This is a genomic window from Gammaproteobacteria bacterium (assembly GCA_019911805.1).
Taxonomy (GTDB): domain Bacteria; phylum Pseudomonadota; class Gammaproteobacteria; order Thiohalobacterales; family Thiohalobacteraceae; genus JAHJQQ01.
In genome coordinates this window covers 1-54,562 of record JAIOJV010000125.1, presented here as the reverse complement: position 1 = coordinate 54,562, position 54,562 = coordinate 1, and the positions used below count along the sequence as shown (strand labels likewise).

General features: G+C 61.9%; 56 protein-coding genes and 1 tRNA gene. 12 read left to right on the top strand and 45 right to left on the bottom strand.

Going from position 1 to position 54,562, the window contains the following annotated elements; genetic code table 11:
• Positions 1-457: 457 nt before the first annotated feature.
• The 4 genes from K8I04_15755 to K8I04_15740 form a co-directional block, all read right to left on the bottom strand.
• Positions 458-859 carry a DUF4124 domain-containing protein gene (locus K8I04_15755; GenBank protein ID MBZ0073171.1) on the bottom strand — a complete coding sequence of 134 codons (402 nt, stop codon included), beginning with the start codon at positions 857-859 and terminating at the stop codon, positions 458-460.
• A gap of 327 nt (positions 860-1,186) precedes the next feature.
• Positions 1,187-2,509 carry an ammonium transporter gene (locus K8I04_15750; GenBank protein ID MBZ0073170.1) on the bottom strand — a complete coding sequence of 441 codons (1,323 nt, stop codon included), beginning with the start codon at positions 2,507-2,509 and terminating at the stop codon, positions 1,187-1,189.
• A gap of 15 nt (positions 2,510-2,524) precedes the next feature.
• A complete protein-coding gene (locus K8I04_15745) occupies positions 2,525-2,863 on the bottom strand; it encodes a P-II family nitrogen regulator (GenBank protein MBZ0073169.1) in 339 nt (112 codons plus the stop codon).
• 103 nt (positions 2,864-2,966) lie between these two features.
• Positions 2,967-3,710 (bottom strand): TorF family putative porin, encoded by a 744-nt coding sequence (locus K8I04_15740; protein ID MBZ0073168.1) that lies wholly within the window; start codon positions 3,708-3,710, stop codon positions 2,967-2,969.
• A 406-nt stretch (positions 3,711-4,116) separates the two neighbouring features.
• Here K8I04_15740 and K8I04_15735 point away from each other — a divergent pair, with 406 nt between their 5' ends.
• The 4 genes from K8I04_15735 to rep all read left to right on the top strand — a co-directional run bounded on the left by K8I04_15735 (position 4,117) and on the right by rep (position 9,103).
• Entirely contained in the window at positions 4,117-4,407 is a 291-nt protein-coding gene (locus K8I04_15735) for an accessory factor UbiK family protein (GenBank protein ID MBZ0073167.1), read from the top strand.
• Positions 4,408-4,613: 206 nt separating this feature from the next.
• Positions 4,614-6,125 carry a YifB family Mg chelatase-like AAA ATPase gene (locus K8I04_15730; protein ID MBZ0073166.1) on the top strand — a complete coding sequence of 504 codons (1,512 nt, stop codon included), beginning with the start codon at positions 4,614-4,616 and terminating at the stop codon, positions 6,123-6,125.
• Between the two features lie 408 nt (positions 6,126-6,533).
• Positions 6,534-7,013: a hypothetical protein gene (locus tag K8I04_15725; protein ID MBZ0073165.1), complete on the top strand. Its 480-nt coding sequence runs from the start codon at positions 6,534-6,536 to the stop codon at positions 7,011-7,013.
• Between the two features lie 89 nt (positions 7,014-7,102).
• Positions 7,103-9,103 carry a DNA helicase Rep gene (gene rep, locus K8I04_15720; protein ID MBZ0073164.1) on the top strand — a complete coding sequence of 667 codons (2,001 nt, stop codon included), beginning with the start codon at positions 7,103-7,105 and terminating at the stop codon, positions 9,101-9,103.
• Between the two features lie 114 nt (positions 9,104-9,217).
• On the opposite strand, the gene K8I04_15715 is transcribed toward rep, so the two are convergent.
• Positions 9,218-9,568 (bottom strand): c-type cytochrome, encoded by a 351-nt coding sequence (locus K8I04_15715; GenBank protein ID MBZ0073163.1) that lies wholly within the window; start codon positions 9,566-9,568, stop codon positions 9,218-9,220.
• 418 nt (positions 9,569-9,986) lie between these two features.
• On the opposite strand from K8I04_15715, the gene K8I04_15710 reads away from it, so the two are divergent.
• The 3 genes from K8I04_15710 to K8I04_15700 all read left to right on the top strand — a co-directional run bounded on the left by K8I04_15710 (position 9,987) and on the right by K8I04_15700 (position 10,749).
• Positions 9,987-10,277, top strand: a complete 291-nt coding sequence (locus K8I04_15710) for a hypothetical protein (protein ID MBZ0073162.1) — start codon at positions 9,987-9,989, stop codon at positions 10,275-10,277.
• A 45-nt stretch (positions 10,278-10,322) separates the two neighbouring features.
• Positions 10,323-10,544 (top strand): hypothetical protein, encoded by a 222-nt coding sequence (locus tag K8I04_15705; protein MBZ0073161.1) that lies wholly within the window; start codon positions 10,323-10,325, stop codon positions 10,542-10,544.
• Between the two features lie 128 nt (positions 10,545-10,672).
• Positions 10,673-10,749: transfer RNA gene (locus K8I04_15700), tRNA-Arg, on the top strand.
• Between the two features lie 169 nt (positions 10,750-10,918).
• Here the strand turns inward: K8I04_15700 and K8I04_15695 are convergent.
• The 8 genes from K8I04_15695 to K8I04_15660 all read right to left on the bottom strand — a co-directional run bounded on the left by K8I04_15695 (position 10,919) and on the right by K8I04_15660 (position 19,180).
• A complete protein-coding gene (locus K8I04_15695) occupies positions 10,919-11,353 on the bottom strand; it encodes a PACE efflux transporter (protein ID MBZ0073160.1) in 435 nt (144 codons plus the stop codon).
• 125 nt (positions 11,354-11,478) lie between these two features.
• Positions 11,479-12,120 (bottom strand): cold shock and DUF1294 domain-containing protein, encoded by a 642-nt coding sequence (locus K8I04_15690; protein ID MBZ0073159.1) that lies wholly within the window; start codon positions 12,118-12,120, stop codon positions 11,479-11,481.
• Positions 12,121-12,177: 57 nt separating this feature from the next.
• Entirely contained in the window at positions 12,178-12,582 is a 405-nt protein-coding gene (locus tag K8I04_15685; protein MBZ0073158.1) for a hypothetical protein, read from the bottom strand.
• 650 nt (positions 12,583-13,232) lie between these two features.
• Entirely contained in the window at positions 13,233-15,137 is a 1,905-nt protein-coding gene (locus tag K8I04_15680; GenBank protein MBZ0073157.1) for a DUF262 domain-containing protein, read from the bottom strand.
• A gap of 149 nt (positions 15,138-15,286) precedes the next feature.
• Positions 15,287-16,198 carry an HNH endonuclease gene (locus tag K8I04_15675; GenBank protein ID MBZ0073156.1) on the bottom strand — a complete coding sequence of 304 codons (912 nt, stop codon included), beginning with the start codon at positions 16,196-16,198 and terminating at the stop codon, positions 15,287-15,289.
• Between the two features lie 684 nt (positions 16,199-16,882).
• Entirely contained in the window at positions 16,883-17,083 is a 201-nt protein-coding gene (locus K8I04_15670) for a hypothetical protein (protein ID MBZ0073155.1), read from the bottom strand.
• Between the two features lie 76 nt (positions 17,084-17,159).
• Positions 17,160-18,143 carry a 5'-nucleotidase gene (locus tag K8I04_15665; GenBank protein MBZ0073154.1) on the bottom strand — a complete coding sequence of 328 codons (984 nt, stop codon included), beginning with the start codon at positions 18,141-18,143 and terminating at the stop codon, positions 17,160-17,162.
• 260 nt (positions 18,144-18,403) lie between these two features.
• A complete protein-coding gene (locus K8I04_15660; GenBank protein ID MBZ0073153.1) occupies positions 18,404-19,180 on the bottom strand; it encodes a TetR/AcrR family transcriptional regulator in 777 nt (258 codons plus the stop codon).
• A gap of 262 nt (positions 19,181-19,442) precedes the next feature.
• On the opposite strand from K8I04_15660, the gene K8I04_15655 reads away from it, so the two are divergent.
• Both K8I04_15655 and K8I04_15650 read left to right on the top strand, forming a co-directional pair.
• On the top strand, positions 19,443-20,120 hold the full coding sequence (locus tag K8I04_15655; protein ID MBZ0073152.1) for a sulfite exporter TauE/SafE family protein: 678 nt from the start codon (positions 19,443-19,445) through the stop codon (positions 20,118-20,120).
• A 55-nt stretch (positions 20,121-20,175) separates the two neighbouring features.
• Positions 20,176-21,132 (top strand): sigma-54 dependent transcriptional regulator, encoded by a 957-nt coding sequence (locus K8I04_15650; protein ID MBZ0073151.1) that lies wholly within the window; start codon positions 20,176-20,178, stop codon positions 21,130-21,132.
• 317 nt (positions 21,133-21,449) lie between these two features.
• Here K8I04_15650 and K8I04_15645 read toward each other — a convergent pair whose 3' ends face one another.
• Both K8I04_15645 and nirJ read right to left on the bottom strand, forming a co-directional pair.
• The gene (locus K8I04_15645) at positions 21,450-22,982 is read right to left on the bottom strand and encodes a nitrite reductase (GenBank protein ID MBZ0073150.1); all 1,533 of its coding nucleotides are present in this window, start codon (positions 22,980-22,982) and stop codon (positions 21,450-21,452) included.
• Between the two features lie 197 nt (positions 22,983-23,179).
• Entirely contained in the window at positions 23,180-24,382 is a 1,203-nt protein-coding gene (gene nirJ, locus K8I04_15640; protein MBZ0073149.1) for a heme d1 biosynthesis radical SAM protein NirJ, read from the bottom strand.
• Between nirJ and K8I04_15635 the strand changes: the two genes are divergently transcribed.
• The gene (locus tag K8I04_15635; protein ID MBZ0073148.1) at positions 24,381-24,551 is read left to right on the top strand and encodes a hypothetical protein; all 171 of its coding nucleotides are present in this window, start codon (positions 24,381-24,383) and stop codon (positions 24,549-24,551) included. The two genes, nirJ and K8I04_15635, sit on opposite strands and share 2 nt — an antisense overlap.
• A gap of 69 nt (positions 24,552-24,620) precedes the next feature.
• Here the strand turns inward: K8I04_15635 and K8I04_15630 are convergent, their stop codons facing one another.
• From K8I04_15630 to K8I04_15525, 22 genes are all read right to left on the bottom strand, one after another.
• The gene (locus K8I04_15630; protein ID MBZ0073147.1) at positions 24,621-25,136 is read right to left on the bottom strand and encodes an Lrp/AsnC family transcriptional regulator; all 516 of its coding nucleotides are present in this window, start codon (positions 25,134-25,136) and stop codon (positions 24,621-24,623) included.
• A 2-nt stretch (positions 25,137-25,138) separates the two neighbouring features.
• A complete protein-coding gene (locus tag K8I04_15625) occupies positions 25,139-25,618 on the bottom strand; it encodes an Lrp/AsnC family transcriptional regulator (GenBank protein ID MBZ0073146.1) in 480 nt (159 codons plus the stop codon).
• A complete protein-coding gene (locus tag K8I04_15620) occupies positions 25,615-26,163 on the bottom strand; it encodes an AsnC family protein (GenBank protein MBZ0073145.1) in 549 nt (182 codons plus the stop codon). The genes K8I04_15625 and K8I04_15620 overlap by 4 nt, the downstream gene beginning before the upstream one ends.
• A complete protein-coding gene (locus K8I04_15615; GenBank protein MBZ0073144.1) occupies positions 26,160-26,627 on the bottom strand; it encodes an Lrp/AsnC family transcriptional regulator in 468 nt (155 codons plus the stop codon). The genes K8I04_15620 and K8I04_15615 overlap by 4 nt, the downstream gene beginning before the upstream one ends.
• A gap of 173 nt (positions 26,628-26,800) precedes the next feature.
• Entirely contained in the window at positions 26,801-27,967 is a 1,167-nt protein-coding gene (locus K8I04_15610) for a protein nirF (GenBank protein ID MBZ0073143.1), read from the bottom strand.
• A gap of 140 nt (positions 27,968-28,107) precedes the next feature.
• Positions 28,108-28,407 (bottom strand): cytochrome c, encoded by a 300-nt coding sequence (locus K8I04_15605; protein MBZ0073142.1) that lies wholly within the window; start codon positions 28,405-28,407, stop codon positions 28,108-28,110.
• Positions 28,408-28,579: 172 nt separating this feature from the next.
• Entirely contained in the window at positions 28,580-29,368 is a 789-nt protein-coding gene (gene cobA, locus K8I04_15600) for a uroporphyrinogen-III C-methyltransferase (protein ID MBZ0073141.1), read from the bottom strand.
• 147 nt (positions 29,369-29,515) lie between these two features.
• A complete protein-coding gene (locus tag K8I04_15595; protein MBZ0073140.1) occupies positions 29,516-31,255 on the bottom strand; it encodes a nitrite reductase in 1,740 nt (579 codons plus the stop codon).
• 230 nt (positions 31,256-31,485) lie between these two features.
• Positions 31,486-33,111 carry a NosR/NirI family protein gene (locus K8I04_15590; GenBank protein MBZ0073139.1) on the bottom strand — a complete coding sequence of 542 codons (1,626 nt, stop codon included), beginning with the start codon at positions 33,109-33,111 and terminating at the stop codon, positions 31,486-31,488.
• A complete protein-coding gene (locus K8I04_15585; protein ID MBZ0073138.1) occupies positions 33,108-33,494 on the bottom strand; it encodes a SirB2 family protein in 387 nt (128 codons plus the stop codon). Before K8I04_15585 ends, K8I04_15590 begins: the two co-directional genes overlap by 4 nt.
• An 18-nt stretch (positions 33,495-33,512) precedes the next feature.
• A complete protein-coding gene (locus tag K8I04_15580; protein ID MBZ0073137.1) occupies positions 33,513-34,289 on the bottom strand; it encodes a helix-turn-helix domain-containing protein in 777 nt (258 codons plus the stop codon).
• A 77-nt stretch (positions 34,290-34,366) separates the two neighbouring features.
• Complete coding sequence (locus K8I04_15575; GenBank protein MBZ0073136.1) at positions 34,367-35,179, bottom strand: AAA family ATPase; 813 nt, start codon at positions 35,177-35,179, stop codon at positions 34,367-34,369.
• Positions 35,180-35,492: 313 nt separating this feature from the next.
• Positions 35,493-36,878 (bottom strand): cbb3-type cytochrome c oxidase subunit I, encoded by a 1,386-nt coding sequence (locus K8I04_15570; protein ID MBZ0073135.1) that lies wholly within the window; start codon positions 36,876-36,878, stop codon positions 35,493-35,495.
• Positions 36,879-36,892: 14 nt separating this feature from the next.
• Positions 36,893-37,318, bottom strand: a complete 426-nt coding sequence (locus K8I04_15565; GenBank protein MBZ0073134.1) for a cytochrome c — start codon at positions 37,316-37,318, stop codon at positions 36,893-36,895.
• 140 nt (positions 37,319-37,458) lie between these two features.
• Positions 37,459-38,817 (bottom strand): cbb3-type cytochrome c oxidase subunit I, encoded by a 1,359-nt coding sequence (locus K8I04_15560; protein MBZ0073133.1) that lies wholly within the window; start codon positions 38,815-38,817, stop codon positions 37,459-37,461.
• A 60-nt stretch (positions 38,818-38,877) separates the two neighbouring features.
• Positions 38,878-39,390, bottom strand: coding sequence for a hypothetical protein (locus K8I04_15555; protein MBZ0073132.1), 513 nt, complete (start codon positions 39,388-39,390; stop codon positions 38,878-38,880).
• Positions 39,383-40,936, bottom strand: a complete 1,554-nt coding sequence (locus tag K8I04_15550; protein ID MBZ0073131.1) for a hydrogenase iron-sulfur subunit — start codon at positions 40,934-40,936, stop codon at positions 39,383-39,385. The genes K8I04_15555 and K8I04_15550 overlap by 8 nt, the downstream gene beginning before the upstream one ends.
• A gap of 89 nt (positions 40,937-41,025) precedes the next feature.
• A complete protein-coding gene (locus tag K8I04_15545) occupies positions 41,026-41,859 on the bottom strand; it encodes an SCO family protein (protein MBZ0073130.1) in 834 nt (277 codons plus the stop codon).
• Between the two features lie 29 nt (positions 41,860-41,888).
• The gene (cyoE, locus tag K8I04_15540; protein ID MBZ0073129.1) at positions 41,889-42,809 is read right to left on the bottom strand and encodes a heme o synthase; all 921 of its coding nucleotides are present in this window, start codon (positions 42,807-42,809) and stop codon (positions 41,889-41,891) included.
• A 102-nt stretch (positions 42,810-42,911) separates the two neighbouring features.
• Positions 42,912-44,612: a cbb3-type cytochrome c oxidase subunit I gene (locus tag K8I04_15535; protein MBZ0073128.1), complete on the bottom strand. Its 1,701-nt coding sequence runs from the start codon at positions 44,610-44,612 to the stop codon at positions 42,912-42,914.
• A gap of 10 nt (positions 44,613-44,622) precedes the next feature.
• Positions 44,623-45,165: a cytochrome C oxidase subunit II gene (locus K8I04_15530; GenBank protein MBZ0073127.1), complete on the bottom strand. Its 543-nt coding sequence runs from the start codon at positions 45,163-45,165 to the stop codon at positions 44,623-44,625.
• A 64-nt stretch (positions 45,166-45,229) separates the two neighbouring features.
• Positions 45,230-45,385, bottom strand: a complete 156-nt coding sequence (locus K8I04_15525; GenBank protein ID MBZ0073126.1) for a hypothetical protein — start codon at positions 45,383-45,385, stop codon at positions 45,230-45,232.
• Between the two features lie 136 nt (positions 45,386-45,521).
• Between K8I04_15525 and K8I04_15520 the strand changes: the two genes are divergently transcribed.
• Positions 45,522-46,250 (top strand): DUF1566 domain-containing protein, encoded by a 729-nt coding sequence (locus K8I04_15520; GenBank protein ID MBZ0073125.1) that lies wholly within the window; start codon positions 45,522-45,524, stop codon positions 46,248-46,250.
• Positions 46,251-46,260: 10 nt separating this feature from the next.
• The gene (locus K8I04_15515; GenBank protein MBZ0073124.1) at positions 46,261-47,151 is read left to right on the top strand and encodes a hypothetical protein; all 891 of its coding nucleotides are present in this window, start codon (positions 46,261-46,263) and stop codon (positions 47,149-47,151) included.
• 1 nt (position 47,152) lies between these two features.
• Here the strand turns inward: K8I04_15515 and K8I04_15510 are convergent, their stop codons facing one another.
• The 8 genes from K8I04_15510 to K8I04_15475 all read right to left on the bottom strand — a co-directional run.
• On the bottom strand, positions 47,153-47,560 hold the full coding sequence (locus tag K8I04_15510; protein ID MBZ0073123.1) for a hypothetical protein: 408 nt from the start codon (positions 47,558-47,560) through the stop codon (positions 47,153-47,155).
• Between the two features lie 34 nt (positions 47,561-47,594).
• Entirely contained in the window at positions 47,595-47,870 is a 276-nt protein-coding gene (locus tag K8I04_15505; GenBank protein MBZ0073122.1) for a cytochrome C oxidase subunit IV family protein, read from the bottom strand.
• Positions 47,867-48,457 carry a cytochrome c oxidase subunit 3 family protein gene (locus K8I04_15500; protein MBZ0073121.1) on the bottom strand — a complete coding sequence of 197 codons (591 nt, stop codon included), beginning with the start codon at positions 48,455-48,457 and terminating at the stop codon, positions 47,867-47,869. Before K8I04_15500 ends, K8I04_15505 begins: the two co-directional genes overlap by 4 nt.
• A gap of 194 nt (positions 48,458-48,651) precedes the next feature.
• Positions 48,652-49,482, bottom strand: a complete 831-nt coding sequence (locus tag K8I04_15495; GenBank protein ID MBZ0073120.1) for an endonuclease/exonuclease/phosphatase family protein — start codon at positions 49,480-49,482, stop codon at positions 48,652-48,654.
• Positions 49,470-51,104 (bottom strand): acetolactate synthase large subunit, encoded by a 1,635-nt coding sequence (locus tag K8I04_15490; GenBank protein MBZ0073119.1) that lies wholly within the window; start codon positions 51,102-51,104, stop codon positions 49,470-49,472. Before K8I04_15490 ends, K8I04_15495 begins: the two co-directional genes overlap by 13 nt.
• 117 nt (positions 51,105-51,221) lie before the next feature.
• Positions 51,222-51,857, bottom strand: a complete 636-nt coding sequence (locus K8I04_15485; GenBank protein ID MBZ0073118.1) for a thiol:disulfide interchange protein DsbA/DsbL — start codon at positions 51,855-51,857, stop codon at positions 51,222-51,224.
• Positions 51,858-52,032: 175 nt separating this feature from the next.
• A complete protein-coding gene (gene ccsB, locus K8I04_15480) occupies positions 52,033-53,208 on the bottom strand; it encodes a c-type cytochrome biogenesis protein CcsB (GenBank protein MBZ0073117.1) in 1,176 nt (391 codons plus the stop codon).
• Positions 53,209-53,290: 82 nt separating this feature from the next.
• The coding region (locus tag K8I04_15475; protein MBZ0073116.1) for a cytochrome c biogenesis protein ResB at positions 53,291-54,562 on the bottom strand (1,272 nt) is incomplete at its 5' end.

Here is a 54,562-nt window from a genome sequence, read left to right as displayed (position 1 = left end):
ACGTTTTATTTTCATCCTCCGATCATAGCATCTTTGGGGCCTTCCCGAATCACCATCAGTCAAATGGATAGACGGGCTTGCCCGATCGTGACGGTGGGGGTCAACGCCGCCGGCACGATCCCTGCCAATCCCGGGGAGGATCAAGTTGCTTGTCGTCGAAGGTGGCTTATTGCCAGCAGTGCTGGTGAAGGTTTCAACACCTTATGGGCTTGCGCTGGCTACTTGAGTTACCTCATGTGTCGATATTTGGCGAGAGGTCCAAATGCTCTTCTTGCTGGGTGCCGGCGTGGTGTGGGGGAGGCTGGTCTGACACCCCCAGGCAAAAAAACCAACGGAATGAATCGTTGCGCTCACCCGAATGAGATGCTCATCTTGCTGTTCGATTGCTTGTGATAGCGAGCTTGAAGCGCCCTGATTCGCGCGAAGAAAATTGCCCTTTGGGGAAGAAATCCTCCCTTCAGGAGTCGCATTGGGCGGCTTCTTGTTCCCGCAGCAATTCCATTTCCTTGTTTTTTTCCTGATCGCTCAGGATCTGATTCTTTCCGTCCGCGCCTTCTCCCATCAGGTACTCGGCTTTTTGGTAACGCGCCAGAAGCTCACGCACCTTGGTGCAGCGCGCTTTCCTGAGCTCTGGATCTTCGGCCGGCGTTGCTTTGTCGTCCGGTGGAAGCGCGGCTGGAATGATGGGAGATTGGCCTGTGGGCGGCGCGGTGATGCCGCTCTTGTGGGAATTTGCGCCCAGCGGCCGGTCGCTATAAACGGTATTTCCAGAGGCATCACGGGACTGGTAGATCTCGGCGCTGCCCCAGAGCGGCCAAAGCATTGCACTGCAACACATAATCCAACGGATGGCATGCATGTGCCTTCCCTCTCTTTTTTTGCCTGTTTGTTCAAAATAACCGGGAGGATGATTGATCTTTCCGTCGCATGGCTTTGCAGGAGACTTTTCTTACCCATTGATCCATGGCAATCAAATGCCATGGCAGCCAAGGGGTCGACCCAGTCCGGCTCCTTGAACCAGATATCGGCGGGTTCCTGTTGATGCTTGAGGCGCGGCCTGATCCCGCAGGGGGGGTGCGTGCACGCCCTGGAAACTTGGTATAAAGCGGCGATTCAGGCGATTTTGGACAAAAAAGCCCTGGAATCTCGGTGATTCCAGGGCTTGATGGGAGACGTCGGGACAGGGTCAGAGGTTGTAGCCGCGCTCGTCATGCAGAGCGATGTCGAGACCTTCGGTCTCTTCTTCTTCGCTCACGCGCAGCCCCACCAGCACATCGATCACCTTGAGGATGATGAAACTCATTACGCCAGTATAGATCACGGTGAACAGGCTGCCCTTGATCTGGATCCAGAGTTGAGCGCCGATGGTCACGCCTTCGGCCAGACCCTTGCCGCCGAAGGAGACGTCCGCGAACAGGCCGGTCAGGATGGCGCCGACCAGTCCACCGACGGCATGCACACCAAAAACGTCGAGAGAATCATCGTAGCCCGCGGCCCGCTTGAGCTTGGTGGAGGCCAGGAAGCACAGTACGCCGGCAATGATGCCGGGCAGCAAGGCGCCCATGGGCCCGCAGGTGCCGGAAGCCGGCGTGACCGCGACCAGGCCGGCCACGGCGCCGGAGGCGATGCCCAGCACGGACGGTTTGCCATGGCTCAGCCACTCGGCAAACATCCAGGCCAGTGCGGCAGCGGCGGTAGCAACCTGGGTGGTCAGCATGGCCATGCCCGCGGAACCGTCGGCAGCCACGGCGGAACCGGCATTGAAGCCAAACCAGCCCACCCACAGCATGGAAGCGCCAATAAGGGTATAGGTCAGGTTATGCGGCGGCATGGCGGTGGTGGGAAAGCCCTTGCGCTTGCCCAGGACCAGGCAGGCCACGAAACCCGCAATACCCGCATTGATGTGGACCACCGTGCCGCCCGCGAAATCGAGCACGCCCCAGTCCCACAGCAACGCGCCGTCGCCGCCCCACACCATGTGTGCGATCGGCGCGTAGACCACGGTGAACCAGACGGCCATGAACCACAGCATGGCAGCGAACCGCATACGCTCGGCGAAGGCGCCGACGATCAGGGCGGGCGTGATGATGGCGAAGGTCATCTGGAAGGTCGCGAACACCGTCTCCGGGATCGTCGCCGTCAGACTGTCCACGGTGACGCCGCGCATGAAGGCCTTGCCGAGCCCACCGACGAAGCTTGCGACATTCACCGTCCCTGCCATCATGCCGGCCGTGTCGAACACCAGGCTGTAGCCGTACAGCACCCATAGCACAGAGATCAGAGCGGTGATGGCAAAACACTGCATCATGACCGACAGCACGTTCTTGGCCCGCACCATGCCGGCGTAGAACAGCGACAGGCCGGGAATGGTCATGAACAGCACCAGCGCCGTGGCTGTCAGCATCCACGCCGTGTCACCCGCACTCAGTGTCGTCTCTGCGGCCAGTGCCAGGCCCGGGAGGCCGGACAGGGCCAGCAGACCGAAGTACTGTTTGATGAGTCTCGACATACTGAATTCCCCTCTTTACAGTGCGTCCGCGCCGGTCTCACCGGTGCGGATACGGATGACCTGTTCGAGTGCCGTGACGAAGATCTTGCCGTCACCGATCTTGCCGGTGTTGGCGGCGGCGCTGATCGCCTCGATGGCGCGCTCGGCGAGCTCGGCCTTGACGGCGACTTCGAGTTTCACCTTGGGCAGGAAATCGACTACGTATTCGGCGCCCCGGTACAGTTCGGTGTGGCCCTTCTGGCGACCGAAGCCCTTCACCTCGATAACAGTGACACCCTGCACGCCGATCTCCGACAGGGCCTCGCGGACGTCATCGAGCTTGAAGGGCTTGATGATGGCAGTGACCAGTTTCATGGTGATTCTCCTTTGGGCAATCACCGCCCGGGACGGGGCGGTTCATGATTTTCTCTGCGTCTCTGCGCCTCTGCATTGAGTACGCCTATAAGCCAGCGTTTCCCTAGAAGCTTTTTGACAACGTGAACACGACGCGGCCGTCGGTGACGCTGTCACCGAACAGCGCCTCGGCATCGTCGTTGCTGTCAATCCAGCTGAGCGCGAGGTTGGCGCCGGCGAAGGTGGTGGAGACACCGATGCGGTAGTCCATATAGCTGTCCGGACCAGCGGGGCCGCCGAAGGTCTCGAAGGCGCCGCCGCTGCTGTGGCCGACGGCGGCCGACAGCGACAAGTTGTCCAGCAGCGCATAGTCGGCCCCGACGATGAGGTACAGGCCGTCGCCGTGGTTGCCGGCGAAGTTCAGCTCGTCGGCGTAGTACAGCTTGGCGTTGAGCGCGAAGGCCTTGGTCAGCGCGTACCCGCCACTGACGTAGAACTCGACGGTCCGGAGGTCGTCGGCGGCGGGGGCGTCCGCGCCCGGATAAAAATAGACCAGGATGCCGAAGTCATACGTAAACGCGCCCAGCGCAGTCGCATAACCCGCGTACAGGTTGGTTTCGAGCTGCGGGTCCTTGGCACCACCGAAGAAGTCGGAATCGACATTGGAGGCCCAGGCCCCGACATAGACGTCGCTTGCGTGCGCCCAATCGAAACCGCCCTGCAAGGCCATCTGATTGTCGGTCTGGGACACGCCGCGGAACGTGTAGTCGGACGCGAGCGTGACGTTGGCGCGGATGCCCTCGGCACCGGCGAAGGCAGTGACGGACGACAGGGCACCGGTGAGAAGGGTCTTGGCTAGCGTGTTCATGCGTGTCTCCAGTGGATGGGCGGAACCTGAAAACCGTCTGTGCCACGGCATCACCCGGGAGGTGGTGAACGGTCGTTGCCGGGACATCCGGTATGCAGTGCCTTTCATAGGTTTCCGTGACCGAACTGATTTTCTGCTTTGGACGCGGTCATTCAGCGCCGCGGTTCGCTGCAGACGGGCGGGGCCCCGCCTGGCAGGGAGGTTTTTGCAGCTCCCGTGCCAAAGCTGTTTTGGCGCTATAAAACATGATGTTGGAGAAGTTTCGGCGGAGTCGTGCCGGGGCCGCTGCACCACAGTGGTGAGGGATCACCGCATCGCGGGGGTGTCATGCGCCAAGGTGGTGCACCGGCGCCACCGCGGTCGCGAGGCTGGACCGCGCGCGCGGCGCTGCGCTACAGTGCATGGCATGTTCGATCCGAAATTCATCGATGATCTCAGCCACCGGTTGCAGACCGCGTTGCCGGAAGGCGTACGCGTGTTGCAGCAGGACGTCGACCGCAACCTGCGCGCGGCCGTGCAGGCGGCGCTGGGCAAGCTGGACCTGGTCACGCGCGAGGAATTCGACGTGCAGGCGAAGGTGCTGGCGCGTACCCGTGCGCAGCTCGACGCCATGGCCCACCGCGTGGCCGAGCTCGAGGCCCAGGTCCTCGGCACCCGCTCCGTCGCCGACGACGAGCAGGACATGGACGGCGGCTGAGGAAGGCTCGTGTAGCCACGGAAGGTGTTTTCAGGTCTAGGGAACCACTGATTAACCCGTCATTGCGAGGAGCGCAGCGACGCGGCAATCTCCAAGTTGTTGATCTGCCCTCGAAGGAGATTGCCGCGCTTCGCTCGCAATGACGGTACGACGAATTAATCAGAGATTCCCTAGGAGCCATAACAATCGACCCAGGGAAGGGAACGATGCCGCTCGCAGTCGTCTACAGCCGTGCCCAGCTGGGTATCTCGGCGCCACTCGTAACCGTCGAAGTGGATCTGGCCAACGGTCTGCCGGGCATGTCCATCGTCGGGCTGCCGGAGACGGCGGTCAAAGAGAGCAAGGACCGCGTCCGCGGTGCACTCAACAACAGTCGCTTCGAATTCCCCACGCGCCGCATCACTGTCAATCTCGCCCCCGCCGACCTGCCCAAGGAAGGCGGGCGCTTCGATCTGCCCATCGCGCTCGGTATCCTCGCCGCCTCGGGCCAGTTGGCGGCGGATGCACTGACCGGCTACGAGTTCATCGGTGAGCTGGCGCTGTCGGGCGATCTGCGTCCGGTCGCCGGGGTGCTGACCGCCGCCATCGCCGCAGCGGCCGCCGACCGGCGGCTGATCGTGCCGCTGGCCAATCACGCCGAGGCCGCGCTGGTCGATGGCGGGCGCGCCCGGGCCGCCGATCACCTGTTGCACGTCACCCGGCATTTCAATGAACGGATCGAGTTGGTGCAGCCCGCGCCGCCGCCCCCCAACGTGCTCGACGCGACCGAGGCCGGCCTCCCGGACCTCGCCGATGTCCGCGGACAGGCGCGGGCGCGACGGGCGCTGGAGGTGGCCGCGACGGGTGGCCACAGCCTGTTGCTGACCGGCCCACCCGGCACCGGCAAGAGCCTGCTCGCCAGCCGTCTGCCCGGCATCCTGCCGCCCATGACCGAGGCCGAGGCACTGGCTGCGGCCGCCGTCGCCTCCATCAGCGCCCAGGGCTTTTTCTGTACCCAGTGGCGGCAGCGGCCGTTCCGCGCGCCGCACCACACCGCCTCGGCAGTGGCCCTGGTGGGCGGTGGTTCCTCACCGCGACCGGGCGAGATCTCACTCGCCCACCACGGCGTGCTGTTCCTGGACGAATTGCCGGAGTTCGATCGCAGGGTGCTGGAGGTGCTGCGCGAGCCGTTGGAGAACGGCCACATCACTATCTCACGCGCGGCCCGCCAGGCGGAGTTCCCGGCGCGCTTTCAGCTGGTCGCGGCGATGAATCCCTGTCCGTGCGGCTATCTCGGCGACCCGGGCGGCCGCTGCCGCTGCACAACGGACCAGGTCCAGCGCTACCGCCAGCGCATCTCCGGTCCGCTGCTCGATCGTATCGACCTGCAGGTGGAGGTGCCGCGCCTGCCTTCGCAGGAACTCCAGGGCCCGCGCGGCGAGGCCAGCGCCACCGTGCGCCAACGGGTGATCGCGGCACGGCAGCGTCAGCTCGACCGCCAGGGCTGCCCCAATGCCCAGCTCGGCGGCACCGCACTGGACCGGCACTGCCGCCTCGACCCACCCGAAGAGGCGCTGCTGCGCCGTGCGCTGGACCGGCTCGGCCTGTCGGCACGCGGCTATCACCGCAGCCTGCGCGTAGCGCGCAGCATCGCCGATCTGGCCGCGGCGGAGACAATCGCCACCGACCATCTGGGGGAGGCGCTGGGGTACCGCAACCTGGATCGGGCGCGGCGCTAGGGACAGCGTCAGTGCCTATCGGGGGCGCGGATCAGCGTACGAATAAATCATCCCAAAACCGGTATAGCCACGGAAGCACACGGAAAAACACGGAAAAATGCCTGCTGTAAAAACCCGACAATCAACCCACCTGCTCATAAGCTGGGCTTTTGCTCATTGAATTTTTTCATGTTGTTCCGTGTGCTTCCGTGGCCATAAAGGTTTTCCTCCTCACTCCTCACTCCTCACGTGTTTTTCCGTGTGCTTCCGTGGCAAATATGGTTTTTGAGCTTATTTCAGCTCCCGGCTGGTGTGGGATAGCCACTCCCTAGGGGCAGTCACTCCGGGGATGCCGTGTGCCTCCGTGCTTCCCGGGTGATTCCATGGCTAATACGGTTTTCCGGGTCCAGTCGTTATACTCGGCCCATCATGAACGAACTCATCCTCGCGCGCGTGATCCATGTACTGGGCGTGATCTTCTGGATCGGTGGCGTCGCCATGGTCACCACCGTGCTGCTGCCGACGGTACGCGGATTCGCCTCGGCCGCCGATCGGATCGATACCTTCGAGCGCATCGAACACCGCTTCGCCGCACAGGCGCGCATCAGCACGCTGGTCACCGGGCTGTCGGGCTTCTACATGCTGTATGTCCTGGACGCCTGGGGACGCTACCAGCAACTGAATTATTGGTGGGTGCACGCCATGACCCTGGTGTGGGTGGTGTTCACGCTCATGCTGTTCGTGCTGGAGCCGCTGGTGCTGCACCGCTGGTTCCGGAAGCTGGCCGAGCGCAATCCCGATGGTACCTTCCGGCTGATCCAGCGCATGCACTGGGTGCTGCTGGTCATCAGCCTGATCGCCGCCGCCGGCGCGGTGGCCGGCAGCCACGGCTGGATGCTGTTCACCTAACCGCCAGCGCGGCAAGGGTCAAGATATCCGTGCCCCGCGCGATGGGGTAGACTCCTGCCGACGTTCCCCCTCTCCGAAATGCGGTCGCCGTGTCCGATTTGAATCCCCGCCAACGTGCCGCCGTCCAGTACGTGGACGGGCCGCTCCTGGTGCTGGCCGGTGCCGGTAGCGGCAAGACCCGCGTCATCACCCAGAAGATCGCCCATCTGGTGTGCCAGCAGGAGATGAACGCGGCCCACATCACCGCAGTGACCTTCACCAACAAGGCGGCGCGCGAGATGCGCGAACGCGTCAGCGACCTGCTGCCGCGCGAGCGCAGCAAGGGGCTCACGGTCTCGACCTTCCACACCCTGGGGCTGAACATCCTGCGCCGCGAGCACAAGCACCTGGGCTTCAAGGCGGGCTTTTCCATCTTCGACAGCCAGGACAGCGGTCACCTGATCGCCGAACTGATCAACAAGGCGCGCATCGGGCTTGACCCGGACAAGGCGCGCTGGCGCATCTCGGCCTGGAAGAACGACCAGCTGCTGCCCGATGCCGCCTTCGAGGGCGCCACCGATGAACGCGACGTGGCCACCGCGCGCATCTACGCGGAATACCAGCGTCACCTCAAGGCCTACAATGCCTTCGATTTTGATGACCTGATCCTCGCACCGGTGACCCTGCTGCAGACCGACGCCGAGGTCCGCGAGCGCTGGCAGACGCGTATCCGCCACCTGCTGGTCGACGAATACCAGGACACCAACGGCGCCCAGTACGAACTGGTGCGGCAGCTGGTCGGGCGGCTGGGCATGTTCACGGCGGTGGGCGACGACGACCAGTCGATCTATACTTGGCGCGGCGCACGGCCGGAGAACCTCAAACGGCTGCAGGACGACTTCCCGCGCCTCAAGGTCGTCAAGCTGGAGCAGAACTACCGCTCGAGCGGCTGCATCCTCAAGTGCGCCAACCAACTCATCGCCAACAACGCGCACGTCTTCGACAAGAAGCTGTGGAGCGAGCTTGGCTACGGTACTCAGCTGCGGGTGCTGCCCGCCCGCGATCCCGAGCACGAGGCCGAGCGCGTCATCTCCGAACTGCTGCACCAGAAATTCACCCAGGGCGGACAGGACGGCGACTACGCCATCCTCTACCGCGGCAATCATCAGTCGCGGCCGTTCGAGAAGGTGCTGCGCGAACACCGCATCCCCTACCACCTGTCGGGCGGCATGTCGTTCTTCGACTACGCCGAGGTGAAGGATCTGGTCGCCTATCTGCGCCTGCTGGTGAACGAGGATGATGACCGTGCCTTTCTGCGCGTGGTCAACACGCCGCGGCGCGAGATCGGGCCGGCGACGCTGGAGAAGCTCGGTGCCTATACCGGTGAGCGCGGCGTCAGCCTGCTCGCCGCCTGCTTCGAGCTCGGTCTGACGCAGCAGCTCACCGGCCGCGCGCTCAGTCGTCTGCAGGAGTTCGCGCAGTGGATCGTGGACTTCTCCGACCGCGCCAAACGCGGCCACCCGGTGGCGCTCTTCAAGGAGTTGCTGAACGACATCGGCTACCTGCAGTGGCTGGAGAACAGCACCCGCGACCCCGACCAGGCCGCGCGCCGCATCCAGAACGTCGACGACCTGGTCAACTGGCTGGAGCAGATGGCCGAGCAGATCGGCGGCGATGCCGGTATCGTCGAGCTGGTCAACCGCATGAGCCTGATGGACATCCTCGACCGTGAGAAGGACGAGGCCGGCGGCAACTGCGTACACCTGATGACCCTGCACGCCGCCAAGGGCCTGGAGTTTCCGCACGTCTTTCTGGTGGGCATGGAGGAGGGCATCCTCCCGCACCGCGTCAGCCTGGAGGAGGACAACCTCGAGGAGGAGCGGCGCCTGGCCTACGTCGGCATCACCCGCGCGCGCAAGTCGCTGGTGTTCAGCTTCTGTCGCCGACGCCAGCGGGCGCGCGAATGGGAGACCTGCGAACCCAGCCGCTTCCTCGAGGAACTGCCGCCCGACGACCTGGTCTGGGAGGGCCGCAGCGGGCCGGTGGACCCGGAGGACCGCCAGCAGCGCGGCCGCGCGCATCTCGCCAATCTACGTGGGATGCTGTCGTAGAGGCCAGATCCCGGTCGAAAGGCCGCACCCGCGAAGGCCTCGACCAGGCACAGGTACCGCCAACGCAAAAGGCCGCGCGACTGCGCGGCCTTTTGCGTGACACGAACGGACGGCTTACTGGCTGTGCTCGACCATATACGTGACCGCGGCCTTCAGGTCATCGTCGGAGCAATTGGCGCAGGTCCCGCGCGGCGGCATGGCGCGCAGCCCATTGATGGAGTGCTGCACCAGCGTGTCCATGCCCTGTTCGATGCGTGGCGCCCAGGCGGCCGTGTCGCCAACCTTGGGCGCGCCGGCGGCGCTGGTGGCGTGACAGGCCATGCAGGCGCTGTTGTAGACCTCGTCGCCGGCGCGCGGAGCCGCCGCCGCAGCAGTGTCTTCAGCGGCGGCCGTGGCGCCCGATTCGTCGGCTACCACCACCGTGCCCACCGGCTTGATGTTCTCCTCGATGACCTGAGTCAACAGGGCGTTTTCATCGGTGGCGGCCTCGGCGTTCCCGATGGACCGGGCGATGAAATAGATCACCACCGCAAAGACGATCAGGAAGCCCAGAATGGCGGCGAATGTACCAAAGAAAACCCTGTCTTGATGGCTCACGGTGGGATATCTCCATTACGATGTGTGGCGTGGAGCGGGCCCGCCACCGAGGCGGTACGCTCACAAGGGAAGAAGTATAGCGGGAAATGCAGCTCACGGAAAAGCATCACTATTTGAGCCTCGACCCTGGCTCAATCCCGACTCAACCCCGGCTCTACTAAAGATAGAATTCGATTGAGCCGATAGGCTCAGCGGAGGGACCCAGCCACGCCGCGAGGACCGCAATCGCCCCCAGGACCCGCGGCGAGGCAACCGACCAGCCACCGCCACGACCGGTTGATCCAGCATGATCATCATCCCCGCCCCCATCCCGATCAGTCACGTCGCGGTCGAACCGCCGCGACCGGCACAGCAGCAGACGCCCCAGGAAACCGCCCGGCCGGTGGCCGGCCCCGACGAGGTCGAGACCATCAGCCCGGAGGACCGGCGGCACCGGGAAGGGCACCCGGACGACGCGCACCCTGAAACGGCATCGCCGTCCACCGAAGCCGCCCAGCAGACGGGCGCCGAACTAGACGAAGACAGTATCGGTGCGGCCGGGGGGGACGTCGGGCGGCTGCTCGACCTGTTCGTCTGATACAGTGGGCACCGTGGCCACCACACCCAGCGAGGCATACCGACCATGACCATAGATTCCATCGCGGCGCTGGGCCAGCTCGGCATCCAGAAGGGTGTGCAGGGCGTGCGCACGAGCGCCTCCCAGATCGCCAGCGCAGGCACCACCACCGACATGACCGCCGCCCTGGTCGCACTGAAGCCGCAGGAGTTGCAGGTCGCCGCCTCCGCCAAGGTCATCGAGGCGGCCGACGACATGCTCGGTGCGCTGCTCGACACCTTCGCCTGAAGCACACCGCAGAGCCGCAACCGTCACCGCGCCGATCGCTGCAAGCCCGCACCAGCACTCATCGCAGCGCCAGCGTGCCGCCATGGACGCCGGCGCCGACGCCCTGTAAAGTACCCCGTCCAAGCATTGCGCCCGTAGCTCAGCTGGATAGAGTACCGCCCTCCGAAGGCGGGGGTCACAGGTTCGAATCCTGTCGGGCGCGCCATCTCCGATGCCACACCCGCGTGATTTCCAGCCCTCAGACTCAGTCTGAGGGCGTGCGCGAAGCCCCGCTCCGCACACGGCCTTCGAGCCACCCCTTCAAACGCACAGTAATTCCCCATTTCCAGCAGTTGAATTAAGCCGCTTCCAAAGCGGACATCTGAAACGACAGATTAGGGCTCACCATGCTTTACCGCGGATTCTGGAAGGCCGAACACGCGATCGAAGGCCCATGTGAAAGCAATGGCATAGACGAAGAAGAACGCTAAGAGACCAAGATTCGCCAGGAACGCATTCAGTGCTGAAGTATTCAACCAGAGCGCCATCACTGGAACCAGCATGACAACGAGGCCACCCTCGAACCCAATGCCATGCGCCAGGCGCCTGACAAACGAACGACCTTGTACCGACTGACGCGCCTCCCAGTACTCGAAGATTGTGTTGAACACGTAGTTCCACCCGAGCGCAATACTCGATAGAACAAAAGCAAGCCCTATGGTTGAGGTAGGCGGTTCGTCAAAAATGACACTCAAGACTGGTGCAACGAAGGTAATGGCAAAAGCCTCATACAGGATTGCCTGCAGTACGCGTCGGCTTCTGGGGCTCATGATGAAATCACGATGGTGGCGTTTGGTTTGATTGAGGCCGAGTGCCTGGGTTCAGGTGCGTTTGAGGTGACGCCCGTTTTTGCGGCAGAATAATGGGTGGCGGGTCAAACGTCGATTACAGCAATTCAGTAGGCCGCATTCTGCCAAACCTCGTCTATAAGTTGATTGATGAAACCTGTATCACCACTCCACACCAGGAAACCTACTGCCGCCACGTTCAGAAATACTGTAACCCAAAACACCGATAAGAATTCCTGCTTGCTGGACTTATGTCGTAAAAGGCGTTGTGCTGCCAACGCACCGGGCCAGCCACCAACCAGCCCCATCAAATGCAAGTTTGATTCTGGGGTACGCCAGTTCCCCAATCGGGCCGATGACTTATCCCAACCGTAAGTGAAAAAAGTAATAAGGCCCGTTGCAAAGTACACACTCACTACCAACCAAGATATTCGGTTGAAGTATGCAGCGACAAGTAGGAAGCACACGAACAATGAGGTAAAAATAACCGGTAATAAGCCATGTTGACGCTTATCAGCTGCCCGCTTTTTAGGTTTTGATTGATCTGAATAACGGACTTTTTCGGCTCTTGATTTGCCGTCCTTACCTTTGGCCACTTCGTAAGAAACAATATCCCCTACTTCCGGCCGACGTGACGTTCGTGAGAAGGCTTTAATGTGTACAAAGACCGAACTCCCATCGCCATGCCATGAGATGAAGCCAAAGCCTTTTTCATCATCCCAACGCGTGATTTTCCCCTGTAAACGCATTCAACCTACTTGTCTATTGTGGCCTAACGCCGCGGCAACGCTGGTTAGCAATGGCACTCACCGAACGGAGCTACTTGCACGAGAGCATGCAGCATCTCGGTAGGCTCTATTTTGCAGCGTATTTTCATTCACTACCTGCTGCCTCCAGAACGCGCAGGTTTCCAAAAGCGCGGCGTTAATCGCACTTTGCTTTTCCCGCTCCTTTCTCAACGCCTCATTGTTTTTTGCGATGCGCTCCATGTTTGCCTTCGATCTTTCCGCTTGTTTATCTGCCTCGGTTCTCAACGAGATTGCCAGTTGGTGCAATTCCCAGCTTACATAAAGTTGATACGACCCGAAACTCAGCAGATTGCCGATAAGCACGCCAATAGCGATTACAGTAACCCACCAGATTCCCGATCGCTCCGGTATATGATGAGCGCTGAGCTGGGCCAAGCGGTGAGGATCTTGCTCAAGTTTCATCTTCGCTATTTTTTATTACGATTAACCATATTTATATATGGTGCGGCGCTTCATTTTTTCATGGTAAGCGCTATCCTCGCGACATCTGCGAGGCCGAGATTGCGGCCTTAATCTTTTCGAAAGGTCCCCCTGCATAGTCGTGGAAAGTAGCGGCGGACCACAAGGGCACTGAAGGACAGCAAAGACGATTTGCTTAAAATCATCCATGCTTGGGTGGCGGCGAAATAAAGTGGTCAGATGCATCGGTGATCGGTTGTACCAAATCCGGCAGGAGGCGATCGCCGATCTCCAGGGAGATGTGGCGGTATATTACAATGCTAAGTACCTGTACTGGATGTCCGGTTACAAAACATCGTTGGATTATGAAAAAGATCTTTACAAAGTGTCCAGAATCAGTTGACCACTACAAAAGATAAACAGGTGGATGAAAAGTGCGTCGTCGATATCTTGCACGGCAACCCCGTCTAATTGACTCAACCTTATCGTTATAATACTGAATTCGTTGCTGTAGTTATAGGTTGCCCTAGGTTTTAGCTTCGGTATCTTCGACACTCCTGACTCTTTAGCTCAGGGCGCCCACCAAACTGTAGGAACTATCCCGTCCGCATTGATGGCGCTGCTGGACGTGGTCTTGCCGCTGCTGCCCTGAATCACGCAGGAATCACCATCTCGGCTTCGATCATATCTGCATCGCCTTCCACATCCACGCCCTCTTCAGGTACATCTCCTGTGTAGGCGGCCTTGCCGGTCGCCTGCGCAATTAGCGCAAGCAATTGTCTCTGCCGGTCTCCCATGAAGGTCTCGAAGTCATCACTACGCAGCATGTCCGGGTCGATAAGGTGCGAGCGTAGGTAGGCATCCAGACGAGCTCGATCGATTGTCGGAGTCTGCACGTCGCCCTTTTCTAGCTTGGCTAAGTATGCAGATGGGGCAACACCACCGATGATGCGGTTGGTGCGGAATGACAGCGGCGTCTTGTTAATGATGGAATCGTATATCGCGGGTTTGATGCCCTGTTTTTTGCACCAGTCCTGCGGGAAGATGTGGTGGATATCCACGTTCTCGCCGAAGAACACGGTATGGTCAAACTTTTGCCCGGAACGGAAATCCTCCGCCCCTTCCTTCATCAGTAGCGCGTTTACGCCCTTGTAGGCGGCTGAAAGGCGCATGCGCATGGTCTTCAAGCGGTCTGCACGGAAATTGGTCTCGCTCACCGTGGAAGGCTCTGGCCCGCCCTGCAGCCAGCGCGGCACTTCCATGAAATCTCGGGCAATGCGCGACTCCACTGCCGAGCCGTATAGCTCACCGAACACGCCATTCCAGTACCAGCGCACCAGCTTGGCACGGTTGGTTTCGTGCTCCCAGGCCTCGCCGAGATCGGCAATGATGGCCGCTAGCGGCACGATTTGCGATTGATAGGGTAGATCAAAGATGCGGTAGATATGTTGCATATGCAGGAATTTCGCTGCCTGCGAGAAGCCTTGCTCCACTTGCTTCTCATACTGCTTGTAAGCCGTCAGCGGAAGATTCAGCAGTGCTTGGCGATTGCCGATCACGGCCGGCAGCTCCTTGCCTGTTTTGCCTGCACGCTCCGCTTCGCGACGGCGCTCCCGCGTGTAGAACAGCGAGATCGCTTGCAGGAAGTCGGTATTGCTAACGTTAGCGATGATCCCCGCTTCTGAGTCAGCCGGGCGCAATGTATCGACAAAACGTCGATGGCGCCCCTTGTGCTCTTCGTCCCCGTACCAGTCCTTACGCAACTCGTGACCGTCTGCCGCATACATCGCCGTCACCAGCTCGAAGGCATCCAGCGGCTTGCCGCCGGTATTCACCTTCTCGAACACGACGCACACTGCCTCCTTAGAGGTGCTGCGGTCCAATGAGATCACTGGCACACGGTAATACTTGAAATTCTCCAGCACTAGGCTTTTGAAGGCACGAAAGGTTTTGCGTACTGCCTCGTGTCCGTCGCCGCGCCACTGCTCATCGAACCCATCTTGCCAGTGGTCCCAGTCGAATACCTGGGTCACGGGGTACATCAGTGCCGTGTATTCGTTCTCCGACGTGGATAGATTAAGCACGACCTCGCGACCAAAATCGGTCCGGATAACTCGATCCTCAGGTACACCGACGATGGCTTCTTCGCGGTCAACTGTGGGGTCCAATGCTTTGCGGATATCAATGTAGAACCAGCGCTTTACTTTCTTATTTTTTGGAGTGACCGTCTCGACCACCTTGCCGCGCAACGTCACCTGATACAGCGAAGTCATGCGCTGCTGTCCATCCAGCAAGAGGGAGTGAGGCAAGGTATTTTTTGCCTCGGTGGGCGCACCTTCCACAGGACGCGGCTTGAAATTCACTTCGCCACCCGTATCCAGCGTCATTAGTGCACCCACTGGAAAGGCACGCGAGATCGACGCAATTAGGCTCTTGATTCGCTCCTCATCCCATACCCAGCTACGTTGAAAGTCCGGCAATTGCAGAATACCGCGATGACAATCTTCCAAGAGCTTGTAAAGGTCGTAAGGATTAGTCTGAAAGGTCGAACCAGCCATAATGCAATTCTCTGTTAGTGGGTGGGTAGAAGTTTGTCAGCTCTTATGTCTAACGGCTGACTTCAACAGTGTTTGAGACGATACGTATTTTTTGGTAGTAAAAGTACGCACCGGGCCAAACGTTCGCTGCAACGATTTATTGGGTGCCATTATAACTGTACTTCCAGGAACGATTGGTACCGCTGCTCAAGGGCCACTTTGTCAGGCCTCAAGTGCTGCCGGCGTGGCACATTGATCTTACTACCGTGCATTTCCTGAAGCCCAAACCGGAGCATTGGGCCATCCACCTCTTTCAGGATATCGCTTCTGATCTCGACCACGTAATCGGGGCGGATGCCGAGGATGTTCTGATCGAACGCAGCATGGTGCAGCTTGCACAGGGACACGCCATTGGTCACTACAGGCTCACCACCTGGATCGGAATCTGGGGTGATATGAGCAGCTTCAAGAAGAGACACATGCCGAAGCCTGCACAATGCGCATTGCTCCCGGTACGCGGCCAGCACTCGCTCGCGGAAAAGCCGCTGATGCAACCGAACTTTTACCGCAGAAGTGATGTATTTGCGGCGAGCAGCGGAACCGTCATCCGCCACCCAGTGCTCCATCGGAGTTGAGAGTGACGCCTTGTCATCAACCGCGACAGTTACGCACAACCCCTTTGGATCGTCAGCAACAATGAATGCGGGCCATGCCGCGACATACCGGCCTGGCACTACGCCATGGAAGTACACCAAGGGCCTCCTGTGCATCATTGCGGCCCGGAGGCCCACATTGTCATGATGCTGGGGATCAGTGCCCCGGTATCGATATCGCACCATACCCTCGGAAGTAAACGAGTCATCGTAGGGGCTGTTCGGTGCGGTGGTGATTGAAAGTGGAAGCTCCAATATTCTGGGCTTGAAGATTCCCTGCGGTCCGAGAAGCGGCACCCGCTCGCCTCGAAACCAAGTGCCAGCTCGTAATGGAGCGATTGGAAGGACATCACCGTGAAGTTTGGTGAGTTCGCCAAGGAATTCGAACACTTGGTTTCTGACGAGGTAATCCAAATCGGACGAATTCATTGCATCGATCTCCTACAACCGCTCGGTAGGCACTCAATGTTCGAGTTAAATGACCGCAGCGAAACGGAGTCACGCTTGAACGATTTATTAGGCGCTGCCGACCTCACGCCCAACCTCTGAACTTGGCGGCGAGGTATGGCGCACTAGCTGTGACAAGTAGAACAAGGGACCAAATGTTCCCATCTTTGAAAGTGTACGCCTCAAGTATTTGTGACCACGGTTTACCTTGGATAAGAAGTCCAAACGTAAACTCAAACGCCAAGGTGAGGCACAACCAACCAAAGCCAATGGCGACGTACCTTGCAACCGATGACCGCCCAAGCCACGGCAACGCAAAGTATGCAATTGCAAGAATGGCTCCAGACAGGAGAGTGCCGCTAAGGATGAGCCCTGGGGGTTTTCCTAGTGTTGGAATAAGGATCGCTTCTCGAAGCGTGCCATTCACAATGGCCAACACAAGAAGACCCAGCCAAATCACGAATACCTTACCAGCGACTCCGAATGCCAAAGCCCCCTCCTGTAGCACCTAACACCTGAGTTCAGCAACATGAAGTTGTTTCTCTTTCTACGCCACTTTCGGCCTCCCAATATTGGACTTCCCTCAAAACGGTAGACACTCACACGTTTTAAATTAAAGTATACGGGTGTCTATTGTTTTAGGGGAAATCCAGGCTGCAACTCGTCTCAGCAATTGGTGCAAACTTTAAGTGTTGGGCCACCACTTACATCGGTTTCATAATCAAGCCGTCCGCCTTCAACAAAGACAGGGATCGTTTGTTGTGCCCAAACCTCTGGAATAAACAATTTAGCTGCATCACCGGCAACAATTACTGTGAGATTAATTGCTATTACTGTTAAAATTATTTTTGTATATCGATCAATCATGCTTATTCTCCTCCGGATTGACTGTTTAATGTCTATGATACATAACACCTTAGCGCAGATGAGTTTGATACGAAGCCTACTTTTGCGGTAGCAAAAGTGGCTGGTGGTTCAGCCCTTCTGGAGCGAATTGTTTAATGGTTGTGTTGGCAATGCCAAAAGGAATATGCACCATTGGTATATTACCCGCCTCCGATTCAAGATGGCTTCTTTGGTCGTCAAAGAACATATGTGGTTTTAACCGAGTAAGTATTCGTTCTTTTTTCATTCCGCCTAAAAAAAATGTTTCGTTTGCGCTTACCCCCCAATGCTCCAACGTTGTTATTACTCTTTCGTGTGCTGGAGCATTTCGAGCTGTAACGATCGCTGTCCGAATAATGCGCTTGTAATTTCTGTCCTTCTCTTGTTCCTTGTCTTCAAGTTTTTGCATAAATGAAAGCTTTTGAAAAAGATCCGCAAGGGGGCCGGGTTTGTGTGGGATATGTGCGTTGGTAACTTCATAAGTTTGAAACATAGGTAAGTCGCCTCCTTTATAAATAGCTTCAGACTCATCATCTGCAATGACGCCATCGAAGTCGAACGCTATGCGAAGCTCTTCCTCTGTTTCGTCATCATTGACCTTGCTGGGCAGAACGGTGCCAGCAGGGTACTTGCTACTTATGGCTTTCTTTACATCCTTCTCGTTGGCTGACAAAAAGAGGGAAGCATTGAATGCTGGAATGTATTCATATGGAGACTCACCATCCATAAAAGCTGCGCGTGTAATGTTTAGTCCATAGTGGGCGATTGAACGGAAAACCCTCTTCCCTGTGGCGGCTGAGTTCCTAGACAAAAGCACTACTTCTACAGGCGACTGCTTCGGGAATCGTTTATTGATGTTTAAGAAACGTCGAACAAAAGGAAATGCCACTCCTTTGGCAAGTATTTTATTTAAGTTGGCTTCCTGAAATATCTTGTACGCCTTCGACCCTTTCTCAGTGAAAACGGTATGGGACTCAGAAAGATCAAAAAGTGCACTTGAAGAGACAGCGACAACGAGTTTTCTTTCAATAGGGTAAGCCATCTCTCACCTTTGTTATCGAACCATAAGTATCGGACCCAAAAGTAGCATCTGCATAGTGGCTTTTGGAACCTGATATCCCGGAACACCTCTTCACTCAACGCCTTGCGGGAGTGATATAGGTGTCGCGGCACTAAAAAATCTGCAAGGCAGCAATCAACAGTTTGAATCTCTTCGAACGCACCCGCGTGATTCCCGCCCCTCGGGCGCAGCCTGAGAGCATCCGGCACGCGCAGCGTTGTAGACTCGAAACCGCACCCTCATCACGTTCCCGCAACCGACGACCGCGTCCCTGCGACCTGCCGTACGCCGCTCCACAGGATGGTCAGCTGCTGGCGGTACATTGCGCCGATGCCGGAGGGGTTGCCGAGGCGCAGGGCGAGTGCGACGCCGTGGAAGATCGACAGCAGGGACACCATCACGATTGGCAGGTGGGTGTTGTGGGGCAGCTCGCCCTGGTCGACGGCACGCTGCAGGGCGCTGGTCAGGGTCTGTTCCAGGCCCTGGTCGGCGAGCGCCTCGATCCCCGTCTGCTCGGGGAAGGCCAGGCGGCGTTCGTTGGCGCTCAAGGGCTCGGGCGCATGCCGGGTGCGGGCGCGGGCCTGCCAGGCGATGAGTTCGCCGGCCACGCCGGGGGCCGCCTGGAACTGCCGCGCGGCCTGCTCGAAGACGTGCTGCACCGCCGTCAGGCCGCTTTCGCCGCGCGCCAGGGCCTGCTGGCCGTGCCAGGCGAGCTCCACCGACCAGAGTTGGCCGAGGTAGGCGAGCAGGTCGGTCTTCCTGGGGAAGTAATTGAAGAAGGTGGCCTCGGAGACCTCGACCTCTTCGCACAGATCGCGCACGTTCAGCTCATCGAGCGGGGTACTGCCCAGCCGGTCGCGCAGGGCGCGGGCGAGCCGCAGGCGCGTCTGATAGAACTTGCGCTCCCGCAGGGGGACCCTGACCCGCGCGGTCGGCTGGGCGGCGGGGGCGGTGGGAGCGGTGCGCGTATCATCGGACATCGGCGGCGGCATGGTCTGGTCTCCGAGCGGGGGCTTCATTTATAGCGCACCCCAAAGTTTGATGCCAGGCCGGTTTGAATGCGGTCCCGATCAAACTTCCTAACAAACTGATTATACAAGTAATTATATCGACATTTAGGGCCTGACAGAGGCGCCGCCTTGGCGTACCATAGCGGCGCACCTTCTTACTGGCGTGCGCGGCGGCCTGCCCGGGCGTCGCCATGACCCCGGAAATTTTGTGGATCTGACGCTTCTAGCCCCTGTCCTGATCGGTCTCGCCGCCTCGCTGCATTGCATCGGCATGTGCGGCGGCATCATCGGGGCCTTGAGCCTGAGCCTCCCGCCGGAGGTACGGGCCAACAAACCGCTGCTGCTGACCTACACCCTGTCCTACAGCCTCGGGCGCATCACCAGTTACGCCCTGGCCGGCGCGCTGGTCGGCAGTCTCGGCCAGGGCCTGTTCGGCACCCTCAGCCCGACCTATGGCCACACCCTGCTGCGGGTGTTCGCGGCCCTGCTGCTGATCGGCATGGGCTTTTATCTGGCCGGCTGGTTCTCCCGCTTCGCCCACCTGGAAAGGATTGGGGTGCCGCTGTGGCGGCACATCGAACCCATCGGTCAGCGCCTGCTGCCGGTGCGGTCGCCGTTACGGGCCATGGCCTTCGGACTGATCTGGGGCTGGCTGCCCTGCGGTCTGGTGTATTCCACGCTGTTGTGGTCGGCCGCCGCCGGTGACCCGTTCAAGGGCGCGCTCTATATGACGGCCTTCGGCCTGGGTACCCTCCCGTCGGTGCTCACCGCCGGCCTGCTCGCCGGCTGGGCGGCACGCCTGCCCCGGATCCCGGCGGTACGGACGCTGATCGGCCTGAGTCTGATCCTGTTCGGTATCGGGAGCCTTTGGTTTGCCCCCGGAGAGCATGTGGGACATGCCCCGGGAACCGCGCCAAATGACTCAGGTCATATACACTTCCAGGACTAACAGTGATAGTGTTGGCAAGCGTGTTTTTTTTGACGGTAGTGGGGGGCGACAGGCCATGGGCGAGATCGACGAAAGCGTAATAGGTGGGGCACCGGCATTCGCAGCCGTACTGCGCGCCGCACGGCTGGTGGCCGTGACCGATGCGCCGGTTCTCATCCATGGTGAAAGCGGCACCGGCAAGGAATTGCTGGCCAGTGCGGTGCATCGCGACAGCCCGCGTTCCAAACACCCCTTCATCGCCGTGAACTGTGCGGCGATCCCCGAGGGCCTGGCGGAATCCCTGCTGTACGGCCACCGCCGCGGCGCCTTCACCGGTGCGGTCACCGACCAGTCCGGCTATATCCTGCAGGCGGACGGCGGTACGTTGTTTCTGGACGAGGTGGCCGAGCTGCCCATGGCCACCCAGGCCAAGCTGCTGCGCTTCCTCGAATCCGGTGAATACCAGCCGGTCGGCCACTACACGCTGCAGCGTGCCGACGTACGCATCGTCGCCGCCACCAACCGTGATCTGCTGAATGAGGTGGACGCCGGCCGCTTCCGCCGCGATCTCTACTACCGCCTGAACGTCGTACCGCTCAACCTGCCGCCGCTGCGGGAACGTGTCGAAGACATCCCACCGCTGCTGAAATTCCACAGCGCGGCCCTCGCTGAGCGGTATGAACTGGCGCCGCCACGGTACAGTGCGCGCAGCCTGCGGACACTCAAACAGTACGGTTGGCCGGGGAATGTGCGCGAGCTGCGCAACCTGTGCGAACGCATGCTCATTCTGTGCAGCGGCCGCACCATCGAACCGGAAAATCTGCCCCTCGAAATCGTCCAACCGGCACCCCAGCCGACCGGCATGGAAGTATTCAGCCTGCCCGCCGAGGGCGTGCATCTCGAGAAGCTGGAGATCGGCCTGATCCGCCAGGCGCTGGCGCAGGCCCGTGGTAACCGCTCGCAGGCCGCCCGTCTGCTGGGCCTGACGCGCGATACCCTGCTTTATCGCCTGAAGAAATACGCTATCCAGTGACACCTCGCGCAGGGCCGCCCTTGACGGTGGCCCTGCGCGCATGCCTTAGCGGCGCGAAACCCAGTAATAACCCATATTAGCCACGGAAGCACACGGAAATACACGGAAGCTTGGGATGTGGTAGCGTCTCGCGTACCTCACCCTCTCGATCTTGTCCGTGTATTTCCGTGTGCTTCCGTGGCCAACCCGTCTTTGTTGCCTCTTGCCTCTTGCCTCTTGCCTCTTGCCTCTTGCCTCTTGCCTCTTGCCTCTTGCCTCTTGCCTCTTGCCTCTTGCCTCTTGCCTCTTGCCTCTTGCCTCTTGCCGCCGGCCCCGTCTCAGTGGCTGGTACCCTCGGAATAGCGCGTCTTGTTCCAGACGTTGTACTTGCCCGAAGGTTTCTTCATCGGGATGCGCTTGACCTCTTCGAGCGTGGTGGCGTCGTAGACGATCACTGCGCCGTCCATCTCCCAGATACTCAGCAGGGCGTACTTGCCGTCGCGGGTGAATTCCACATGCGCCGCCGTCTTGCCGGGCGCCGGGCGCAGCGTCTTGACGATCTCCAGCGTGCGCTTGTCGATCACGTGCACGGCATCCTTGTTCGGACCGAAGAACACATCGACCCAGGCATAGGGTGAATTCTCGTGGCTGCGCATGAAGAAACCCGGACCCAGGGTTTTGATGCGCTTGATGGTCTTCCAGTCGGTGAGATCGATGACACTCACCTCGCCCTTGGCGAGATTCGGTGTCGCCAGCACACGGCGGTCCTGGTATTCAAAGGTGATGCCCGAACCGAGATGTGGCATGCCGTCCAGGTCGAGGTCGGCGATCTTGCGGCCCACATAGAGATTCACCACCTGGCCATTCTTGGCGTTGCGCGCGGCACCCATCAGGTGGGTGTAGCCGGGATCGAAGAAGAAATCGTCGAGATAGTCGTCGAGCTTGATGGACTTGATCGGGAACCGGCCCTTCTCAGCCAGACCCTCCATGTACTGGTAGTCATGCACCATGCCACGGAACACCGGCTCCGGGTTGTCCGAATAGTTGATCTCCCAGACCTCGGGCAGATCCTTCAATGCGACGATGAAACTCGATCGCGGCGGCGCCGTGTAGACCGCGCTCACCCGCGAGCTGTTGCCGTGATCGTCCTGCACCGGGATCACGCGGATGGGCTCGAGGTTGCGGGCATCCAGCAGTACCAGGCTGTGGGGCAGGTAGTTGCCGACCAGCACGTAGCGGCCGTCGTGCGATACCGCCAGGTTGCGGGTGTTGATGCCGGCACGGATCTCCGCCACTGTCTTGAGGTTGTAGATGTCGAACTTGCTGATCCAGCCGTCACGCGAGGCGAAATACACATAGCGGCCGCTGGGCGAATATTTCGGCCCGCCGTGCAGGGCGAAGCGCGTCTGGAAGCGGTGAATGGGTTCGAAGGTGTCGCCGTTCAGCAGCGTCGCATGGTGATCGCCCAACTCGACCACGATGAACAGATTCATCAGATCGGCCTCGAACACCGGTTTGTCCGGCAACGAACCGTAGGGATGCGGGACGACGTGGCTCGCCTCGATGTCCTGCAGCGTCCATTGCGGCGCGACCGCCGGCACGGAGAACGCGTAGTCCGCCAGTGATGCGATCTCTTCGGGCTTGAGTTTATCGGCAAACCCCGGCATCTGCGTCGCCGGCCGGCCGTTGGCGATCACATCAGCAGCCTCACCCGGCTTCAGACGGCCGAGGTTCTCCGGCAACAACGCTGGCCCCATGCCCCCGAGCCGCTCGGCACCGTGGCATTCCGCGCAGTGCTGCTGGTAGAGCGATTTGACGTCGGGTCCGGCATAGGTGGCAGTTGCAACGCACGCAACCGGGAAAAGACCCATTTTAACCACGAAGGACACCAAGGACACGAAGCGGGATGATTGTGAAAACATGGGTTGCTCAGTTCCTGTAGGTCAGGTTGGCGCAGCATAACCCGACGACATTCCGTGTGAGGTGTCGGATTACGGCGCTGCGCGCCTAATCCGGCCTGCATATCACACCTTCGTGTCCTTGGTGTCCTTCGTGGTTGAAGTTCATTTCATGCCGAATGGATACGGACGGTGCGGCGATAGGGTGTGACTTGCAGGCGTTCATGGTCGCCGCTGGCGCCGATCTCCTCGTCGGTGAGGTAGCAGGCGGGGTCTTCCTGCCAGGGGTCGCCGGTCAGTTGCCAGGCACGCACGCGGGTGTTGCCGCCGCAGATATCCAGATACCGGCATTCACCGCAACGGCCCTTGACCGGGCGTGGCTGTTGCTTGAAGCCGGCCATGAGTGGATCGCTGGTGTCCTGCCAGATCTGCGAGAAGGGCCGCTCCCGGACGTTGCCGAGATCGTAGTCCCACCAGAAGGTATCGGGATGCACGTTGCCGAGGTTGTCGATGTTCGCCACCCACAGACCGGAGGCGTTGCCGCCCCATTGCGCCAGCCGCGCGCGCATGGTCTCGGCCTGATCGGGGAAATTGCGCTGTACCCAGTGCAGCAGATAGACGCCGTCGGCATCGTTGTTGCCGGTGACGTACTCGTGCACGCGCCCTGCCTGGAGGCCGGCCCAGCAGCGGTCGAACAACATGTCCATGGTGCGGCGGGTATGCTGGTGCACCACGTCGTCTTTGCGATTGCGATTGCCGCGCCCGGCGTAATTCAGGTGCGAGAGATAGAACTTGTCGATGTCCAGCGCATCCATCAGATCCAGGATGGCCGGCAGTTCCTCGGCGTTGTCCTGGGTGAGGGTGAAGCGCAGACCGACCTTGATGCCATGCTCCTGACATAGCTTTATGCCATGCATGGAGGCATCGAAGGCACCCTCGAGACGGCGGAACTTGTCGTGTGTCGCGCGCAGACCGTCGATGCTGATACCGACGTAGTCGTAGCCGACCGCGGCGATACGTTCGATGTTGTTCTCATCGATGAGCGTGCCGTTGGTGGACAGACCGACATAAAAGCCCATGTCTTTGGCGCGTTTCGAGATCGCGTAGATGTCCGGTCGCAGCAGCGGTTCGCCACCGGACAGGATCAGTACCGGCACGCCGAAGGTCTTGAGGTCATCCATGACCGCGTAGACCTCCTCGGTGGTCAGCTCACCGGGGAAATCGTGATCGGCGGAGATGGAATAGCAGTGCTTGCAGGCCAGGTTGCAACGCCGTATCAGATTCCAGATCACCACCGGCCCGGGCGGCGTGCGCTTCGGACCAAGCGGCGTGCCGTCAGCCAGCGCCTGCATGTATTGGGTGACCCGGAACATGGGCATTCTCCTGATCGGGTGTCTTTGTGAACCACCAAAAAAGAATTGGAACCGCCAAGACGCCAAGACCGCCAAGGAAAACCTGTTTCAACCGCCAAGGCGCCAAGACGCCAAGAAAATCTTTATTCATGAAAAATCTTGGCGTCTTGGCGCCTTGGCGGTTCGCTAATCTTTCTTGGCGTTCTTGGCGTCTTGGCGGTTCACTAGTTTTCCCTGGTGGTTCAAAACAACGAATACATCACTCTGTGACCAAACGCATGCCTGTCTTTTTCAGGATGCGAGTGCTGAACAGTACGTCGTGGTCGCGCACTGCGCTACCGAGCTGTTCGGCGATGCGCGACACCTGCATCATCACCTCGGCCCGGTCGTGGCCGTGCACCATGGCGAACAGGTTGTACGGCCAGTGCGGCAGGTGGCGCGGCCGGTGATAACAGTGGCTGACGAATGGCAGTGCGCCGATGCGCTGGCCCAACTCGCGGACGGCGGCGTCAGGTACGTCCCAGACGGACATGCCGTTACCGCGGTAACCGAGGCGGTAATGATTGGGTACGGCACCGATGCGGCGGATCACACCGTCGCCTTGCAGGCGTCGCAGGCGGGTCATCACCTCGGCGACGGGCAGCTCGAGCCGCTCGGCGAGCCGGTGATAGGGCTGCGGATCCAGCGGCAGTCCGCCCTGGGTCGCGACAATGAGGCGGCGGTCGATGGCGTCGATCAGCGGGGAAATCTGCTGCGGCTCGAGAACGGCGGACATGGTTACACTCGGAATTTCAGACCCACGAAGAATTCCTCCTTCTTGGGCATGTTGAAGACGGGATAGCCGGTAATACGCTCGATCTCGCGGATCACGACGGGGATGCGCTGCGGCGTCTCGGTGGCGAGTACGAACCACATGTTGAGCTCGTGATCGCGCGCGTAATTGTGCGCGACCTCGGGAAAGGCGTTGACCTGTTCGGTGACACGCTCGAAATCGGCCGGTGCGACCGCGATCGCCGCCAGCGTCAGCGCGCCACCGAGGCGCTCGGCATGGTACATCGGCCCGAAACGGCTGAGGATACCGGTATCCAGGAGGGCCTGAAGCCGCGCGATCAGGGTCGCCTCGTCGGTGTCGAGTTCGGCGGCGACCTCCGCGTAGGGGTGCTCGCTGATGGGGAAGCCGTCCTGCAGCCGGTTGATGATGCGCCGGTCGAGTGCATCCAGTTCGACCGGGGCATCGATCACGGCAGCGGTGCTCATGACGACACCGCCTCGCGGCGTGCGGCGTTTCGGTAGTGTGCCCCGCGCTGCTTGAAGCGGCGACCGCTGAACAGAATGGCGTGCGGGATGGCCTCCAGCTGGCAGCACTGTACCAGCTGGCGTACCTTGCCCCGGACTTCCTCGCGGTCACGGCCGTGAATCATGCAAAACAGGTTGTAGGGCCAGTCCACGCCCTGGCGCGGGCGACGGTAGCACAGGGTGATGAATTCGAAGCGGCTGAGGCAACGGCCGAGTTCGTCGACCTGCTCATCCGGCACGTCCCAGACGACCATGCCGTTGGCGCGATAGCCGAGCTCGCGGTGGCGCACCACCGCACCCATGCGCTTGATGACACCGCGGTCTTGCAACGATTGCAGGCGCTCGATCACCGCCTGTTCGGTTTCACCCGTCTGCGTGGCCAGTTGCGCAAAGGGCCGCGACACCAGCGGCAGGCCGCCCTGGATGGCTCCGATCAGGGCGAGGTCGGCCGCGCTCAGGGCGACGCGCACATCGGTACGGCCGAAACGCTGTTGGGGGCTGTTCATGTCCATTTCAGGTCAAATCCCAGGTCGATGTGGTAATCCTCCAGCATCGGTAATGGCATAACCTTGATATCAGTCAATTCTTCGATGTTTGCCAGGACGGCAGACAGCTCGGCGTCAGTGGCGGCGGTGGCCACGAACCACAGGTTGAAGTCGTGTTCCCGTTCGTAGTTGTGGTTGACCGCCGCGAAGCTGGTGACGATGTCCGCGACCGCCTCCAGCCGCTCTTCCGGAACGGCCATGGCCGCCAGCGTCGACACTCCCACCGCATGGGTGCGAAACACCGGCCCGACCCGGCTGATGACGCCGAGTTGCTGCAAGCGCCCCAGCGCCACCAGCACGGCCTCCTCGGTACTGTCCAGCGCCGCCGCCATGTCCGCATAGGGCGTCGGCGACAGCGGCAGCGTCTGCTGGTAACGATCCAGCAGGCGGCGCTCCAGGTCGGTCAATTCGGCACGGCGGTCCATTTCACATCTCATGCGTCGGCAATTTCAACCACAAAGGACACGAAGGACACAAAGCAAAGACTTCTGCAAACATGAAACCAATACCGTGGCTGCACACTACGGGCATAACCTGAGGCCGTACGGCCCTTGGCCCACCTTTGTGTCCTTCGTGGTTCAAATTTCACAGGCTCTCGTCACAATCCGATCTCGTGCGCGCGGTGGGTGAAGAAGATGCCGCTGGGCTTGCGGGCGGGCAGCGAACCGATACGTGCGAAGGTCCGGGTGTCGAAGATGTCGATGCGATCCTCGTCGCGGACGGAGACCCAGACGGCCTCACCGCGCGGGGTGAATTCGAGATGCAGCACCGCCTTGCCGGGCGTGAGGCTGCGCACGACCTGCAGCGTGTCGACGTCGATGACCTGCACGGTATCGTTGCGCGGGTGGGCGAAGTTCACCCACACCTGGCGGGCGTCGGGGCGACCGATCACGAACACCGGCTGGCCGTGCACCGGGATACGGGCGACCTCCTTCCAGGTGGCGCGTTCGATGACCAGCACGGCGTGCAGACCGACGGCCGGGACGAAGAGATAGTCCCCGGCCAGCGCCCAGCCCTGCAGGTGCGGCATCTTGAAGACCGGCAAGCGCTCCTGGCCGCGTCCGTAGTCCGGCAGGACGCGCTGTACGCCGGCTTCGGGATGCCAGAGGTCGAGTTGTGCCAGGCCGTCCTCGCCGAACAGGCCGGCCAGATAGTAGCGGCCGTGGCCGAGTACCAGGCCGTCGTAGGGCTCGCGACCGATGTCGGAGAACCGGGTCAGCTGCGGGCGGGTCGGCTCGCTGAGGTCGGCGACCCAGATCTCGCCGCTCTCGAACAGGCTGAACACGAACTGCTGCCCCGGCGCATCGGCGAGGCCCACGACCTTCACGCCGGTGGGGATGTCGGCGACCTGCTCCAGGGTGTCGGCGTCGAACACCTTGACGCCACCCGGCTCGTAGTTGGATACGGCGATCAGCCGGCCGTCCTGGGAGATGGCGCCACCGATGCTGTTGCCGGCCTGGATGATGCGTTTCGTGATACGCGCGGTGAGCAGATCGACCTTGGTCAGGCCACCGTCACGGCCGAACACGTAAGCGTAGCGCGCATCGCGCGAGTACACCACCGAGGCATGCGACAGATCGCCCAGCCCCTCCACCCGCGCCAGCGTCGCAGTATGCGTGGTGTCGACGATCAGCACACTGCCCGTGGCGCGCTCGATGACCACCCCGAGATCACCTGTCCCCCGCAGCGGCGCCGCGGCGCAGCCGATCAGCAGTGCGGTGAGCAGGATCAACCACAAAGGACACGAAGGACACAAAGTGAACATATTCTTATGGGGGTATGCAGACATAGGCTCGCTCACTCGAACAGTCAACTGGCCTTCTGCCAGTCAACGCTGTGCCATCTTATCAAGGCATTTCCGGATGTTTTTCTTGGTGCCCTGCGTGTCCTTTGTGGTTGACGAATTCACTCTGGACCTTCTCGAAGCTGTTCGACCAGCCATTCCGCTTCGGCCTTGGTCAGCAGGCTGCGCCAGGGGGGCATGGCGGTACCGGGGCGGCCTTCGAGAATGGCGGCAATCAGCAGGCCGTCGGGCTTGCCGTTGAGATTGGCCGGCAGCAGCGCCGGGCCCAGGCCGCCCTTCATGGTCATGCCGTGACAGGAACCGCAGTCCTGCTCGAGCAGATTCCGCAACTCGGCCTGGCGCGCCGGCTCGATCGCCGCCGCGGCGCTACAGATCGAAACGACGACCGCCGCCAACGCCATGCGTAGGATACGCCGACGTAGGGTGCATCGGCGTAGGGTGCGTCGAGACGAAGTCTGACGCACCGGTGCGCTGCAGTCATGGTGCGTCGCTGCGCCGACGCACCCTACGCCGACGCACTCTACATCGGTGCACCCTGCACCGACTACGGCCTTGAGATTCTCCGCACCCGCGTCAGCCGTGCGCACCACAGTCCGCATAGTCATCATTCACCAGCGCCTCACCGAACCAATCCAGCTCGCCGGCCAGACTCACCACGTTGCCGATGATCACCAGTGCCGGCGAGACCACCCGCTCGGCGGCTGCGGTCGCCGCCAGGCCATCGAGACGGGTAAGCAGGCGCCGTTGCCGCGGTGTGCTGCCGTTCTCGATCAGCGCGGCCGGCGTGTCTGCCGCCAGCCCGGCCATGATGAGATTGTCCTGGGCTTCGGCCAGATTTGCCAGGCCCATGTAGATGACCAGCGTGGTGTTGGGATCGGCGAGACTGTGCCAATCCAGCTCCAGCGGCTGATCCGCGCGGCAGTGGCCGGTAATGAAGCGCACACTGCCGGCCAGGCCGCGGTGCGTCAGCGGGATGCCCGCATAGGTGGTGCAGGCCGAGGCAGCAGTAATACCGGGCACGATCTCGAAGCGCACGCCCGCGCGCGCCAGATGCAGTGCCTCTTCGCTGCCGCGGCCGAAGATGAGTGGATCGCCGCCCTTGAGGCGCACGACCGTGCGGGCACGACAGCCCAGGTTCGCCAGGAGTTCGTTGATGTCCTCCTGCGGCATGTGATGATTACCGGACGCCTTGCCGACGAAGATGCGGCTGGTGCCGGTGGGAATGAGCGCGAGGATTTCCCGCGAGACCAGGCGGTCGTAGACCACTACATCGGCCTCCTGCAGGAGACGATGGGCCTTGAGAGTCAGGAGATCGGGATCGCCGGGACCGGCACCGACCAGATAAACACAGGCTTCAGACATGGTTCCCCCTTGTTGGGAGATACAAGAGACAAGGTACAAGATACAAGTCAAAAACCGATCACCCCTTGTATCTTGCCTCTTGCCTCTTGCCTCTTGTATCTGTCGATCCCCGGCGTGGGTACACCCACGCCGGGGGCCGACCCGCCATCAATACACGTCGTGCATGGTGTTGTAGACGTTGAACTTGCCGGTCGGGGTCACCAGACGTTCGTCCTTGATGACCGCCTTGAGCTTGCGCGTCTTGTCGTCGAGCACCACGATCGCGGATTGCTCGGTCTTGCCGTTCCACACCGAGAACCAGACCTCGTCACCCGCCCGGTTGTACTCGGGCTGCACGATGCGCTTCGGCCCTTCGCCGACGTCCGCCATGCCGGCGATGTCCACGACTTCGAAGCCCTTACCCAGATTGCGGATGTCGTACACCGCGACCGACTGGCTGATCTTCTCGTCGGGGTTCAGCGCCGTATCCACCCATAGATTGGTGGACTTGGGATGGGTCTTGACGAACAGCGAACCGCCGCCCTGGCCCTTCAGCGTTTCGACCACCTTCCAGGCATACTTCTCGTGCTTCTTGGGGTCGGTGCCGATCAGTGAGATGGTCTCGTCGCCCAGGTGACTGGTCGCCCAGACCGGGCCGTACTTCGGGTGCACGAAGTTGGCGCCACGGCCGGGATGCGGGATCTTGCCGACATCGATCAGGGCCTCGAGCTCGCCTTCCTTGGAGTCGACCACGGCGATCTTGTCGGACTGGTTGGCCGCACTCATGAAGTAGCGCCGGGTGCTGTCCCAGCCGCCGTCATGCAGAAAGCGTGCGGCACCGATCTCGGTGATCTTCATGTCGTCCAGGTCTTCGTAGTTGACCATGAGGATCTTACCGGTCTCCTTCACGTTGACGATGAACTCCGGCTTCTCGTGCGAGGCCACGATCGCCGCCACGCGCGGCTCCGGATGGTACTCCTGCGTATCCACCGTCATGCCGCGGGTTCCGACGATCTTCTTCGGCTCCAGGGTGTCACCTTCCATGATCACGAACTGCGGCGGCCAGTAGGTGCCGGCGATGGCGAGTTTGTCCTCCCAGCCCTTGTACTTCGAGGTCTCGACGGAACGTGCCTCCATGCCGACCTTGATCTCGGCGACCGTCTGCGGGACACGCATCCACAGGTCGATCAGGTCGATCTTGGCGTCGCGGCCGATGACGTACAGATAGCGTCCGGAGGCCGACATACGCGAGATGTGCACCGCATAGCCGGTGTCGATGGTCATGATGATTTTCTTGCTGGAGCCGTCGATGAGTGCGATCTGGCCAGCATCACGCAGGGTCACGGAGAACAGGTTTTCCAGATCGAGCTTGTTCTCCTGCTTCTTGGGCCGCTTGTCCGGTGCAATGATCAACTTCCAGGTCGCCTTCATGTCGGCGAGGCTGTACTCGGGCGGCACGGGTGGCTCCTGCTGCAGGAAGCGCGCCATGATATCGATGTCCTCGTCGGTCAGCACGCCGGACGAACCCCAGTTGGGCATGCCCGCCGGGGAACCGAAGTTGATGAACGCCTTCAGATACTCGGTGCCGCGCTCCAGGGTGATGTCGGGCGTCAACGGCTTGCCGGTGGCGCCCTTGCGCAGCACGCCGTGGCAGCCGGCACAGCGCTCGAAATAGATCTGCTTGGCGCGGGTGAATTCCTCGGTGGTGAGGGCCGGCGCATGGGGTACCAGGGTGTCCTGGAATTGTGCCGGGTCACCCGGTATGGGTGCGCCCTTGTAGCGCATCTCCGTCTCCGGCGTGCCCGGATGTTCCGTGGGTTGCGCACTGGCGGCCAGCGGCCCGAGCGCCAAACCGATGGCGGCAGTGAGGGCGAGTAGCCCGCTGCCATGTGTGGTGCTGTCTCTCATTTTGATCACTCCTTAGCGGTCTGGTGGGAAGCTGGTGTTTGAGTGTGTTTTAGGCGCTCCCCCCGGCCCTTTCCTTGACGCAGGTCAACGGTAGAAACATTGGGGTAGTAAAAGTCAACCTTATTGCGACTGACTGCTGTTGCTTACCGGTTCAGGCGTGCTGCACCGGTCTGTGGGACAGGCATGTCGATACTGTGACAGGCACCGGGTTCAAAAAGAGGGTGGCCGGCTCAGCGTGACGCGCGGTCATCGCTGTCCGGTCCGGACTCGGTGTCCGACGACTCCGGCGCGCGGAAGCTCAGCACCATCTCCTGGGCGAGTTCACGCGCCCGCGCGCCGCGCGCGTGCCGTTTGCCACGCTGCACCAACGGCGGACACTTGCCCTCATTCCAGAACGTCACCTGGCAGTCGAGACAGTAGTGGCATTCGTTGACGTTGATCTCGCCGGTCGGCGAGATGGCGCGCACCTCGCACTCGTTGGCACAGATCTGACACGGCTTGCCGCAATCCTTGCGCCGCCGCAACCAGTCGAACAGGCGGTGGCGCGCCGGTATCGCCAGCGCCGCACCGAGCGGGCAGACATACTTGCAGTAGAACTTGCGGTTCACGATCGAGATTACCAGCAGCGCGGCAGCATAGATCACATAACCCCATTCGCGCTGAAAACGCAGGGTCACCGCCGTCTTGAAGGGCTCCACTTCGGCATACTGCTCGGCCAGCTGCAGGGACTGCAGCGACATGCCGAACAGGATCAGCAGCACGATGTATTTCAGTGCCCACAGCCGTTCGTGCACCACCTCGGGAAACTCCCACTGCCGTACCCCCAGGCGTCGTGCCAGCTGATTGGTCAGCTCCTGCACCGCGCCGAACGGGCACAGCCAACCGCAGTAGACCCCGCGGCCCCACAGCAGCAACGTCATCGCCACGAAACTCCACAGGATGAACATCAGTGGATCGATGAGGAAGGTTTCCCAGCGGAAATCGCGGCCGATGGCGTGCACGAAGGTCAGCACGTTGATCACCGACAGCTGCGCCATGGCATACCAGCCGATGAACACGACCGTAAACACCAGAAAGCCATCGCGCACGTACAGCAGCAGCCGCGGACGGGCCGCCAGCCAGTCCTGAAACAACAGGATCAGCGTCAGCGCCGCCAGCGCGGTGACCAGTACGCCGATACGGAATTGACGCTCATGCCAGACCAGTCGCCAGATGGGGCGGCTGTCGTCGGACAGCGCCGCGACCGGCGACGCGTCAAGACCGTCGAGCAGCCCGCGTGCCTCCGCGACGCGCTGCGCTGTCTTGGCGATGGTCTGGTTGATGACCATGGCCGTGATGGTCGCGCCGCTGATCGCGTCCACGATCGCCATCCCCTCGGCCGGTCGGCCGCCGACCTTGATGCGGTCGCGCACGTCGATACCCTGATACTGTGCGACATAGGCGTGCAACTGCTGCTCGGAGACGCCGGCCAGCAGAATGGGTTCCTCGTGATGCACGATGCGCACACCGGCGATGTGGCCCTCGAGGTCCAGCGCGACCAGGGTGCTGATGGGTTTGCCGGAATACGCCGGGATGGGCAGGATGTGATCGGTCAGATACACGTAGCCGACCACCCGGCCGGCCGCGTGCACCTCCGCGGCCGGCGGTTCGCCGGCAAGTGGCCCGATGTGGTCGGCGGCGGGGAAGAACGCCTGTACCAGCACATAATAGCGGCTGATATCGCCACCATCGTCCGGCACCGCATTATCGCTGGCGTCGCCGGTGCCGGCGGCGATGGCGGAACCCGTCACGATGGCGAGCAGCAAGGCACACCACCAGAGCACTCGCAACGGCACGGTGACGGGTCCGGTGCTCATACGGCGAACACCCAGGGATTCCGCGTCAGTGCCACGCCGACGATGTAGGCGAACACGAGCAGTGCCGCGAACCAGGCGGTGATGCGCGTCGCCCGGTTGGGGCCGCGCCGTAGCGCAAACATGCCGATCAGGATATAGGCCAGCAGGGCGACGACCTTGGCGGTCAGCCAGGGCTCGACGAAGGGATACTGCCGGCTCAGGAACACCAGCGTCAGCGCGCTGGCCAGCAACACGGTATCGATGATGTGCGGCAGCACCCGCACCCATCGCTGCGCGAGCCGCGCGGGCGCACGCATCATCCACAGGCCGCGTACAAAGAACAGCGAAATGCTCATCAGCATGCTGCCGACGTGCACCGCCTTGATCAGGCCATAGAAGCTCATCGAATGGCGGGTACCGTCTCAGACCGGGCGGCTGGCGTTGCCCGTCAGCGGGGCCGGGCGCGCAATGTCACTGAGGGCGTCGATATTGGTCAGGCGCACGCGCCGGCCCTGACTTTCCACCAGGCCATCCTCCTGCATGCGCTTGAACAACCGGCACAGCGTCTCCACGGCGATACCGAGATAATTGGCAATATCCTTGCGCGACATCGGCAGCTGCAGATCGACGCCACGGGTATGCGTCCACAGCGACGGGCCGGCCAGACTCAGCAGGAAGGTCGCGATACGCTGCTCCGCCGCCTGGGTGCGCAGCAGGATGGACAGGCTCTGTTCGTGACGCAATTGCTCACCCAGGGCCCGGATCACCTCCATCTGGAAGTCGCGCTGGCGGTCGGCGAACCCGGGCGCCCGGCTCGGGTCGAGGCGGCACACCAGCGTTTCGGTGAGTGCCTGGGCGGTGTAGGTGTACGCGCCGCAGTCGACCGCCTCCAGACCGACGGTATCACCTGGAAAATGAAAGTCGACCAGCTGCGTGGCGTTCTGCCCGAGTTGCGCGTAGGTCTTGATGGCGCCGGAGGTGACGGCGTAGACACCCTGGAAACGGTCGCCGGCGTGGAACAGCGTCTTACCGCTGCCGACACGACTGCGCTGCACGAAACTCCGGTCGTCCTGATCCGATTCGAGCACCGCACAGACGCCGTGCAGGCTGCATTGCTTGCAGGCCACGCGGGCCTGACCGAGCGGGGTGGTCACTTCGCGCAACCACGATTCGGCTACGGCTGTCTGGGCTTGGGTCATCGTCATTCCTCCTGCAACGCGGTCATGGAGTCAGGGACAGGGCGATTCCTGCGGGGCATCTTGCGGCCTGCATATATTCAGCCGAAATGCGCATCGACCACCTCCAGCAGTGCGGCGGTGGTCTCCACATCGTCGGTCAGTGGTTCGACCAGGGCGGTACGGCAGGCCTCCAGCGGGTCCATGCCTGCCTTGATCAGGGTGGCGGTGTAGACCACCAGGCGGGTCGAGGCCGCCTCTTCCAGATCGTGATCCTTGAGGGCACGCAGACTGTTGGCGAGCCCGACCAGGCGCCGTGCCAGCAGCGTGTCGATACCGGTCTCGGTCTCCACCACGGCCTGCTCCAGTTCCGGCTTGGGAAACTCGAAGCGCAGGGCCAGGAAGCGCTGCCGGGTGCTGGGCTTCAGGCCCTTGAGCAGATTCTGATATCCGGGGTTGTACGAGACCACCAGCATGAATTCCGGCGGCGCCTCCAGCAGTTCGCCGGTGCGCTCGATGGGCAGGATACGGCGATCGTCGGTCAGCGGGTGCAACACTACCGTGGTGTCCTTGCGTGCCTCGACCACCTCGTCCAGGTAACAGATCGCACCCTCGCGCACGGCGCGGGTCAGCGGCCCGTCATTCCAGAAGGTGGCACCGTCACCAATGAGGTGGCGGCCGACCAGATCGGCGGCACTCAGATCGTCGTGGCAGGACACGGTGTAGAGCGGCCGCCCCAGACGCGCGGCCATGTGGCGCACGAAGCGGGTCTTGCCGCAGCCGGTCGGTCCCTTGATCAGAACGGGCAGTCGGTTGCGATAGGCGTGCTCGAACACACCGATCTCGTTGGCCTGCGGCCGATAGAACGGTAACTCGCCGCTGGACGTGCGCAGGGGTCGAGCAGGGGCATCCATGGGCATCTCCGGGAGCATCTCCGGGGGCATTTCGGGGCGCATCTCCGATAGTCGGGCCGAATGCGGACGCCACCATGAGACAGGAGCGGCACCGGGACCGCCTTGACATAAATCAGGCCGCCCCGATCCTGACCCCGGGCGGGGCGGCACGCAGCGGAGCGATGCAGCGTAACATGCTGATTATGCTTGTGTTTTACATAATTTGGCGTCTCTTTAACAGACCGTTACGCGCCTTCCTGTTGAGCGGGCGTTGAAAGAGCGCAGCGGCAGAATACCGCCGGGCGGGGACTGACAAAGTCCCCGCCCGGTGGCCTCAGACCGACACCGCCTCCGCGTCCTTACGGCCGACGAAGAAGCTCAACAGGTACAGCACCAACCCGATCAGGAATACCAGGCCCGCGCCCTCGCGCATCCAGTAGAACAGCGCGATCTTGTCCTGCACCACCATATAGGCCTGCGGGGCGTCGCTGTAGCGTTGCAACCAGACCTGCAGCACGCCGGCGGCGGTGAGGAAGAGCACGATGAACACCATGGACACGGTCATCAACCAGAACGACCACATCTCCACCACCTGTGACTTGGGGCTGTTGGCCGCGGCCCGCCCGCGCATCATCGGCATGGCATAGGAGATCATGGTCAGCACGATCATCACATAGGCGCCGTAGAAGGCCATGTGACCGTGGGCCGCCGTGATCTGGGTACCGTGGGTGTAGAAGTTCACCGGGGAAAGCGTGTGCAGGAAGCCCCACACCCCTGCACCCAGGAAGGCCATCACCGCGGTGCCCAACGCCCATAGCGTGGCCGCCTTGTTGGGGTGGTTGCGGCGCCGCCGGTTCACCATGTTGAAGGCGAACACCGTCATCATGAAGAACGGGATCGGTTCCAATGCGGAGAACACCGAACCCCACCACTGCCAGTACTCCGGCGCACCGATCCAGAAGTAGTGATGGCCCGTGCCGATGATGCCGGTGATCAACGCCATCGCGACGATGATATACATCCACTTTTCGATGACCTCGCGGTCCACGCCGGTGATCTTGATGAGCACGAAGGCCAGGATCGCCGCCATGATCAACTCCCACACGCCCTCCACCCACAGATGCACCACCCACCACCAATAGTACTTATCCTTCACCAGGTTGGTGGGGTTGTAGAAGGAGAACAGGAACAACACCGCGAGACCGACCAGACCGACCATCAGTACCAGGCTGACGCTGGTCTTGCGGCCTCTGAGGATGGTCATGCCGACATTGAACAGGAAGCCGAGGACCACGATGACGATACCCAGCTTGGTGATGGTCGGTTGCTCCAGGAACTCGCGGCCCATGGTCGGCAGCAGGTCGTTACCGGTCATCTTCGCCAGGCCCGCGTAGGGTACCAGCAGATAACCGAGGATGGTGAGTACGCCGGCGGCCAGAAAGACCCAGAACAGCACCAGCGCCAGTTTGGGGCTGTACAGTTCCGTCTCCGCCTCCTCCGGGACCAGGTAATACGTCGAGCCCATGAAACCGAACAGCAGCCACACGATCAACAGATTGGTGTGCACCATGCGCGCCACGTTGAAGGGGATCTCCGGGAACAGAAAATCACCCACCACATACTGCAGGCCCATGATCAGCCCAAAGATGATCTGGCCCACGAACAATATGATCGCGGCGACGAAATAGGGTTTTGCAACCGCTTGTGATTGATATTGCATGACCTGATTCTCCCTCAACCTTCAATATTCGGCGGCCAGCCGGCAGCATCGATCTCGGAAACGTATTTCAGGAACGCGACCAACGCGTCCAGCTCTTCGTCGTTGAGATTGAACTGCGGCATCTGCCGGCGCCCGGGCGTCCCGGTCGGCTGGATCTTCATCCAGATCTTGATGAAGTCGCCGCCGCGGCGCGGGTAGACGTTGGCCAGCTCGGGTGCGAAATAGGCACCCTCGCCCAATATCGAGTGACAACCGACGCAGTTGTTTTCTTCCCAGATTTTTTTGCCCAGCACGACCTGCGGCGTGATTGCGCCGCGATTGTCGCGATCGGGCAGCGCCCGTTCAGTATCGTAGGTCAAGGCCAGGAACAACAGGATGAAGAACACGCTGCCACCGTAGAAGATGTTGCGCGCCATTGATTTTGTGAACGTGCCACTCATAACCCAGACTCTCCAGCAGGGGGAATGTGGGTGCATGGTAAGGAGCGGCGGTGTCAGGCCGCCTTGATATGCGTCAACAATTGTTATGGTATTAACTGTGCGGGTATTGACATGGCGGTGGTTGTGCCGGTGGGCGCGCGTCAGCGGCGTGTGCGCAGCATGGCGTGGAAGACAACGAGCAGAAAGATCAGACCGCCGATGATGGCGACCAGACCGCCCAGGCCCATCATACCCATCGAGATAATGCGCTCGAGCGAATCCAGGCCCTGGGCCGCGCCCGCGGTCTTGCGCTGCACACCGTAACCGCCGGACCACGCCAGCCCGACGATATGTACCAGCTGGCCCGTCGCATAGATCCAGCTCTGGCGTACTGCCCAGCGTTGCGACGGTGCGGCAAAGCCAAGGCGCGGCAGCAGCTGATAGGTCATGCCCATGAATGCCAGGGTGATGCCGACGATGCAGCCGTGATAGTGCGCCGGCACCGTGACATTGCTGCCGCTGATGAGAAAACCGATGACACCACCGATACCGAACAACAGCACCGAGGTGGTCAGGGCCGCGCGTTCCGCACGTACCGATTGCGGTGCTGCCGCGGCCTTCCACAACCCCGCCAGCAGCGCGATGCCGATCCACAATGAGGCGAGGCTGCCGCCGAATTCCATCTGCCAGGTAAACAGCCGGCGATGCTCCATGGAATTCACGTCGAAGGCGAGGTAGATCACCGGCGTGGCGAACACCGCCAGCAAGCCCCAGGCGAACAGGAACACCACCACGCGCGGCCCGGTGTACACCGGCACGCCGGAGACGCTCGCCAGCCACAGCCACGCGACCAGCATCAACTGAGTGTGGGTGAACTGCAGCACATGGCCGCCGCCCCAGAACAGCAATTCGAAGTATTCACCGCCCTGGATGAAGGGCGGCATCTTGAGGTACGACCACAGCAGTGCGATGAAGGCCATCGCCGTCGTGACCACGGCGGTGTTCAGGCCAAAGCGCAACGCGCCCGTGCCGGAGATCTGCGGCCCGATCGGTGGTGAAAACAGCAGCGAGCGCAGCACCAGCAGGGCGATACCGGCACCGAACAGCAACAGCGCGACAAAGAACAGCGGTTGCTGCAGGACCGGAATATAGTTGCTCATCAACGGATGGGCGTCGCCGGTGAAAGGTGTGATCGCCATGAGCAGTGCGCCGGCAGCTGCCAACAACAGCGCCAGCATGCCGCAGGCACGGCAATGCGTCGCACCGTTCACACTCCAGAGCACGCCTGCGAAGGCCAGGAACCAGACCAGCACCGACAGATCGACATGCACGACCAACGCGGCATGGAAGAAATCTGCGAAGGGGATGATGTCCTGGAGATAGGGCGTGCGTGCCAGCACGATGAGCACGGCCAGGAAACCGGAAAGGGTCAGTGAAAACAACCCCAGGAACAACCAGCGGCGTGCCTGCGCGCGCGCAACGTCATCGGTGAGCGGGATGATATAGGATGTGCTTTGCATCGGCGGTTGCCTGTTGCCTGGGCCGCCGCGCACTGCCGGGGCCGGCGCTGCCGGCGACCCTCAATGCAGCACGAAGCCGCGATTCGGATTGAAGTCGATCACCAGGATCTGATTGGGTTTCAGGTCGACCTCGGCACTGTGCTCATAGACCCCGTCGGGACGGTGGACGTCGTCGTTGAGATAGAGTGCAATCGTATGTCGTCCGGGAGACAGCAGGATCTTATCGTAGACGTAGGCGTTGCCATCGCTGGAGAATCCGGTCGGTTGCAGGGTGCGATCATAGCGGACTTCACCGTCGACCATGAAGCGGACCACCAGCGGTGAGCGCTCACGGGAGCAATCGAGGGGATTGCGCATATTCGGCGGCAGTTTAGCAAGTTCCTCGGTGCTACGCTCACGACACTCGGTCACGCGCTTACCGGAGTGGGCAAAGCTTAGCGTAACCACGGCATCGCCGGAAGGGTGCGGCGAATAGGCCGGCGCCACGGCGAAGTACCCGATCATCGCGGCGAACGCGGCATACGCGACAAGCTGGCCGGCAAGCCGTACCGGGTTGAAAGACGACCTAGCCATGGGCTGTCTGTCCCTGCGATGGATTTTCGAGACCGCGCAGTTGCTCGATGAATGTACCCAGCTCACGCCGTACCCGTGCGGCGTCGCCGGCCGCGCCCCAGGCGATGTGCACCCGCTGTGCGTCTACATTGCCGCGCAGATGCGGCTCACGCTGGCCGGCGATGCGCGCCTCGGTCCAGGCGCCACCCTGACGGAAGAAGCAGTCCCCCGTGTTGCAGCCGGTGAGGAACACCCCATCCGCACCCTCGCGGCGCAGTGCGAACTCGATGAAGGACGGTGGCAGATTGCCGGTACAGGGCAGGCTGACGGTTGCGACTTCGGCACCCGCCCAGGCATGCACGTCGATGGCATGGTCGCAACCGTAGACCAGCACTTTGATTGGTGCCTGCACGGTGTCGAGGGCCGCACGGCTGGCGCTGCGCATGTCGCGTATCGGCAAAGTCGGCATATCGATGCCCGAGACCAGCTGCTCGATGCTGCGGAACGGGGTCGACGACGGACAGGCGCCGGCACAGATACCGCAGGCGGTACACAGCGCGGGGTCGACGACGGCGATCTCCTTATAGCGGGAACCATCATCGCGCGGGTGCATGATGACGGCACCGAACGGACAGTCCGCGACACAGCGGCCGCAGCCGTTGCAGTTGCCCGGGTCCACCACCGCCGCCGGCGCCCGCCGTAGCGGCGGCATCCAGGGCAGCAACGACAGCAGCAGACTGGAACCGACCAGCACACCCCAGAACAGCAGTGGCGAACCGTAGTCCAATAACGGATAGGGCAGCATGTAGAACCAGTCGAAGGCGAGATCGTGCGGTGCCACGGAGAGATCGGCCGGGGCGTGGCTCACCGCGGGTCGCAACAGTGACAGCACCAACAGCATCGCGAGACTGCCAATCGCCAGCCGCAGCGGTGGATTGACCCGCGGGTGGCTCAGGCGCATCACATGAAACCAGATGCCGAATACCAGGGCGATCGGGATACCGAGCAGGTGCAGGAATGCCAGCAGGGTGAAGAACCGGTCGCTCAGGCTGTCGGGCGTGAGGAAATTGCGCGCCATCGGATCGGTGAAGATGGGCAGCGCGTCGAACAGCTCCGAGGTCGCCAGCGCGATATACTGCGCGAACTGGTCCCAGACCAGCCAGTAGCCGGTGATGCCCAACGGGAACACCATCCACAGCAGCGGGATGCCGGTGAACCAGGAGAACCAGCGTGCGCCCCGGTAGCGCCCGGAGGCGAATTCGCTGAGCATGTGCAGTGCCAGGGTGATGATGGCGGCATCGGAGGCATAGCGGTGCAGACTGCGCATGACACCGCCCAGGTACCATTGCTCGTGGGTCAGGTAGTCGACCGTCTGGTAGGCACCGAAGATGCTGGTCTCGAAGAAGACGAATACATAGATGCCGCTGACCAGCACCACCCAGAAAAAGAAGATGGTCAGCGCCCCGAGCCAGTGCAGGGGGTTGTCGTTCGCGCCGAAGGCCCATTGCAGGCCGCGCCGTAACGGCTCGAGCAGGAATCGAGGCACTGCCTGTACAGTCTTCAACATGGAATCGGATCCTCGCCGCGCGCCGTGTACCGAACGCAATCCCAGGGCGCACGCTAGACCCGCCACCCGGTTCGCCGCCTTGATGTATATCAAACGCTACGGGCGCGGCGTGCCTCGTGGATCAGGAAAGCGGCGATAGCGACGATGATGAGCCCGCCAATAGTCATACCAATATAGATGGAATAGTCGTACCGATAGGCGCCCGTGGCCGGGTCGTAGGTCACGCAGTACATGCGCACCCGGTTACTGATCTGGGTGAGCACGCCATCTTCCGAGGTCGTCCCGAAGACGAGTCGCTTGAGTGGTTCGATCAGCCAGGGTGCATCGATGACATCGCCGTAGACCTGCCGGTGGACACGGCCGTCGGCATCCAGGATGGTCGTCTGCAGCAGATGATCGAAGCCATTGGGTGAACGCTGGTAGGTGAAGCCCAGATCACGGGTCAGCGCCGCCACGGTTGCGGCATCGCCGCTGACAAACTGCCAGTCCGACTCCCGCACGCCTTGTTCGATAGCGAACGTCGCCATGGCGGACGGCGTATCGACCGGCGTATCGAAACCGATCGTCAGTACCGCGAAGCTGTCATCGCCCAACACCGCGCGCCCGGCGCGCACCGTCTTGGCAAGCGATCGGGTAGTCATGGAGCAGATCTGATAGCAGCTGCTGTAGACCAGGCTCACGACCACCGGCCGACCGCGCAGATCGGCGAGCCGGACCTCGCGGCCATCGGCCGTGGTGAACCGATAGTCGCCGACCAGACGGCCGACGGCCGCCTGGCTGAGCGCATAGGCGGCATCACCGTCAAAGACCGGCTCGGCCGGCGCAGCAGGTGGGATTACGGCCGGTACCTGTGTCGTGACACCCGCCAGCAGCAACGCGGCAACGCCCGACATCAGATGCCGCCGTAGCGGGTGTACGGACATGAACTCACTCCAGGCGAGCGGATGGCTCTCTAGACGGCTGCCACCAGCTGCATATCCAACATCGCGCCGCTCAACACCAGCGTAAGCTGGACGAGTGACGCATGAAAGCTGGCCATGGCAGTGGCACGGCCAGGGGCGCGCAGCATACGCAGATTGGCGCGCAGGAACAGTGCTCCGCCGATCAGTGCAGCCGCGAGGTACACGCCGCCCATACCGAACCAGAAGGGTACCAGTGTGGCGGTCACCAGCAGGATCGTATTCATCAGCACCATGCGCGCGGCGTCGCGGTCGCCGATCACCACCGGCAGCATCGGCACCCGCGCACGTGCATAGTCCTCGTGCATGGCGATGGCGAAGCTCCAGAAGTGCGAGGGCGTCCACAGGAACAACACCAGGGCGAACAGCAGTGGCAACACCTGCAGCTCCGACGTCACCGCCGAGGCGCCGGCCAGAATCGCGAAACTGCCGGCGAGGCCGCCGATGACGATGTTCATGGGCGTGCGGCGCTTGAGCCATACGGTATAGACGACGCCATAGAAAAATGCGCCGAGGAAGACATAGAACGCAGCCGTGAGATTGGTCGCCCAGGCCGTGGCCACGACCGACAATGCCAACATTCCCGCCAGCACCAGCAGCCACGCCGGACCATGCGTGAAGACGCCGCTGACGAAGGGGCGGTCGCGCGTACGGCGCATCACGGCATCCAGGTCCCGCTCCATGTACTGATTGAAGCCGCCGGCTGCGGCCGCAGACACCAGCACCGCCAGCCCGACGACCGCGATCTGCCACGCCGCCAGCGCCGGACCGGGTGTCACCGCAATGCCCGCCAGGGCGGTGAACGCGATGGTCGAACCGATACGCAGCTTGCAGACGTTACCGAAGGCACGGCACAGGGCATAGATGCCGGGCCGGGACGCGGAACGCGGCAGAACGGATTCCGATACACCCATGATGTTAGCCCTCTCGTCGAACCCATCAATGCTGGTTGGCCACCGCTCCATACCCGCCCCGTATCCGTCGGATACAGGACCGGGTACGGGGCGATGTCGCACTCAGCTGAGCGGCCAGACCGATGCCAGGTACTTCCAGTTGATGGCGTAGTACACCACGAAGGTGGCCAGGAACAGCAGGGCCAGGGCGAACGTGCCGGGTGCCTCGAAACCCGCCACGCCGATACTGCCATGGGTCTCGATGGGCGAGGCGCGCAGCGCCACCGTGCGCTCCGTACCGTAGCCGGGCACGTCGATCTTCTTACCGAAGAGGATCGAACCCACGGTGATCAGAATGTATGCCGCCCCGCCGACGACGGCGACGACCGCGCTGATCCCGACCAGACCCATCAACAGATAGGCACTGCCCGGATACTCATAGCCCAGCGCCGAACCGGTGAAGGCCATGTCCCAGTGGCGACGCGACACGCCCAGCGTACCGGCACCCATCATCACCAGGGTGAAGAACGCCATGCCCAGCCCGAACAGATAGGGCTGCCACCGCGCCAGGCCCTTCCAGATCACTTCCCGTTTGAACAGCGTCGGGATGAGGAAGTACGTCAGCGCCATGAATGCCAGCGTCGTGCCTACCACCACGGTCGCATGGAAGTGACCCGGGACATAGATGGTGTTGTGGATGATGATGTTGATCTGCTCCGTGCCCATCACCACGCCGGTGATACCGCCGAGGAAACCGAAACCGACCAGCGAGATGAACATCCCGGAGAAGACCGGGTTACTCCAGGGCGCCTTGCGGAGCCACTCGAACAGGCCCTTGTTGAGACCCTTGCGGCGCTGTGCAACCTCGATGGCGCCGGGCACGGTCAGGCCGTGAATCATGCTGGCCAGCACCGCCAGGTACATCGCGTAGCTGGTGTTGAAGATCTTCCACTCCGAGCTGACGCCCGGATCCACCAGCAGGTGATGCGCCGAGGCGAACTGCAGGAACAGGATGTACAGCAGAAAGGCACCACGACTGACGCGCTCCGACATCGGCCGCGCACCGAATACGACGGCGGCGATGAGGTACCACACGGACACGTGCGCGGCGACGTTGATCTGCTGCGAAGAGTGGCCCAGGCCCCACCAGATCAACCGGTACATCAGCGGATCGATGTGACTGATGTAGCCGATCGACCACATCCAGGTCGGCACCAGGATGATCGCGCCCGAGGCGATGGTGAATACCGCGATGATCGCCGCGGTGATCGCACCCATGGTCACCAGCGGTACCGAGCCCTCATAGGTGCGTTCCGCCTTGGCCACGACCAGCGTGCCGAAGAACACAAAGCAGCCGATCAGCGCGCCAACGGCGAACAGGATCAACCCGAGATAGAAATTCGGGTTGGCCGGCATCGGCACGTAGGACGTCATCATGACACTGGAATCGCCCTTGAGGATCGCCCAGTTGGTGGCCACTGCACCGATGATCATCAACGCGAAGGCCAACCAGGCGATGCGCGGCGTCGCTATGCGACAGCGCAACAGGGTCGAGGAACAGAAATACAGGATGGCGATTTCGAAGAAGATGAGCCAGAAGATCAGCATGTCGACGCCGTGCGCCGTCAGTGCCTGGTAGAACTCCATCGCTGGCAGCAGGTGCACTGCCGGCCAGCGCGTCAGCGCCACCAACAGAGCAAGAATACCGCCGATGAGCAGGAACACCACACCGGCGACGGCGTTGGCCTTGATCAACATCTCGGCGGGTTTGTTGTATTGCAGACCGGTGCTGGGACAGGTCCTGTACAGTGCGTTGGTTGCCATCGTCTCCCCCTTACTCAACGACGTAAATCTTGCCGAGCATCGTATGATGCCCGATGCCGCAATATTCATTGCAGACGATTGTGAACTCACCCGATGAGTCCGGCGTGACGGTGATCACCATCTCGTAACCCGGAATGACCTGCATGTTCACGTTGATGGGCTGCAGCGAGAAGCCATGCTGCCAGTCCATGGAGGAGAGGTGCAGGCGGTAGGTCTTATCGCGCTCCAGCTCCAGCAGTGGCCACCACTCCCACAGCCGTGCGATGAGATAGATATCGGAGTCCGCTGGCGGATGCACCACCGGGATCGCACGCTCGGTCTCGGTGCGCACCGTGTACTTGTCGACCATCTCCTGGGTCTTGGCCGCGAAACGCTCCGGCGTGGTGCGATAGGCCTCGTTGGAAATGTTCTGCTTGCCCACCACATGCCAGAACGGCATCATCGCGAACATGAACAAGCACCAGATCAGCGCCAGAACAATCCAGGCCCCCTCGACACGGTCGATCGGCTGTTTCCACCACAGTCGTTCGGCCGGTGGTTGCAGTGCACTCATGATATCTTCCCCTTTGGTGGTATGCCGTTTGCCGGTTCTTCTGGCGCTACGACGGATGGCTCGATTACGGTGCGATCGGGATGGTCACGATCTCCATCACGCCCCACAGAATGTAGAATACGGTCGGCATGACCACGCCAATGAACAGCAGCAGGAAGGGGTTGTCGAGCACCTTCTGCATCACCGGGATGTCAGCCTCGTCGTTGATTTGATCGGTCATGACACATCACCCTCCAAGATCTCGACTGCAACAGGTAGTTACGCTGGGACTCACGCCGGTAGCATAGAAACATGGGGTGGTACAACGACTTGATCTTGGTCAAGACGGAAAAGCCGATCGACAAACAAGGTGACATATGCAAATTATTAGTTATTTAACTGACTCTAATATTGGCTCGGACGCCGCCCGCGGCCGGCGCACACCGGGGTGGGCACGGCCCGCGCGGCGACTGCTGCTGGTCTCGACCCTGCTGCTGGCCGGCTGCGAGTCCGCGCCACAGCCCCCGGCCACGGTATTCGCCTTCGAGCGCCTCGATGAGACCGGCGCCGCGTACGCAGGTAGCGGCGATTTCGCCACCGCGCCCTGGCAGTGCGTGCGTGACCTCAATACCGGGCTGGTGTGGGAGATGAAGACCACCGCGGCCGGGCTGCATCATAGCGACAACACCTACAGCTGGTATGCCCCGGACAACGAACACCAGGACGGCCATGATTACCGCGGCACCCCGGACGGTGGTCAGTGCACGGGATCGGATTGCGACATCAGCGCCTATGTGCAGGCGGTCAATGCCGCGGGCTGGTGCGGCTTCAACGACTGGCGCATGCCGAGCAAGGACGAGTTTGCGACCATCAGCGACCCGCGACTGCCGCTCAAGCGCCCCACCATCGACGCCACATACTTTCCGGATACGCAGGTCGGTGAATACTGGACGGCGAACGACTACGCCTTCAAGTACGACGCCGCCTGGGCCTGGCATTTCGAGTTCTCGCACGATCGCGTCGATTGGAAGAAGACGCCGAAGTATGTGCGCCTGGTGCGTGGCACACTGCTACCGCCGATACCTGCAGCGCCCCCGGCCCCCTGAACGGATCCACATGACCCGTACTCTGACCCGCATCGCGGCCCTCGCTTTCGCGCTGGCCGTGTTGCTGATCGGCGTCAGCGCCTATATCCGCCTCGCCCAGGGTGGTCTCGGCTGTGCGCCCTGGCCGGACTGCTACGCCCTGCTCGGCGAGCCGCCACGGGCCTTCCCGGTCGCCAGCTTGCTGCATCGCGTCAGTGCCAGCCTGCTCGGCATACTGGTACTGTTGCTGACCGTGGGCGCATGGCGGCAACGGCAGGGCAGGATGCTGTCCATCGTCATCCTGGCAATCACCATCGCGCTCGCCGCGCTCGGCGTGCGCTCGGGCGGACTGCTCATGCCGGCGGTGGTACTGGGTAATTTCTTCGGTGGGTTGTTGCTGGCGACACTGCTCGGCGGATGGCTCCTGCGGGGACGCGGCACAGATACCGTGGCCATCCCGGGACGCGCGGCGCCGCTGGTGCTGCTCGTTCTCAGTGCTGCGGTCATCGCGACCGGCATCGGCAGCAGCGCCTTCTATGGCAACGCCGTCTGCCCGACGCTGTTCGACTGCGGCACGCTGCACTCGCCGCTGCAGCTGGGATGGTTCGAGCCGCTCGCGCTGGATGCCGGGCGGCACGTGGTCACGCCCGCCGGCGCCGCCACGCTGCAGTGGCTGCACCGACTGTCCGGTGTGGCACTGATGGCCGGATTCGCGCTGCTGTTGTTCACGCTGCGCCGCTATCGGGCCGGTGCCCTGGCAGGCCTGGCGGTGACCTCGATGGCTGTGTTGATCGGCCTGACCGCGACCGGCGGCGGCGTGCCGATCGCCGCGGCGGTCATCCACAGCCTGTCGGGGCTCGCCCTCATGCTGGTACTGCTGCCGATACTGCGACGCCGCCGGGGCACCCACCCGGGGCGGTGATTCAGCGGCACGGCCGTCCGATGAGGGGATAGCGGTATTGCTTGCCGGCCATGGCCTTGGCCAGACCGATGACGCCGAGCATCACCAGGGTCGTATGGCAGATGGAGAAATACAGTACCAGCATCACCCAGGTATAGGGCGCGTCGTAACCGCCCAGCAGCAGGATCAGCGCATTGACCGCCAACAGCAGAACCGCGGCCCACAGGCTCGCCGCCAGGGTCTGCGCCAGGTGACAGCGCGCCAGCAGCGGTGCCGTCCGTCGAAAGCGCACATACAACACCAGCAACCCGAAGAAGCCGAAGAAGGGTAGCACCAGCAGGTTGATCAGATACAACACCTCGGCACCAATCGCCAGCTCCTGCCCGGGCAGATCGTCGTTCCCTTCCTCATGGCCCGGGCCCTCGGTCATCACTCCTCCTGGGGATGCCGGCGCGGCAGCCGGCTCACCCCCCGGCCACCGCGAAGGCGATGGCGATCAAGCTACCGATGGCGAGCAGCCAGCCTGTCAGCAGCATCCGCCACATGGGTGCGCCGCGCCGCAGTTGCATGAAGTGGTCGACCACCAGGTGGCCCTTGATCAGCGCGATCAGCAGCACCGTGATCACCAGGCCCATGCCCTCGTAGCCCAGCACCCCCAGAGTGAACGTCGTCAGCGTCAGCGCGACCAGTATGAGCCAGGTGCGTGTTGCCCCTGCGGATGAGCGTTTCGGTGTGTTCATCGCATCACATACACCAGTGGAAAGAGGATCAACCACACCAGATCGACCATGTGCCAGTAGGACGCACCGGTCTCGACTCCAGCGTGCTCCGCGGGTGTGTAGTCGCCGCGGCCGGCCTTCACTGCCACCACGGTCAGGATCACCATACCCAGCAACACATGCATGAAATGAAAGAACGTCAGCGATAGATAAAACATGTAGAACGTGTTGGTGCTCAGCGTCACGCCGGCACTGACCGGGACGCTGAACTCGAACAGCTTGACCACGACGAACACGCCGCCCAGCGCGACCGCAGCCCACAACCAGCGCGCGCACTGCAGCGGCAGGCCGCTACGTACCGCCGTCACGCCGCGCACGACGAAATAGCTGCTGGTGATCAGCACCAGGGTGTTGATCATCCCCGCACGGGTGTCGAGAAGCTGCTGATAGGTATCGAACAGCTCGATATGTTTGAGACGGGTGAAGGCGTAGGCGGCGAAGAAGGCACCGAAGGTGAGCAGCTCGGCGAGGATGAAGAACCAGATGGCGAGATCACCCGGCGGCCCCGAGGGGCGTGGTTGGGCGTCTGCATCGGTGGTGTACGTCATGGTATCTGTCCGCTGACCTGAGGCGCCGAGGGTGTGCGGTGGCTGCCGGGGCATAGTGTATGCAGGAACCACGGTGAGAATGCAAATATGCCCCGACTCACGCGCCGCTCACCGCCCGGACCAAACCCCAGCCGCCGCGGCACACGGTACCTCGCGCCGATGGCGGCACACACAGCAGCCCCTCAGAGGCAGGTTCAACCGGAGGCGTAGAGATCGATACCGGCCGGCAGGCTCAGATCCATGCAGATGGGCAGGTGGTCGGACACCGGACAGTCGAGTACCCGCACGTTATTCACCTGCAAGGTCGGCGTCACCAGGATATGGTCGATGTTGCGGTTCGGCCGCCAGCTGGGGAAGGTGTTCAGCCCGTGTACCGGCTCGGTCATGAGCGTGCGGTTGATCAGAAACTCCATCTCGCGGCTGCGGGAATGGAAGTTCAGATCGCCCATCATCACCACGTTGCGATGCTGATTGACCAGCTCGGCGAGATAGGACAACTGCTGCAGCCGGGTGCGCCGCCCCAGCGCCAGGTGGACGATGAAAATCACCAGCGACTGTTCGCCGCGACCGAAACGCAGTGCCAAGGTGCCGCGCCCCCGGATGGGCCCGGGTAACTTGTGCTCGACGATCTCGGTGCAGCGGAAGCGCGAAAGTACGCCAATGGCATGCTGGGCGAGCGGCCCGATACGGCGGTTGGTCTGGTCGTACCAGAAGGGGAATTCGGCCCGGTCGGCAATATACTGGGTGAGGTTGACGAAGCTGCTGCGCAAGCTGCCCGCATCGACCTCCTGCAGGCCGACGATATCGAAGTCGTTGCTGAGCGCGGCAACCCGGTCGAGGTTGGTGAAGCGCTCGCCGTGCGGCAGCACGTGCTTCCAGCTCTGCGTCAGGTAGTGGTGGTAGCGCTTGGTGCTGATGCCGGTCTGGATGTTATAGCTGAGCAGCCGCAATGGCCGGCCAGGCGCTGGGGCGTCAGCCACCCGGGGCGAGGCGGTATGCGGGGTGGTCTGGATCATATGGGGCATACCAGATTCCCAAGTTTTTCGGTCAACTTCAAATTCTCCCTATAGTCCACTGGACAATCGATGATAGATACAATGGGGTCGGCGATGGCCTTTTTCAAGGTCGGCAGAAGATCGGCGGCACGCTCGATGCGGTAGCCCTTGGCGCCGAACGACTCGGCGTACTTGACGAAATCCGGGTTGCCGAAACGGACATGTGAGGCGCGTTTGAAATGACTTATCTGCTTCCAGTCGATCAGGCCGTAACCGCCATCGTTCCAGATCAGGATGACGATCGCCACCCCTAAGCGGACAGCGGTCTCGATCTCCTGGGAATTCATCATGAACCCGCCGTCGCCGGTAACGGCCACCACGGCCCGGTCGGGATACACGAGCTTAGCGGCAACGCTGCCGGGGACTGCAATGCCCATGCTGGCGAAACCGTTCGAAATCAGGCAGGTGTTGGGATACTCGCAACGGAACATCCGTGCCATCCACATCTTGTGGGCACCTACATCGCAGATGACGACATCCTCGAAGTTCAGCGCGGTGCGCAGATCCCAGATGATCTTCTGCGGCTTGACCGGGAAGCCCTCGTCCCGGGCGTACTGACCCATTTCCTTCACCAGCGCCTCGCGCAGGGCGCGCATCGGCTGACCCTGGTGCGGCGCTGCCAGTTCGGCGATGCGCAGCAGGCTGTGCTTGATGTCGCCGACCACGCCCACCTCGATCATGTAGCTGGCATCCACCTCGGCCGGACTGGCGTCGATGTGGATGATCTTGCGGTCACGGGTCGGGTGCCACAGGAAGGGATGATATTCGACCAGGTCGTAACCGATGCAGATGATCACGTCGGCACGCGAGAAACCACAGCTCACGTAGTCGTTGGCCTGCAGCCCGGCACTGCCCAGCGCCAGCGGATTCTTGCCGAACGGCACCACGCCCTTGGCCATGAAGGTGTTGGCGACGGGGATGTTGAGCCGGGCGGCGAAATCGGCGAGGTGTTTCCAGGCCCGCGCGCGGATCACACCGTTGCCGGCGAGGATGATGGGGTTGCGCGCCGCCGAGATGACCTCGGCGGCATACTCGACGCGATCGCGGGCCGGTTCCGGCGCCACCGGATGGTGCACGGGCAATGGCACATCATCGATGACCATCTTGGCGATGTTCTCGGGAAACTCGATGAAGGCTGCGCCGGTCTTCTCGGCCTGGGCGAGCTTGAAGGCCTTGCGCACCACCTCGGGGATGATGTTTGGCGTCAGCAGGCGCGAGGAATACTTGGTGATGGGCTGGAACATCTGTTCCAGATCCAACACTTGGTGCGACTCCTTGTGCAGCCGGTTGGTGTCGGCCTGGCCGGCGATGGCGACCAACGGCGCATGATCCATATTGGCGTCGGCCACGCCCGTGACGAGGTTGGTGGCGCCCGGCCCCAGCGTCGCCAGGCAGACACCCGCACGGCCGGTCAGCCGGCCGTACACGTCGGCCATGAAGGCCGCGCCCTGTTCGTGCCGGCAGGTGACGAACTGGATGGAGGAATCCAGCAGGGCGTCCATGACATCGAGATTCTCCTCGCCCGGTACGCCGAACACGAATTCGACGCCCTCGTTCTCGAGGCATCTGATGAACAGTTCCGCGGCCTTCATGGTGTTGTCCTTAAACGTGCGCACGGGTGACGATCCGTCCGCCGGTCCGCCGGTGGATGCGAACGGCCTCGTCGTCCGTGAGTCCAGGCGCGGTGCGGCGTCCGCTGCCGGCCCGGGTCAGCGCGCCTCACGTTCCTTGGCGACCAGCTCGCCGGCCACCTTGAGCATGCCTTCGTGGCTGCCGGCCTCGCTGGCGGAAGTGCGATACTTGCCGTTGATGACCAGGCTGGGCACACCGCTGATGCCGTAGCGCTGGGTCATCTGGCGCGCCCGATTGATCTTGGCGGCCACGCCAAACGACTTGAAGGTCTTGCGGAATTCAGCCTCGTCCACGCCCTGCTGTACGAAGAACCGGGCCACCGAGTCCTCGGTCTCGAAGCGCTGGTTCTTCTCGTGGATCGCCTTGAACAGCGGCGTGTGAATCTTGTCCAGCACACCGAGCAGTTCGGCGGTGTAGTAGGCGCGTGCCAGGATCTCCCAGCGCGGACTGAGGATCGCCGGCATGCGCACGAACTGCACGTCATCCGGCTGTTTCTTCACCCAGGCCTGCAGCTCGGGTTCGAAGTGATAGCAGTGTGGGCAGCCGTACCAGAACAGCTCCACCACCTCGATCTTCTGCGGATCGGCCGTCGGCTGCGGCGCCGCCAGCGTCACGTAGTCGATGCCCTCGGCCAGAGAGTCGGACCGTGCCGGCGTAATGGCCATCACCCCCAACCCAAGCAACAACCCCAGCAGCGCAAGAAAACGTTTCATCTGCAGTCCTCAGTTAATGCCCGAAAATGTTCGTTGACCACGGAATCTGCCCGGAAGGATACGGGAAAACAGCACTATAACTGCCCGGGGCCATGCCGCCCGGCAGGCCGCGGGGTGTCAAGCATACGATTTTTCCGTGCCCGTCCGCGGATTCCGTGGCCAAAAGACCTTCTGTCTACAGCTCCCCGTACGAGTGCAGGCCGGACAGGAACATGTTCACACCGAGGAAGGCGAACAGGGTGACGAACAGACCGCCGATTGCCCACCAGGCCATCGGTGTGCCGCGCCAGCCCTTGGTCAGGCGCATGTGCAGCCAGGCGGCGTAGTTCAACCAGACGATCAGCGCCCAGGTCTCCTTCGGATCCCAGGACCAGTAGCCGCCCCAGGCCTCGGCCGCCCACAGCGCGCCGAGGATCGTCGCCACGGTGAAGAAGGCGAAGCCGAGCGCGATCGACTTGTACATGACGTCGTCGAGCATCTCCAGGCTCGGCAGCACGCTGCCGGTACCGCCACCCGGCCGTTGCTCCTGGCGATGGCGGAACAGGTAGGCGACGCCGACCATCGATGCCAGCGCGAAGCCGCCGTAGCCGACGAAGTTCGCCGGTACGTGGATCTTCATCCAGTAGCTCTGCAGCGCTGGCACCAGCGGCTGAATCTCGTGCGCACCGCGGTCGAAGGTGTACCACAGCAGGAAGCCCACCGCCGCCGAGATCACCAGCAGTACGAAGCCGCCCAGTGCGCGGGTGTGATAGCGACCTTCGTAGAACAGATAGAGCAGCGCCGTGATGACCGAAAACAGGATGAAGACTTCATAGAGGTTGCTGACGGGGATGTGACCGACGTCGTGGCTGATGAGATAGGACTCGCGCCAGCGCACCATCAAACCCACAAAGCCCATGGTCGTCGCCGACCAGGTCAGCGCCGTGCCGACCTTGCTGACGAACTCCGAGCGTGCGAACAGACCGATGAAATACGCCGCGGTCGCCAGCACATAGAGGGCGCTCATCCACATGATCGCCGACTGGCTGGAAATGAGGTACTTCAGGAAGAAACTGGTCTCGGCTGTGGCGAGGCTCCCCCCGTACAGGCTGATAGCCACCAGGCTCAGCACGGTCACCGCCAGGGAGTACGGACGCATCGGCTTCCAACCCCAGCCCATGGCGACCAGGGTGAGTGCCGAACCGGCGAGGATGCCGATCTCGTAGCCGTCCATCAGCCCGGCATAATACACATAGGCATAGGCGCTGCCGGCGACCACGAGCAGCGCCCAGATCCAATCGAAGCCGCTCAGTCGCCGCCACAGCGCGCGGTCGTCGAACTGGTTGAGCATTTCATCTTGCGTGACTGACATGGCAATTTCTCCCCTCGGCATCAACGACGGCCAACGCCTTCCCGGATCGGGGCCGGACAGAGTGTACCCCGATCCATTGAACTCAACCTGAACGGAGACGCACGTCCAGGGCCTGGATCAGCCGCTCGAACTGCCGGCGGAAGTCCCGCTGGTCGCGGTTGCCAGACCCCGCGAACAGGACCTCGGTGTGGCCGTCGCGCTCCTGCAACCTGACCCACAGCCGCCGGTGGCTGATATAGAACATTACGAAAACCCCTGCAATCAACAGGGTAAAACCCAGGTACACGATATTCTTGCCGGGTGCTCGCGCGATTTGCAACCCGGAGGCTTGGACGTGTTCGAAGCTGTTTAGTTGCAGGAAAAATGGTGATCCATAGCGCGGCAGCACGGCCAGGGCGTTGATGGCATCGTCGTAGAACTGGGCGTCGCGCTCGCTCACCCCGTCGCTCAGGTCCACGCCCTCGGCGTCCAGCACCTCGAAATAGAGGGCCGTCAGGACATTCCGCAAGACCTTGATATAGGCGTCCAGCACCTCGCCACGCCGCTCCTCGGGCACGGTCTGCTCGACCTGGGCGGCAACGGCGTCGAAGCCGCCGCGCGCGAACAGGCCCACCAGGCGCTGCATGGTGGTGGCGACCTCCTGGACGAGCGGGGCGTTGTCCGTCGGCGTCTCGCCGAAGGTCTCGCGGGTGGTCTGCAGCGCGACCGCCGCCACCCGCGCCTGATCCCGCAGCAGGGCGTTGAAGTGTACGAAGCGGCCCAGTCCGCCCTGCGGATCGGCCGGCAGGTGCAGGTACGAGAACGGCTCCGCGACCGAGGACCGCACGCCGCTCAGGAAGAACGGCCGGCCATCGAACTCCACCGGCAGCATGTAGTTCTCGTATTCGCGCGCCTCACCGGCGGCGTTACGCAACTTGAAGGTGAAGTTGGGCCCGAAATTGCGGAAGCGCTTGCCGGAGCCCTCGTCGGCTGGATTGATGTTGAACAGCCGGAAATCGTCCAGTTCCAGTGTCACCGGACCCTGACTGGTGTCGATCTTGAGGTTGTCGAATACCGCGCCTTCGAATGTCTGGCTGGCCACCGTCGCGCGGCCGAGGCCCCAGGCGTCGAATTTCATGCGCGTGCCGCCATCACTGAAGCTCGCCTGGTAGATCGCATAGCCTTTGTAGATCAGCGGATGATTCACGGCGATGGTGGCCTCGAGCGGCGGTTCGCCCGGCTCCGTGATCACCAGATCACTCTCGAACGACTTCGGCTGGCCGGACTCGTAATGCTCGATGCGGAAATCCCGGAGCTCGATGGAGAATGGCAGTGGCTGCACCAGGTAGCCGTCGCGCAGCCGCAGGAACAGGAT

Excerpts from the sequence above, each read along its gene's own strand:
- K8I04_15755 (MBZ0073171.1), bottom strand. The coding sequence starts at position 859 with ATGCATGCCATCCGTTGGATTATGTGTTGCAGTGCAATGCTTTGGCCG.
- K8I04_15750 (MBZ0073170.1), bottom strand. The coding sequence starts at position 2,509 with ATGTCGAGACTCATCAAACAGTACTTCGGTCTGCTGGCCCTGTCCGGC.
- K8I04_15745 (MBZ0073169.1), bottom strand. The coding sequence starts at position 2,863 with ATGAAACTGGTCACTGCCATCATCAAGCCCTTCAAGCTCGATGACGTC.
- K8I04_15740 (MBZ0073168.1), bottom strand. The coding sequence starts at position 3,710 with ATGAACACGCTAGCCAAGACCCTTCTCACCGGTGCCCTGTCGTCCGTC.
- K8I04_15735 (MBZ0073167.1), top strand. The coding sequence starts at position 4,117 with ATGTTCGATCCGAAATTCATCGATGATCTCAGCCACCGGTTGCAGACC.
- K8I04_15730 (MBZ0073166.1), top strand. The coding sequence starts at position 4,614 with ATGCCGCTCGCAGTCGTCTACAGCCGTGCCCAGCTGGGTATCTCGGCG.
- K8I04_15725 (MBZ0073165.1), top strand. The coding sequence starts at position 6,534 with ATGAACGAACTCATCCTCGCGCGCGTGATCCATGTACTGGGCGTGATC.
- K8I04_15710 (MBZ0073162.1), top strand. The coding sequence starts at position 9,987 with ATGATCATCATCCCCGCCCCCATCCCGATCAGTCACGTCGCGGTCGAA.
- K8I04_15705 (MBZ0073161.1), top strand. The coding sequence starts at position 10,323 with ATGACCATAGATTCCATCGCGGCGCTGGGCCAGCTCGGCATCCAGAAG.
- K8I04_15695 (MBZ0073160.1), bottom strand. The coding sequence starts at position 11,353 with ATGAGCCCCAGAAGCCGACGCGTACTGCAGGCAATCCTGTATGAGGCT.
- K8I04_15690 (MBZ0073159.1), bottom strand. The coding sequence starts at position 12,120 with ATGCGTTTACAGGGGAAAATCACGCGTTGGGATGATGAAAAAGGCTTT.
- K8I04_15685 (MBZ0073158.1), bottom strand. The coding sequence starts at position 12,582 with ATGAAACTTGAGCAAGATCCTCACCGCTTGGCCCAGCTCAGCGCTCAT.
- K8I04_15680 (MBZ0073157.1), bottom strand. The coding sequence starts at position 15,137 with ATGGCTGGTTCGACCTTTCAGACTAATCCTTACGACCTTTACAAGCTC.
- K8I04_15675 (MBZ0073156.1), bottom strand. The coding sequence starts at position 16,198 with ATGAATTCGTCCGATTTGGATTACCTCGTCAGAAACCAAGTGTTCGAA.
- K8I04_15670 (MBZ0073155.1), bottom strand. The coding sequence starts at position 17,083 with ATGATTGATCGATATACAAAAATAATTTTAACAGTAATAGCAATTAAT.
- K8I04_15665 (MBZ0073154.1), bottom strand. The coding sequence starts at position 18,143 with ATGGCTTACCCTATTGAAAGAAAACTCGTTGTCGCTGTCTCTTCAAGT.
- K8I04_15660 (MBZ0073153.1), bottom strand. The coding sequence starts at position 19,180 with ATGAAGCCCCCGCTCGGAGACCAGACCATGCCGCCGCCGATGTCCGAT.
- K8I04_15655 (MBZ0073152.1), top strand. The coding sequence starts at position 19,443 with ATGTGCGGCGGCATCATCGGGGCCTTGAGCCTGAGCCTCCCGCCGGAG.
- K8I04_15650 (MBZ0073151.1), top strand. The coding sequence starts at position 20,176 with ATGGGCGAGATCGACGAAAGCGTAATAGGTGGGGCACCGGCATTCGCA.
- K8I04_15645 (MBZ0073150.1), bottom strand. The coding sequence starts at position 22,982 with ATGGGTCTTTTCCCGGTTGCGTGCGTTGCAACTGCCACCTATGCCGGA.
- K8I04_15635 (MBZ0073148.1), top strand. The coding sequence starts at position 24,381 with ATGGGCATTCTCCTGATCGGGTGTCTTTGTGAACCACCAAAAAAGAAT.
- nirJ (MBZ0073149.1), bottom strand. The coding sequence starts at position 24,382 with ATGTTCCGGGTCACCCAATACATGCAGGCGCTGGCTGACGGCACGCCG.
- K8I04_15630 (MBZ0073147.1), bottom strand. The coding sequence starts at position 25,136 with ATGTCCGCCGTTCTCGAGCCGCAGCAGATTTCCCCGCTGATCGACGCC.
- K8I04_15625 (MBZ0073146.1), bottom strand. The coding sequence starts at position 25,618 with ATGAGCACCGCTGCCGTGATCGATGCCCCGGTCGAACTGGATGCACTC.
- K8I04_15620 (MBZ0073145.1), bottom strand. The coding sequence starts at position 26,163 with ATGAACAGCCCCCAACAGCGTTTCGGCCGTACCGATGTGCGCGTCGCC.
- K8I04_15615 (MBZ0073144.1), bottom strand. The coding sequence starts at position 26,627 with ATGGACCGCCGTGCCGAATTGACCGACCTGGAGCGCCGCCTGCTGGAT.
- K8I04_15610 (MBZ0073143.1), bottom strand. The coding sequence starts at position 27,967 with ATGTTCACTTTGTGTCCTTCGTGTCCTTTGTGGTTGATCCTGCTCACC.
- K8I04_15605 (MBZ0073142.1), bottom strand. The coding sequence starts at position 28,407 with ATGGCGTTGGCGGCGGTCGTCGTTTCGATCTGTAGCGCCGCGGCGGCG.
- cobA (MBZ0073141.1), bottom strand. The coding sequence starts at position 29,368 with ATGTCTGAAGCCTGTGTTTATCTGGTCGGTGCCGGTCCCGGCGATCCC.
- K8I04_15595 (MBZ0073140.1), bottom strand. The coding sequence starts at position 31,255 with ATGAGAGACAGCACCACACATGGCAGCGGGCTACTCGCCCTCACTGCC.
- K8I04_15590 (MBZ0073139.1), bottom strand. The coding sequence starts at position 33,111 with ATGAGCACCGGACCCGTCACCGTGCCGTTGCGAGTGCTCTGGTGGTGT.
- K8I04_15585 (MBZ0073138.1), bottom strand. The coding sequence starts at position 33,494 with ATGAGCTTCTATGGCCTGATCAAGGCGGTGCACGTCGGCAGCATGCTG.
- K8I04_15580 (MBZ0073137.1), bottom strand. The coding sequence starts at position 34,289 with ATGACCCAAGCCCAGACAGCCGTAGCCGAATCGTGGTTGCGCGAAGTG.
- K8I04_15575 (MBZ0073136.1), bottom strand. The coding sequence starts at position 35,179 with ATGGATGCCCCTGCTCGACCCCTGCGCACGTCCAGCGGCGAGTTACCG.
- K8I04_15570 (MBZ0073135.1), bottom strand. The coding sequence starts at position 36,878 with ATGCAATATCAATCACAAGCGGTTGCAAAACCCTATTTCGTCGCCGCG.
- K8I04_15565 (MBZ0073134.1), bottom strand. The coding sequence starts at position 37,318 with ATGAGTGGCACGTTCACAAAATCAATGGCGCGCAACATCTTCTACGGT.
- K8I04_15560 (MBZ0073133.1), bottom strand. The coding sequence starts at position 38,817 with ATGCAAAGCACATCCTATATCATCCCGCTCACCGATGACGTTGCGCGC.
- K8I04_15555 (MBZ0073132.1), bottom strand. The coding sequence starts at position 39,390 with ATGGCTAGGTCGTCTTTCAACCCGGTACGGCTTGCCGGCCAGCTTGTC.
- K8I04_15550 (MBZ0073131.1), bottom strand. The coding sequence starts at position 40,936 with ATGTTGAAGACTGTACAGGCAGTGCCTCGATTCCTGCTCGAGCCGTTA.
- K8I04_15545 (MBZ0073130.1), bottom strand. The coding sequence starts at position 41,859 with ATGTCCGTACACCCGCTACGGCGGCATCTGATGTCGGGCGTTGCCGCG.
- cyoE (MBZ0073129.1), bottom strand. The coding sequence starts at position 42,809 with ATGGGTGTATCGGAATCCGTTCTGCCGCGTTCCGCGTCCCGGCCCGGC.
- K8I04_15535 (MBZ0073128.1), bottom strand. The coding sequence starts at position 44,612 with ATGGCAACCAACGCACTGTACAGGACCTGTCCCAGCACCGGTCTGCAA.
- K8I04_15530 (MBZ0073127.1), bottom strand. The coding sequence starts at position 45,165 with ATGAGTGCACTGCAACCACCGGCCGAACGACTGTGGTGGAAACAGCCG.
- K8I04_15525 (MBZ0073126.1), bottom strand. The coding sequence starts at position 45,385 with ATGACCGATCAAATCAACGACGAGGCTGACATCCCGGTGATGCAGAAG.
- K8I04_15520 (MBZ0073125.1), top strand. The coding sequence starts at position 45,522 with ATGCAAATTATTAGTTATTTAACTGACTCTAATATTGGCTCGGACGCC.
- K8I04_15515 (MBZ0073124.1), top strand. The coding sequence starts at position 46,261 with ATGACCCGTACTCTGACCCGCATCGCGGCCCTCGCTTTCGCGCTGGCC.
- K8I04_15510 (MBZ0073123.1), bottom strand. The coding sequence starts at position 47,560 with ATGACCGAGGGCCCGGGCCATGAGGAAGGGAACGACGATCTGCCCGGG.
- K8I04_15505 (MBZ0073122.1), bottom strand. The coding sequence starts at position 47,870 with ATGAACACACCGAAACGCTCATCCGCAGGGGCAACACGCACCTGGCTC.
- K8I04_15500 (MBZ0073121.1), bottom strand. The coding sequence starts at position 48,457 with ATGACGTACACCACCGATGCAGACGCCCAACCACGCCCCTCGGGGCCG.
- K8I04_15495 (MBZ0073120.1), bottom strand. The coding sequence starts at position 49,482 with ATGCCCCATATGATCCAGACCACCCCGCATACCGCCTCGCCCCGGGTG.
- K8I04_15490 (MBZ0073119.1), bottom strand. The coding sequence starts at position 51,104 with ATGAAGGCCGCGGAACTGTTCATCAGATGCCTCGAGAACGAGGGCGTC.
- K8I04_15485 (MBZ0073118.1), bottom strand. The coding sequence starts at position 51,857 with ATGAAACGTTTTCTTGCGCTGCTGGGGTTGTTGCTTGGGTTGGGGGTG.
- ccsB (MBZ0073117.1), bottom strand. The coding sequence starts at position 53,208 with ATGTCAGTCACGCAAGATGAAATGCTCAACCAGTTCGACGACCGCGCG.